Origin of the sequence: Bacteroides sp. AF39-11AC (assembly GCF_003474285.1) — a bacterium.
Classification (GTDB): Bacteria; Bacteroidota; Bacteroidia; order Bacteroidales; family Bacteroidaceae; genus Bacteroides.
This window is the reverse complement of record NZ_QROH01000014.1, coordinates 1-57,671: the sequence shown is the minus strand read 5'-3', so window position 1 is coordinate 57,671 and position 57,671 is coordinate 1. Positions and strand designations below refer to the sequence as shown.

The window sequence follows — 57,671 nt, the reverse complement described above, 5'->3', positions numbered from 1 at the left end:
TCGGACACGTATTATCCACTATCATTGACAAAAACAATATTTTATGGGTATTCACTTCGAATAATGACACCCGCAGCTATCAGATAAACAAGAATAAAGAAGGGATGACCCTCACCCCCAACAATCTTTTCAAGCATTCCGAACAGTTATTATGGGCATTCGCAGAAGAAGATCTGATCTATTTCATCGATAAGACCTACTCACTCTATGAATATGACTTCGGCAATCAACAGCAATACTTTATTGCAGATCTCAAAACAAAAGTCGAAACACGCGGAGAAGTTTCTTCCATCATCAAACAACAAAACGACTATTACATTGGCTTCAAAAGCAGCGGATTGATCGTATTGAAATATATGTCCGATCAGAAAATAAAATACCAGATGCAAGATACAGAAATCCATTCCGGCATCTTCTGTCTGATGAAAGACAAATATCAGGATATTGTTTGGATAGGAACAGACGGACAAGGGGTATACATGTATTTCAATGATACTTTCTCCATTACCAATACGCTGCTGGATACTCCTGTATACCAGATAAACAACCCCGTACGTACCGTTTACTACGACGAGGAACAAACCTTATGGATAGGAACCAAAGGAGGAGGTATATTGCGCATCAGGAATTATTCTCCGGAAACCAATGCAGCAGCTTCTTTCGACCGGATCTCCATCAGCAACAGTGCCTTAACCGACAACACCGTCTATTGCTTTGCCCCCGGTTCTGCGAACAGGCTATGGATTGGAACGGAAAACGGGCTCAACTACTATTCATACCAAAATAAACAGCTGAAAGCGTTTACAGTGATAGCCGATGGAAAGAAGGTGAAATATGTACACTCCATCAACGAATTAAATGATACCACTTTATGGGTATCCACTGTAGGTGAAGGTATCGTAAAAGTTATTTTGGATAAAGCCGGTAGTTCTCCTTCCGTAAAATCGGCTACCAGAATTGTTCTGGATGACGGGCGTATGGCTTCCAATTATTTCTTTACCTCCTTCCAGGAGAATGATTCTATCCTTTGGTTCGGTAATCGTGGCTATGGAGCCTACCGACTGAATGTCGAAACCGAAAAGCTAACTCCATACAGGTTTGATAATGTAGTGAACAGTCAGACTGCCAATGATATTTTCGCCATTTATAAAAATAAGAAAGGACATTGGCTGGGAACCAGTTCCGGACTACTTCACTTCAATGAAGATTACTCACATTATCATGACAGGGCTGACCTTTTCTCAAACAACACAGTACATGGCATTTTGGAAGACCAACAAAATAACCTTTGGATCAGTACGAATCAAGGACTGGTAAGGTTCAACCCTAAAACCAATACCGGACAGACTTACAACCGGGAAAACGGACTGGAAGTCACTGAATTCAGTGATGGAGCTTTCTATAAAGACTTACGAACCGAAACTTTGTTCTTCGGAGGGACAAACGGATTTGTTACCGTCAAGTCCAACGCTTATATTATGGCAGATTATATGCCTCAGATAAGTCTGAAGGGATTATCCATCTTCGGAAAAGAATACAATATTCATGATTTCCTCCACGACAAGAAAGGAAAGAAGATACTTCAGCTGGATTATAGCCAGAACTTCTTCTGTATCGATTTTATGGCAATAGATTATATAAATGGAAACAATTACTCTTATTCTTACAAATTGGACGAAGTAAGCAGCCAGTGGATAGAAAGTGGAACATCGGCCAGCGCTATCTTCTCCAATCTTGCACCCGGACAATATACCCTGTTAGTGAAATACAAGAATAACATGAATGGAAAAGAGTGCGAACCGCAGACACTTCTGATTCAGATTGCCCCTCCCTGGTATTTAAGTAATTGGGCATATATTCTCTATTTCATATTAATCGCTTTGTTCTGCATTCTTGCTGTTTATAGGATAGTTCATCAATACCGCCGGAAGCAACACCGTATGATTGAGAAATTGAACCGGGAAAAGAAAGAAGAAGTCTATGAGTCTAAGCTGCGCTTCTTTACCAACATCACTCATGAATTCTGTACGCCGCTGACGCTGATTTACGGTCCGTGCGAAAAGATACTTGCCTATCCTCAATCAGATTCGTACATCCGCAAATACGGAAAGATGATACAGCAGAATGCAGAGAAACTGAATGGTTTGATTCTGGAGCTGCTGGAATTCCGCAGACTGGAAACCGGTCATAAGGTACTTTCTATCCAAAGATTATCCGTATCGGACAAACTCCGGAACATAGCGGAATCCTTCTGTGAATTGGCTGAAAATAAGAATCTGAACTATCGGTTGGATATTGAACCGGACATTGAATGGAACACGGATATCAGTTGTTTCAGTAAGATCGTCAATAACCTGATCTCAAATGCCTTCAAATATACTCCGGAAGAAGGGAATATCACCATCGGTCTGAAAGTAGAAAAACAGCTTCTAACCCTTAATATATCCAACTCAGGAAAGGGGATAGCGAAAGAGAATCTTGCAAAGATATTCGATCGCTATAAGATATTGGATTCTTTTGAAATGAATGGCAAGAATTCACGGAATGGGCTGGGATTGGCTATTTGTAAGAATATGGTTACTCTGCTGAACGGTGAAATCAATGTCAGCAGTATTCAGAATGAGATAACTACATTTACAGTCACTTTACCGGAACTATCGCCCACTGCACAGGAAGCAGAAACACCCCAAAAAGTGTATGCAACAGGACCTCTGAATACAAATACGGAGCCCATGGAACTGGAACAGACCGCTGTTAATTTCGACACTTCCAAGCACACGGTTATGATCATTGACGACGATCCTTCTATGTTATGGTTCGTCTCGGAAATATTTGTAGATAAATACAATGTATTATCTTTCAATAACGCTGCAGAAGCTCTGACCAGCCTGGAACTGAAGCAGCCGGATCTGATTATTTCAGATGTGATGATGCCTGAAATAGACGGGCTTTCCTTTGCCCAGAAAATCAAGCAAAACAAGTTATGGAGCCATATTCCACTCATTCTACTGTCTGCCCTTCATCACGAAGACGATCAGGTGAAAGGCATTGAGGCTGGTGCAGAAGTGTATGTGACGAAACCTTTCAATGTAAAATACTTAGAGAAAGTAGTCTACCGATTAATTAAAAGAGAATCGGACCTGAAAGAATATTATAGTTCCATATTCAGTTCATTCAAAGTGGAAAACGGGAACTGTATCCACAAAGAAGATCAGGAATTCCTGGATAAGGTGATAGAAACCATAGAAAAGAATATCACAAACCCTGACTTATCCGTTGAACTATTGAGCAGTGACCTGGGCTATAGCACCCGTCAGTTCTACCGTAAATTAAAGCCTATAACGGACAAATCTCCTGCTGATATCATCAAAGAATATCGCCTCACAATGGCCGAGCGACTGTTGCTGACAAAGAACTATACCATTGAGGAAATTATGGACAAGACAGGTTTCAATAACCGCGGAACGTTCTATAAGTTATTCTCCCAGCGTTTCGGTATGCCACCACGCCAATATAGGGAACAGCAGAAGGATAGTGTGAAGAAAGAATTAACAGACTAAAAGAACAAAAAATGAGGTTGTAGCCTTTGTTACAACCTCAACATATAAATCCATAGATTATTTCCTTTTGGTTTCCTTCAATACTTTCTTTTCCGTACTGTCCAGTTTCCTCTGTACTTTTTTCACATCTTCAGCAGGAGGAAGACTTTCAGGAACAATCCCTCTCTGTAACAGCATATTTCTAACAGCAGTATTATTATCTACATGCTCCTGACCAATCGGATTAATCCCTCTTAAATCTTTAGTCTGTATGTTTACACTTGTCATTTCAGCAGCCAAATCTTTTGCTTTAATACTTATAGTAGGAAGAAAATCAGCTACAGGACGACTATCGGGAACTCCCATTTTACGTTTTAATTGTTGTGTACTCAAACGAAACAACGCTTGGTCACCTTTAGAACGTATAAGGGCAAATCCTTTACTATCTACCCCTCTTTCATAAATAACACCTGATAACTGCTTTTCAGTCTGCCCAAGCTTTTCACGAGCTTTTACACGTTCATACTCAAGTAAACGCTGTTCTACCAATTCCGCTTTCTGGGTTTGCACCGCAAAATAATTCTGCGCAAAAGAGATCTGTTCTTTACGGCTATCACCGTTTTGTGCAATCAGATAACAAGCATAGCGGGTAAGCATCATGTCATCAATAGCTTTTTCGGCTCCAGAACATGTTCACAAGCTTCCTTAGCCTTATCAATCACCTTGATGAAGTTCTCCCACTTAGAATACCCTAATAATACCTGCAATTCTCTTGCACTCCAGCATTCTACGCCTTCATATTCGGAAGCGGCCTCTTCAAACTGGCGGAATAAGGCTAAGATTTCATTTCCTTATTTTATTTCGAGTTTTACTTCCCTTTCACAATCCTCTTGATGTCATTCAGCTTATTCAGCGCCTCCAGCGGGGTGAGATTATTCACATCCAGATTCAAAATCTCGTCACGTATCTGGCAGAGCACAGGATCTTCCAACTGGAAAAAGCTAAGCTGCATGCCGCCACGCGTCTCTCCTACTTCCGCCATCGGCTTACTTGCAATACCTTGCTGACGATTGTCCGCCTCAAGCTGTTTCAGAATGTCATTCGCACGTTTTACGATACTTTTCGGCATACCCGCCATCTTTGCTACATGGATACCGAAAGAGTGTTCACTGCCGCCACGTTCCAGTTTACGCAGGAAGATAACTTTATTATCCACCTCCTTAACGGAAACATTGTAGTTCTTGATACGCTTGAAGCTCTTCTCCATTTCGTTCAATTCATGGTAGTGCGTAGCAAACAGTGTACGTGCTTTTGCTTTAGGATGCTCATGGATATGCTCTACAATCGCCCAGGCGATAGAAATACCGTCGTAGGTAGACGTACCTCGTCCCAGTTCATCAAAGAGCACCAGACTGCGCGGAGACAGGTTATTCAGGATATCCGCTGCTTCATTCATCTCTACCATAAACGTAGATTCGCCAACAGAGATATTATCGCTGGCACCCACGCGGGTGAATATCTTATCCACCAAACCGATATGCGCACTCTCGGCAGGTACGAAGCTACCGATCTGTGCCAACAGCGTTATCAGAGCCGTTTGCCTCAACAATGCAGACTTACCAGCCATATTCGGACCGGTAATGATAATGATTTGTTGCGAACTGCTATCCAGCATCACATCATTGGCAATATATTTTTCCCCTATAGGAAGTTGCTTCTCAATAACCGGATGGCGTCCCTGGCGAATATCCAGCACATCGTTATCTTCAATAACAGGACGTATATAGTTATTTTCACGCGCCACATTGGCAAAGGAAAGCAGGCAGTCCAGACGTGCTATCTGGTTTGCATTGACCTGGATGGCAGGGATAAACTCACTTAAAGCCTGCACAAGTTCTGTATAAAGCTGAGTCTCCAGAATCAATATTTTATCTTCGGCGCCGAGTATCTTCTCTTCATACTCTTTCAGCTCCTGCGTGATGTAACGTTCAGCATTTGCCAGAGTTTGTTTACGTATCCACTCCTGCGGAACTTTATCTTTGTGCGTATTACGGACTTCGATATAATAACCGAACACATTGTTGTAGCCGATCTTCAAGCTGGGAATTTCCGTCAGTTCGCTTTCCCGCTGCTGTATCTTCAACAAATAATCCTTACCGGAATAGGCTATCTGGCGTAATTCATCCAATTCATCATTGACACCCAGCTTCATGACACCACCTTTGTTTATCAGCAACGGAGGGTCATTATTAATTTCTTTCTCAATACGATCACGAATGGACTTACAAATATTCAGTTGTTCGCCGATACGGTTCAGGCTGACATTATCCGCCTCCATACAGGCTTCTTTGATAGGTTCGATAGCCTGCAAAGCGACCTTCAACGCAACTACTTCACGCGGAGAAACACGCCCTACAGCAACTTTGGAAATAATACGTTCCAAATCACCTATCAAATGCAACTGTTCTTCAATCAATTCTTTGAAATCCGGTTGGCGGAAGAAGTATTCCACTACGTTCAAACGCTCATTAATAGGCAATACATCTTTCAGTGGAAACACCAACCAACGTTTCAGCAAGCGGGCTCCCATCGGACTAATCGTTTTATCAATCACGTTCAACAGGCTGCTGCCTCCATCGTTCATGCTGCCTATCAGCTCAAGGCTGCGAACGGTGAATTTATCCAGACGGACGTACTTATCTTCTTCAATACGTGCCAGAGAAGTGATATGTCCGATTTGGGTATGCTGCGTCATGATAAGATATTGCAAGATAGCTCCCGAAGCGATGATACCATTCTTGAGATGCTCTACACCAAAACCTTTCAAGTTCTTTGTTTCAAAATGCTTCAGAAGTTTCTCACGGGCGGTGGTCTCTGTAAATACCCAATCGTCCAGTTCGAAAGTAAAGAACTTACTTCCGAAGTTACCCTCAAACATGCCACGTTTTCCACGTTCAAAAAGCACTTCTTTAGGAGCGAAGTTATTCAAGAGTTTATCTACATAGTCGAAAGGTCCCTCTGCAGTGAGGAATTCACCCGTAGATATATCGAGAAATGCCACACCACACGTTCCCTTACCAAAATGTACGGCAGCCAGAAAATTATTCTCCCGGTAATTCAATATATTATCATTGATGGAAACACCGGGAGTTACCAGTTCCGTAATGCCCCGTTTCACCAGTTTCTTGGTCATCTTCGGGTCTTCCAACTGGTCACAGATGGCCACACGCTTCCCGGCACGTACCAGCTTAGGTAGATACGTATCCAATGCATGATGAGGGAATCCCGCCATTTCAACAGTCTTTCCTTTACCATTGGCACGCTTAGTCAGGGTAATTCCCAGGATTTCGGCTGCAACAACAGCATCGGTAGAATAAGTTTCATAGAAGTCACCGCAACGAAACAACATTACGGCATCAGGATGCTTGGCTTTCAGGTCCAAGAACTGTTTCATCATCGGAGTAAGGACAATATCTTCTTCGCTCACAGTAGTCGTTCTTTATAAATTTATTAATATGCAAAAGTGCAGCTTATTTTCGCAGCCATGCAAAGATAATTCTTTTTTAGAAAACAAGTACTGAGGGGACTCAAATCCTTAGTAAGCCTTAACAAAAACAGCACTTTTACTAAAACATGTTATAAAACACTCTTTTTTATTTGTTTTATTTGCAGATATCCCAGAAGTCCGTATCTTTGCACTGTGTTTTTCATAGTATTAGATTTAAGGTTAACAAAGGTTGGAGTACAGCGGTACTCCTTTTTTTATGCCTATATGCGAGGTACGCATAAAATTATTCCCTGACATTTCGCTTACACTTTATCTAATCCTCTCATTAAAAAATACCATCCAGAACAAATTCAGCCAACAGACAAAACCTATGTTTTTTAACCTAAAAAAGGCGTATTGACTTCGTTTGAATCCATTTGTCCTCCTTTTTGCGCCTTTTGTACCCTTAATAATATTAACTATTTTACTTAATTTGCACCTGAAAACTTATTACCATAAAAAAGAAGAAAATGAAAAAAGTATTTCTCTATTGTCTGGCAACCGCCTTTTCCACCGGAACATACGCCCAGACTTACAACCGGGTAAGTAGTACGGAAGGTAACCTCTGGCAGCAATCCAAAGTGAAACTGCAACCGAGTGCCGCCCAAACCCCGCTTTTAAATATCAGTGGGACGGAAGAAGGCACCACATTCAAAGCATGGGGAACTACCTTCAACGAACTGTGCTGGGATGCCCTGAACATGCTCACCCGTGATGAACAGGACGATTTGTTGAAGAAAATGTTCTCTCCCGAAGGAGAGCTTCGCTTCAACAGAGGCCGTATTTCGATGAACGCCAACGACTATGCCCGCAACTGGTACAGTTGCGACGAAGTATCAGGCGACTTCCAACTGAAGTATTTCAATATCAACCGGGATAAACTGGCCATCATTCCTTTCATCCGTGCAGCGCAAAAGTATAATCCCAACATGACCTTCTGGACATCCCCCTGGTCTCCTCCCAGTTGGATGAAGGTTAACAATGACTATCCGGTACGCAGTGACAGGACTAATAAAATGTCACCTCTGTCTGATGTAGTACTTTATGAGGATAACACGGAGAAACGCGGAGACGTCTTCCCCCGACAACTCGCAGTGAATGACTACATGATTCAAGACCCACGCTATCTGCAAACTTATGCCGACTTCTTCTGTAAATTCATTGATGCCTATAAAGAACAAGGAATTCCCATCGATATGATCATGTATCAGAACGAAGCATACAGTTATACCCCGTATCCCGGTTGTGCTTGGACAGCTGAGGGTACCGTACGTTTCAACGTAGAGTATCTGGCGCCCACATTAAAGAAACATCATCCGGAAGTAGCTCTCTACCTTGGCACTTTCAATACCAACCGCTATGACTACGTAGATAAAATACTTTCCGATCCACGCATGCCGCAAAGCGTTCAAGGAATTGGCTTTCAGTGGGAAGGAGGACAGATACTGCCTAAAATACGTGCCAAATACCCCCAGTACAAGTATATGCAGACAGAAAGCGAATGTGGTGGAGGCACCTTCGACTGGAGAGCGGGCGAACACACCTTCCATCTGATTAACCACTACCTGGGTAATGGCTGCGAAGAGTACACCTTCTGGAACAATACCCTCTGCGATAACGGTGAAAGTCCCTGGGGATGGAAACAGAACGCTTTGATACACGTTGATTCAAAATCCCGTACGGCAACTCTTACACCGGAGTATTATGCAGTAAGACATTATAGCCAGTTCGTAACACCCGGTTCACGTGTAATAGCCTACAAGCCTTCAACAGAAGGAAGAACACCGGTCTTGGTAGTGGAAACTCCAGAAAAGAAAAAGGTAGTGATAGCCGGAAACTTTAATGATGAGGCTAAAAAAGTAACCGTGAAGTTACGGGACCGTTACCTGAACATTGAACTTCAACCGCACTCTTTCAATACATTCGAGGAGAAATAATTTTTTGAAATAAAAACCATTGAAGAACTTGCTTATCTTTCCTGTAAAAGATAGGTAGGTTCTTTAATGATATAATAAATCTCTTAAGATTGTTTCAGATACTCCGAAGGCAATACCCCGAACTCCTCCTTAAAACACTGCCGGAAATACACCACACTGTTTAGCCCCACTTTGAAAGCAATTTCCGAAACATTATATCTTCCTTCCAGTAGCAATCTTTCGGCATACTGCATCTTTATCTTACGGACATATTCATTGGTAGACAATCCCGTCAATGCTTTCATCTTCCGGTAAAGTGTAGATTTACTCATACACATATTATCAGCCAGATAACCGATATCTATCTTCTCGGATGACAAACGGGCTTCTATCAGCTGATTTATCTTCTCGATGAACTCATTATCCAGTTTATTCAGGGATTCTGCCAGTAAAGCACGCTTATCATTCATATTATGATGTAGAGTGCTGGTACTAAAACGCTCCGTCAGCCGCTTGCGCGACTCAAGCAAATTATGAATACGGCTGTGCAGAAGAGTGGCACTAAAAGGCTTCGTCAGATAAGAATCAGCTCCTACCTGATAGCCTTCTTCCTTATCCTGCAAAGAGTCCTTGGCTGTCAACAGGATAATGGGTATATGACTGGTACGCACATCTTCCTTCAGCATTTTGCACATTTTTATTCCGTTCATTACAGGCATCATGATATCGCTTACAATGATATCGGGAATACAGCTTAAAGCGTGCTCCATTCCCTGTTCGCCATTCGCCGCTGTCTTTACTTCAAAATCATCAGAGAAAGACTCAACAATGTAATTGCAGATATCCTGATTATCTTCCACTATCAACAAAATACGCTTCCCACTGGAAACAGACTCCGGCACTTCCTCTTTTTCTTCCTTTTCATTCACAGTTCTTTCCGGCGAATCGGCATGCAATACGTGAGGATAAGTATTGTCCGTCAATAAGCAGATATAGAAAGTACTACCTGCGCCCAAAGTACTCTCCACCCTTATTTCTCCCTCGTGCAACGCCACCAGATTCTTCACCAGCGCCAAACCGATACCTGTACCCGAAGCCTGATGATCGCCTCCCTCCTGATAATAACGGTTGAAAATATTGGGTAATGCCTCAGGAGTAATGCCAAAGCCTGTATCACCTATCTTTATCTCGGTATAATTGATATTATTCCGCACTACATTGTGCAACCCCAAACTGATAGAGCCTTTCTCAGTATATTTAATGGCGTTTGAAATTAAATTATCCAGAATAATAGTCACTACCTCTTTATCAAAGTACAAAGGCATGTCCTCTTTCTCAAGTTCGATATGGAATTCAATATCCGGCTTACGATTCAGTTCTTTATACTTAAGCCCTATTTCATACACCAGATTGGCTATATTATCATGGGCCACACACAACTTCTTGTTCTGTGTTTCCGTCTTCCTGAATTCCAGTATCTGATTGATCAGGTTCAATAACCGTATAGCACTCTGGTGAATAACCGATATCTTCTGGGCATCTTTATTAGAAAGCGAATTAACCTTCTGCATATCTTCCAGCGGCCCCAATATCAAAGTCAGCGGCGTACGCAGCTCATGTGTAATATTGGTATAGAAACGTAAACGTTCCTGGTTCAGTTCTTGCTCCTGCACATGATTCTTCTTTTCCAGATCGTACAGGACCTCCATATCGAGCTTCTTCTTGTAAGTATAAAAAATAAGGAACAGAATAGCTCCACTCAGTAATACATAGCAGCATTTCGCCCACCAGGTCAACCACAAAGGCGGAACTATCTGAATATCCAGTGTTGTAACTTCGTCCGACCATTCCTGATTCCGGATACGGGTTTTCACCAGAAAATGATAGTCACCGGGAGGTATGTTACGGAAGGTAACGCTATTAGGGTCCGTTACTGTATACCACGCATCTTCGAGCCCCTTCAGCATATAGGCATATTCTATTTGGTTGACGAGTGCATAGTTCTGTATATTAAAAGTAATATTGAAGCTATTCTGCATATAATTCAACTTTACTTTCGACTGCCCGCTAATGTTTACCACTTCTTCATTACTTCCCGCATTCCCTAAAGGGGCAAATATCTTCATTTCTGTGATAACCGCCGCAGGAGCTTCGCGTTTTGCCAAAACAAAATCCGGATTAAAATGGCACAGTCCATTGACAGAACCGAAATAAATCTCCCCATCCTGGTCCTTGGCTACACTGCCACTCATAAAGTTTCCCATCGGTACGTTATCCCAATGGTCATAATTATTGAAAACGCCTTTATCCCGCAAAAAACAACTGATTCCCTTGTTGGTGCTCACCCAAATATTACTGTCAGCATCTTCCGTTATGGCAAGTATATGTGTATTGGCCAGCCCCTCTTCACGACGATAGACTTTATATTCCCAATCGGGTAGGGAGAAGAAACACACCAACCCTTCTCCTGTTCCAATCCATACATTATTCCTGCTGTCTTCATAAATTGCGTTGATTGTATTAGAAGGAAATTGATTCTCAGTATTGAAGAGCTTGACATCCTGCAACTCACTATCGCCCATTCCTAATCCACTTCCAAAAGAACCAACCCACAGACGACCTCGGGAGTCTTTCATAACACACCGCACCAAGTTGTTCTCAAACTCATAATGTCCTACGACCTTCTTATCTGCCAAATCTACTTTATAAATACCCCGACTGGTACCGATCCATAGCATATGCTGATTATCTTCATAAAGTGAACGGATATCTTCATGCTCCATTTCTTTGAGAAAGTTCCGTTGGAATATCTTTCTCTTCGTATCATAATAGCTCACTCCGCCCATAAACAACCCAAACCACAAGTTATCTTCCGAATCACGCAATGAAGCCAATACGGAATTTCCACCCATATTTTCAGTATCCTCCTGATAAACGGCTATCCGTTTACCTTTATCAAAAACATTGATTCCGTCTCCATCCGTTCCGATCCACAATTTACCCTGGCCATCCACACAAACACTACTTACCATTTTATTATTCAAACGGTTCATTGAATTCTGATTCGAAGAATAATTATAACCGTTAAACAGTGGCGGCTCATAGCTAAGGAAGTTTATTCCACCACCCCATATACCTGCCCAAATATTCTTGAATGAATCCTGGAAAATACACCGTACACTTGAATTGGACAGACTATATCCATCATCTCCTTCTTTGATATAACTAAATTGAGTCTGTTCGGGTAACAGGAACAGGCGCTGCGACAAGTCCATTATGGCTATTCCACCAAATTCCATAGCTATCCATAGTTTATTCCCATCAAGTTGCCGGATATCATAGATGTAACGCGAAAGATTTCCATCTGTAGTAAACCGAATAAAATTCTGCATCTGCGGATTAAACAATGCCAATCCCTTGTTTGTGCCGACCCAGATATTATTATTCAAATCCTTATATATGCATCTTACTTCATTCCCCGGCAAGCTGCTCCGGTCTTTCGGATCATGAACAAAGTTCTTCACCTTCTTATCTTTAATCGAGAGGATACTGAGACCATGGTGTACATGTCCTACGTACAACTTGCCATCGCCCCCATCGGCAACTGTCCAGACATGATCGCTAACCAATCCAGGTACAGTCCCCATATTATAGTGAGAAAAGCGGCCTGTTTTTTTATCGAAGTATTCTATCCCTTTCCAGTAAGTCGTAACCCATAGATTCCCATCAGCGGCGGCAACTATATTCGTTACATCATCTGTGCTGATACTTTCCGGTGAAGCCTCATCATGCCGATAAAATGTAAATGTATCGTTCATATAGTCGTAAGCATTCAATCCGGATCGTTGTGTTCCGATCCAAAGAATAGAATCTACTGAATCATCAAGCAGGCAGTTCAACTCATTGCCTGTGATACCATAGTCATTCGGTGTTTCATTCTTATAGTAGGTGATGAAGCGCGTACCATCGAATTTATTTAAACCTTCTTCAGTTGCAAACCATAGGAAGCCTGCTTTATCCTGGGCTATACTGATCACATAGTTGTTGGAAAGTCCCTTTTCAATTCCCAATTGCCGGATAGCATAAGACTGTGCCGACAAAAGTGCAGGCAATAACAGGAAGTAAAGTAAAAATCTGCTTTTCATAATATCAGCTTTCTATTGCAAGCCAAAAATAGAAATAAAATCTCTATTCCGAATGTACAAATCCAGGTATTGCATGATTTATACCCCTAAGCTGAATGATTTATGCTAGGCATGAGAGGTCGATATCGCTTATATTTGCAACAATGAATCTAAATTAATCATAACCCCATGAAAAATGCTCTTACACTGGCTGTTCTCGTGGCAGCCTTTCTGGTAGCCTGCCCGGCTCGGGCGCAAGTCTCATTCGGTAACGCCTCTAAGTTCAACGACGGATGGCTCTTCCGGCTGACTGACGACTCAACCATCGTAAATCCCACTTTCGACGACACTCAATGGCGCAAACTTACACTGCCGCACGACTGGTCCATTGAAGGACAACTGTCGCCCTCACTGGCCAGCTGTACGGGCTACCTGCCGGGTGGAATAGGCTGGTATCGCAAGCATTTCAACATCACCGACAATGCCGCACGCCATTACATCTACTTCGAAGGAGTATACAACCGTAGCGAAGTTTATCTGAACGGCCACCTGCTTGGTAAGCGCCCCAATGGTTACATCTCATTCCTTTACGATATGACCCCGTATTTGAAAGAAGGTGACAATGTATTGAGCGTACGTGTAGACCATAGCCGTTATGCTGATTCCCGTTGGTATACAGGATCGGGTATATATCGTGACGTATGGCTTATTGCTGCCCCCGAAATACATCTTGCACAATGGGGCACAGGCTGGTATGCTACTTCTCTGACTGACCGACAGGCCACCATAGCCGTTGATATGGAAGTACAAAAACATATAGCTACCCGTGAGAAACTGGAACTCTCGGCCACACTATACGATGCTGCGGGCAAGCAAGTAGCACAACGCCGTACTCGCGTTTCCGACAGGAAAGAAGGTATCACCAAAGAAACCCTCACACTGAAAGTAACTAAGCCTCACCGCTGGAACCTGAATGATCCCTACCTCTACACACTGAAAGCTGAATTACTCAGTAATGGAAAGCGTATTGACGGTTGTGAAACCAAAGTAGGACTCCGCACACTGGACTTTGACCCTAATAAAGGATTCGCACTTAACGGCAATTGGATGAAAGTCAAAGGTGTATGTCTGCACCACGATGCCGGTGTACTTGGCGCCGTAGTGCCGCCTGAAGTATGGGAACGCCGCCTGAATAATCTCAAAGAAATAGGTGTGAACGCCATCCGTATGAGCCATAATCCGCAAGCTCCCGTCGTATACGACCTGTGCGACCAATTAGGTCTGCTTGTCATGGATGAAGCTTCTGATGAATGGGAATTCCCAAAACGTAAATGGATCAAAGGGTGGAATAAAGGTGAACCGGGCTTTGATGGCTCTTTTGACTTCTTTGAAGAATGGATAGAGCAGGATGTCACCGATATGGTACGCCGTGACCGCAATCATCCCTCCATCTTCCTGTGGAGTATCGGCAATGAAGTAGATTATCCGAATGATCCCTATTCCCATCCTATTCTCGATGGAGCACAAATCAACCAACCTATGTTTGGCGGCTATAAGCCCGATGCACCCGATGCCATGCGTATCGGAGTGATAGCCAAACGCCTGGCAGCCCGCGTACGTGCTGTCGATACTTCTCGTCCTGTAACAGGAGCTCTGGCAGGTGTCGTGATGTCCAATGAAACAGAATATCCCGATGCTGTTGACGTAGTGGGATATAACTATACAGAAAACCGCTACGATGAAGATCATGCCATTTACCCTAAACGTGTCATCTACGGCAGTGAAAACGGTTCCGGCCTTGATGCCTGGTATGCGGTGAAGAACAAAGAATTTATCTTTGGACAATTCATCTGGACAGGTACGGATTATCTTGGTGAATCGGGAGCATGGCCTTCCCGAGGGCTCTACACCGGATTACTCGATTTCGGTAGCTTCCCCAAGCCTCGCGGACATTTCCGTGCTTCACTGTGGAGTGAGAAGCCGGTTACTTATATCGGTACCTATCCCATACAAGCCAGATTCAAGAACTCCCAACGTACTTTCCTGTCACCCGATGCATGGGACATCTGGAACTATGATTCCGGTCAGGAGATACGCGTAGTTTGCTATACCAATGCACCGCAAGCGCGTCTGTTGCTCAACGGGAAAGTAGTAGGCAACATGAAGCCCTATGACGAAAAGAGTGGTATCATCTACTGGGATATTCCCTATCAGGCAGGCGAACTGAAAGTTGAAGGTTGCGATACCAACGGAAATATTGTTTCAAGCTATTCGATTCAATCTTCCGGTCGTCCTTATGCCCTTCGGGTCAGTGCAGACCGCACTACTCTTTCCTGCGACCGTGCCACAGCGCATCTTATTGTAGAAATCGTTGACGAAAATGGCACAATCGTGAAGCTTGGAGACAATGATATCACTTGCACTATCGAAGGTCCGGCACGCCTGTTAGGGCTCGAAGGTTCCGATAACAGGGATATGAGCGACTATACCGACAATCACCACCGTGCTTTCCACGGCCGTTTGCTTACTTACATACAGACGACCGGTGAAAAAGGTCAGGTTCGTGTAAAGTTCACTTCACCGCTCTTGCAAGGAACAGAAGTTCTTTTGAATGTTGAATAACCTCTAATATATAAAACAGAAAATGATGAGATACAAAGTATTATTACTCGCTTTAGCAATAACTACTTCGTGTTCGCCACAAGCAAATATAAACTATCAGATTGTTCAGGAACAGCCACTGCAAGTCATGGAGCATTTCAGTGCTTCGGATGCCTGGAGCATGCACATCATAGGCAAATGGCCCCAGGAGAAGCAAAACCAGGTGGCAGACTGGTTATTCAGTACAGAAAATGATGCTGATGGAAAGCCCATGGGAATCGGGCTTTCCCTGTGGCGCTTCAACGTAGGTGCAGGAAGTACCGAACAGGGTGAAGCGAGCCAGATAGGTTCTCCCTGGATGCGCACCGAATGTTTCTTGCAGCCGGATGGAAGTTATAACTGGAACAAGCAGCAAGGCCAGCGCAATTTCCTGCGATTGGCAAAAGAACGGGGAGTCAATAAATTCCTGGCATTTCTGAACTCTCCCCCGGTCTACTTCACCCAAAACGGACTTGCTACCAATACCGGACGCAACGGTACACTTAACCTGAAAGATGAACATTATGAAGACTTCGCCCGCTTCCTGGCAAATGTGATAAAAGGAGTGGAGGAGAAGGATGGCATCAAGTTCGATTACCTTTCGCCTTTCAATGAACCGGACGGTCACTGGAACTGGATAGGTCCGAAACAGGAAGGTACCCCAGCCACCAAAAAAGAGATAGCACGTGCCGTACGCCTCATCAGTAAAGAGTTTGTGAAAGAAGACATCGATACGGAAATCACCATTTGCGAATCATCGGACTACCGTTGTATGTTCTCTACCCACATGACTAATCACGAGCGCGGATACGAAATACAGTCTTTCTTCTCACCGGACAGTGTGGATACTTATCTGGGAAATACCCCGAACGTATCGCGCCTCATCGCAGGACATAGTTACTGGACAAATACACCGCTCAATAGCCTGAGAGATTACCGTCGCCAGTTGCGTGATACATTAGATAAATACAAGGTCGACTTCTGGCAAACGGAAACCTGCATCATGGGAAATGATGAAGAAATTGGCGGTGGCGGCGGATTCGACCGTACCATGAAGACAGCACTTTACGTAGCACGTATCATTCATCATGATATTGTTTATGCAGGGGCGCGTAGTTGGCAATGGTGGCGAGCCATAGGCGGTGACTACAAAGACGGATTGATACGTGAATACACGAATCCGGATTTGCAGGATGGAAGAGTAGAAGACTCTAAATTGATGTGGATCTTAGGAAACTACAGCCGTTTCATCCGCCCAGGCGCTGTACGCATGGCTATTACGGCAACTGATAAGTCCGGACAGATTGTTCCTGAAGGAGATACAGACCAGAAAGGCCTTATGTGTTCCGCCTATAGAAACACAAACGGCCAATGGGTAATGGTAATCATCAACTATGCTGATCAGGAGCAAGAGTGCACGTTCCGTGTGAATGATCCGAAAGTCAAGTCATGGCAAGGTTACCGTACATCCGATATACCGGGTGAAGACTTGTTACCCATTAAAAAACTGAACAAGAGACAACCGGCAGTTATCCCTGCACGTTCTGTCACTACTTTCGTTTCTGAAAATTGAGAGAAGCTACAAGCTACAAGTACCTTTCGGCGTGACAGCGCAGCCACTTGTAGCTCGTAGCTCGTAACTTACTCGCAAACACTCGCTCGATGAATATCTACTACCGGGCTTACTTTATCCATTTTCTCTAACAGTGCTTCCGCATTATGGGCAACCTTGAAATTCATTTCCTCTTCATACAGCGGAATTACCTGATAGAAGTTCACCTCTTCACCATTAGGTAACCGGCAGACATCCGCACCTTTCTTCACAGTCTCAGGATTAATCAGCATCACACCGGAGAAGCGGGTGTTTTCGGCAAACGGTTCACCATTCGGCACTGTATGCCCCCAGCCCAGCCAAGAGTCTTCTCCTATCGGCAGGCGGGCAAGTATCTTCAACCAACGCAACGGCCAGTAATTCTTTTCCGAATGGTCATACACATTCCAATCGGCAGGAAGGTATATCACCAGCTCCGCACGCTCCAATTTATACTCCGCCAGTTCCTGGGGCACATTCATCCGATGAGCACCCATACCGCCGGTAATCAATGTATAGTAATTCCTCTTGCGCGTCGGTTCGATAATATAGATATCCACGTGAATATCGGGTGAGGCTATTTCATGGAAGACATTCTTCGATTTACCGAAATACTTGTCGATATGAGCTTCAAGGGCATCCATCTCTTCGGCCTCATACATTTCAGGATTGTAGGGCGATTCTCCGCCTTTACACAAATCAATGAATTCCTTCACATCGTCATCATCCGGGTCCAACTCCAGAGAACGTTCAAAAGCCTTCTGTGCCTTTTCCAACTGATTCATATAATAATAAGCATACCCCAGACGATAGAACCAAAGTGCGTCTTTATCTTCTTCTTCTACAGTAAGAAGGCAATCAATGGCCTTGAGATACTCTTCCTGATTATTATAAGCGCGTGCCAGAAGACCTGTTAACTCTGCATTCCACTCTTCTTCGGGAATTGCCAGAATGGCGTCCACTATCTTCTGCTCCTCATCGTCCGTATGCCATTGCTCTATCTGCTCAAGCAGTTTGTCATACTTGTCTTCCTTGCTTGCAGTCAGATGTTCGACAAAGTCTGTAGAGAAAGCCATAGCTTCTTCTTTTCCTCCACACAAGATTGTGAAAAGGGTAAATTGATGTTCGGTGATAATCTGGCATTGGCACATGTATTCACTGTCGCTTCCATCCTCTTCGCCACCCAAGTCGTAAAGCCTGCATTTACCATTATTGAAGAATTTCTCCTCAACCAGTACACTCTCATTATCTTCCAGATAGTTCACCTCATCAGCAAGGACGGAATAAGCCGATATACGCACCAGATGCCAGTTTTCATCTACTCCATCATAATAACCACGGGAATCTTCTTCCTCAAAATAAAGGTAATGGCCCGGAAGAACAAAACTGAGATTCCCCATTTTATACGTTACTTTCCCTTTACGGTAACCTATCGGAAATTCATGTACATAGTCCGGCAAGAAAGAAACATCTACCGGTTCTTGCTCCGCTAAACGGCAAAGCAGCAGGTAATCTTTTTTCGGGAAAGGAAGAGAACCATCCATCTCGACAGCTTTCTCAAGATTCTCGATAATAAAGGCATTGATTTCCTCATCTGCATCACTGCGGGCGGAAGGCACGAAATAGCAATCTTCCCACAAGGCACTCAAGGCAATATTTCGATAGAACTGGGCATCACGTTCTTCATTATTCCACATGAAGAACTCGTTTGCCAGTGTTTCAATGCCTTCGTTTTCTATTCGCTTCATGAAATGATGGGGGTTAATACGTCCGAAAGGTGAAACAACTGTTCCTTTCACACCTTGAGGTATGTACTTATCGTAGTCCCAACAGATGGCAGACATATCAGATCCCTGCTCCATACGTTCGCAACAAAGCTTCATAATAGCCTTCAACCATGGATAGAAATGCTCGGAACGCATCCGCTCAAAGTCTCTGTGCTCGTAGTACTCCGTATCATCCTCCACCTCGAAAGAAAGTTCGCTTTGCCGTATCAGTTCACAGGCAATTTCCGTAGCGTATTTGTGAAAACCCGCTCCCAGCAGATTAGTCTGACAATCGCCTGCAATGGTTATTTCATCCCCTTCCGGTTCATAATTAAAGAATATATTTCCCAAACGACAAAGAGATAACTCAGAATAGTCTTCTGTATGGCTGGCAGATATATTGTTCCGGGCTGCAACCGCATCCAGAGATTCCTGAAAGGAAGAGATATTTTTGCACTTTGTTGTTAATCTGAAACCTATGCTCATAATAGTAATATCTTTATTATTAACGATTTATTATTTAATCTTCTGATTCGTCATCCTCCGTTTCAAACAGCCTGTACAAGTCGCAATCCTGACGGAAATCAGAGAGATAGAAGCGATATTGAGGATAATCCTTCAGGAAAGGAATTATCTTTTCCATAAATGCCGGCTTATCGAATAGCAAAAGGTCGATGTAACACGTACCAGTACCAACGGCACCGCCTAATAAAAGTCCCAGGCCTTCCGGAGAAAGCAGTTCTTCTGAAAGGCGGTCTTCCAGTCCGTAGCGGAAATCCAGGGCTTTCTTTGCATCTCCTTCCTTTTCGTTCTCGAACGGGAAAGCAATGAATACAGCCTGTGCACCGAACCGGTTCAGTTGATCGAACAACTCAGTAGAACCGTTATAATAATTAGCTACCAAGGGTTGGAAACATGAACTGCCTGCCACCACATCAAAACGTAGTTCTTCGTTCTCCTGCGGCTCAAAACGATAGCTTGTATAGACTTGCTGCGGATTATCAAACACTTCCTTATCGTGAGCTTTCAGAGTATCTACGATATATGTCCTCAATGCAGGAAGAGATATTGCGTCTTCAAGCGGAGCATCGGCACGTTCCACATCGGCAATATACTGGTACGACAATCCCTCACCCAGCATTATTTCCATCATGAGATAATAGGCATTGTAACTTTGAGCTTCTTCCAGCGAACACAGGTCTTTTTCATAAAAACGGATACTGAAAGCATTGATATCTTCCTGATAAGTAACAGCTACCTGCACCTGATCCATAGCCACATTTACGCCATACATGCCAAATGAGAAACTCGAATCAGTACCTTGGTTGAAAGGGAAGAAGTGCCATTTGTCCTTGAATTGCTCAGGCAACTGCGACACAACATAGGGATAAAGATAGAACAGGGAGGAATGACCTTCAACAGAGAAAGTAAATTCATAGTCCCCACCCAGATTGAAGTGTACCTCTTCGTTTATCAGATCTGTTCCGGCCGTGATAAACTCCACCGCATTTTCACTATCCGACTTCCCACGGTTCTCAACGATCTGCGACAGCTTCTTTTCGTTATCAGTAAACCATTTCCAGAAGTTCTGTACACGTTTACGGAAAGGAATCTTAGTATGCTCGTCAGCATCTGCCCAAGCATCAATTTTCTCTTTTAATGTCTTATCCATTATTTATTGCCATTTAAGTTACCAATTCATAATCTCACTCATCCCCAAAGATAATGATAAGAGTTAAATAGCAAAAACATTCACATAACAATCAGAAATAAAAAAATAAATTCACCTCTACAAATGCTCTCAGAGCACTTACAGAGGCGAAAAAGCGTTTCTTTTAAATAAACTACCCTCCCTTTTGACATTTTGTTTTTTTTGCATATTCAGAATGCTTTCTTTGTGTACGGAAGGAAGGGAAAACGTAAATTCACAAGTGAAAATCCATAGTCAGCAGATTGATAAGCCGATATAAAAATACCAACAACTCTAAAAAAGCGAAAGTATCACCTAAAAGTACCTAAAACAGCCTCTTTCTGCCGGATATACAGATGGCTTGTGTCCGATATATAGATCGCTTGTGTCCAATCTATATATCGGATGTGTTGCATCTATAGATACTGTATGCCGGATGTATAGATCCTACGTGTTGGGAATAGTGATTCAATGTATAAAAAGCGTATAAGTTGTACATAGAATACAGAAATAACGTATTTGTATGCATTAATTCAGAAGTAAATTCTCTATTTTCTGCTTTTACGAGGATGCGCTTGTCAGTAAAAAAAGCATTTTAGCGACACTTATTTCAATATTTTGCAATCTTTCTGACATTGATTAAAAATCCGGATGTTCTATATTAAAGAAAACAGATAAAATTTCACCGAAATTCCTGCCCCGCTAACTTTATTTTGTACTTGCCAGCATCAAGGCAGCATTGGCATCGTTCAGTTCGTAAACAGTCTTTTCAATATTGCTATCATAAGCGTTGCTCTTTGAGTTCCAACGGGCATAACTAAGTTCAACTTCATTGTTTGTATAGGAAACATTCATCTTGAAATAAGGAACCCAGGCCTCTTTTGAACTGTCCCATTTAGAAGCTTCCTTGCTGGTTACACGGTTTTCGTTATCATAAGTATAAGTATAACGGAGGTGGCGGAACAAATGACCGTCTTCGTTCTTAAAGATAGTCTTTGCGGTCATCAACTCGCCGGTCATCTCTTCGTTCTTTACGTACTGAGTAGGATTGCTTGCACTTGCAGAGAAGTTCATTACACTTGCCATTACTACTGCTACCATTACCACTGCTTTAGAAATTAAATTTGTTTTCATAATCGTTATTTTTTTATTGTTATTACTTCTTGATTTTTGAGAGGAAGTCTTTGTCAACCGCCTTCGACAATATATAGTCAATTGGCGTGCCAAAACAATAAAACACTGATTATCAACGAATATTCAATTTTAGGCGATGTTCATTTCCGGACAAGTGTCCGCATAAAAGCGGACAATGGAATGGAAGTTATAAAAAAGCAAATACAAATGAATGATGAATACCTATTTTATACCTTAGGGGGTATAAGCAAGATATAGAGACAAACTATTTATACCCGATATGGTATAAATAAGAAGATAATTATTACATTTGTACCCAAACGGGTATAATATGGAATATATGACTTTAGCAAAATACGTAAAAGAGATGCGTAAGCAGTATGAACTTACACAAGTTGATCTATCAGAAAAGTCCGGCGTAGGCCTCCGCTTTATCCGCGAATTAGAGCAAGGTAAGCAGACTTTAAGATTGGATAAGGTAAATCAAGTATTGAATCTTTTTGGAATGGAAGTAGGTGCCGTTCCAATGCCTAAAAATACAGAATTATGAAGCGAGCATCAGTCCATTTGCACGATTATAAAGCCGGAACATTGACAGACGTGAAGACGGGAAAAAACTCCCTATGGAAGACATGTGTCAATTAGCCGAACGATTAACAGAATACAAGTATAAAGGCTCTTATGAGCAGATAGCGAAACTTATACAACAATATTCTTCTACTCCCAAATTAGATCTCATAAACTTTTGAGAGCAAACAGTATTTTCGTGGATTACAGGAAATGCAGACATGCATCTGAAGAACTTTTCCTTGTATAGTCCAAACAAAGGGTATCATACATTAACTCCTGCTTATGACATGCTTTCAACAGCATTAGTTATGCCTGAAGATACCGAAGAACTGGCACTGACGCTGAACGGAAAGAAAAGCAAAATAAGGAAAAAAGACTTCATCACGACCATCACTTCTTCAGGTGTCGAAGAGAAAATCATAGAGAATATCTTTAAAAAATTTATAAAAGCCCAACAAAATTGGTCGGACTTTATAAAAGGCTCTTTCCTACCGGATGATATGCAAAAACAATATATAAGTCTTATAAACGATAAATTATCCATTATAGTGTGAGGGAAGCCCAATAACTTCCCTCACACTACAATATCAGCCAGATATATTATCCCTACCCGATTCTCCCTTTATTTTAAGAGAGCATCAATCTTTGCCACCGTCTTCGGATAACTGGGTCTCAATCCACTGCCGTAATCCACAATGATCCCATCACGATTAATCAAAAGGAATTGAGGTATGCTGTTCATATCCCAGTGACGCATGATACGATGATAATCATCAGCAGTCGCCCAATCTTCCGAATAGATGCATTCAATGTTCTTCCCCTCCAAAGAGAAACGTTCCAGAACCTTTTGATATGCCTTCCGATCTCTACTTCCACAGATACTTACCATTACAACATCATCGGGCGAATAACGCTTCCGTAATTCCTTTAAAGGCTCCATTTCTGCCAGGCAAGGTGGACAAATAACTCCCCAGAAATCAACATAAATCACCTTACCGGCATACTTCTCCAAAAGGTTGTATACAGGTATCATAAACGGCATTTCTTTCCGTGCAATTGCCCCATCGGCATTATTGCCATAGAGCATATAATGGGATACTTTTTCAGGAGATTTCAGATAACTGGCCTTATCCTGATAGAGTGCAAGCAGAGGTTGCCTCAGATAAGGAGCTTTTACAATAGAGTCTAACTGAACTCTGTTATCAGCTAAATAAGTCGTATCGTTATCATATAAAGATTGAGCTACGGGAAAGAGGGATGAATACGGCAAGATGGCACGATTCCTACAAACCTCAACAATATCCTTGAACTCAAAATCACGCTTTTCTCTCCTGATATGGTCAAAATAGAGGAACCTTTGAACTCTGTCAGCCAGAGAAAACTGACTGGCATAAACAGTCTGTTCCGAAAAGAGAGGATCAAGTTTTGTTAATAGTGCTTTATACCAACTGACATCCTTACCATTTGCCGCTTGGGACATGGCATAGCTAAAAACCGAATAATAATAATCTATCGACAGTAAGTCTGCCGTATATTTCTCAACTTCCGCACCGGGAGAATGCTCCTTCAGAAAGTCAGCACGACGCTCCTGACGACTGGCATACTCTTCTTTCAATTCTTTTTCAAATTCTTCAAAAGTAGCATTATCACCACTCAAATAAGGCCCCCTATAATATCCACCTGTGGTAAAAAGAGCCATATACCGATTCAGTGTACCGGAAGTTCCGGTAATACGGGGATTCAGTAAATCACTGAAATCAATTTCAACATGCAGACTATCACCCGGGTGTACATACAAGTGTTCCGCATAATTGCGAAGAACAACCTCGCGCGTTGAAGCATAAGGACTAAAACGAAAACTGAAGGTACCGTCATCTGCTATAGGGGAAGTATATATTGTTTCCAGATAAGGCAGACAAGGAAGCACAAGCTTTACCTCCTTTTCCTTTGGATAAACCTCCCTATTCAATACACGGCCCGAGATTATCACCTCTTTTGCCAAATCCTCATGATCTTCCTGAGCTCTGCAGCTGAGGATAGACAGAAAAGCAAACAATAAGCATAGATGTTTCATACGTATCTTTTATTAGCGTCCAACAATTAACCGTTCATCCACAAAGATATATTTTTTATCCTTAGGGTAATAAATCTATTCAGACTCTATAACATCACAATAACCACCCGTTGCCGGAACTAATTCATAATGGTATGGAAAGGAATAAAAGTGATTAGTGATTAGTGTTTGGTGATAAGTGATTAGCGCCATTCGGTATATTATTTTTTAGACGCGGATGACTCGGATAACGCGGATTTAAAAGGCTGCGCTATAAAAGTGGATAAAAAAAAGATCCGCGTCATCCGTGTCATCCGCGTCTAAAAGATTATTTATCATTTAACTCATAACCGAAAAGAAAGAAATTTCTTTCGCCAACAGGTAATAACCATACGCTGCTTTTTAGTTCAGCTCTTAATATTTAGTTACATTTACAGCCTCAACGTAACCAATATATACAATATGCAAACGAACTTAAAGGAAATTGCAGAACAATATGGCGCCATGATATCTTCGATATCGCACCGCATGATACAAAACAAGGAAGTAGCAAAAGAAGCCGCCCAGGAAGTCTGGTACGAAATTATCAGGAGTATCGGCTCTTTCAATGGCCAGTCTGAGTTATCTACATGGATATACACAATATGCAAACGTACCATACTGCGCTATGCCCGGAATGAAAGAATCGCCACCATGAACGAATTGAAAGAGTTCCGTGATCTTCCCGCAATTGATCCAGCCGAACAGGACAGAGACGAACACGAATGGATAAAAAAATGCTGTGACTGGTGCCTGACAGCCCAACTCCATTGTTTAACCAATGATGCCCGACTGATATTCATATTCAAGATAAACCTTAACCTTTCCCACAAACAGATCAGCGAAATCATGGGTATGACGGAAGACAATATCAGACAGATTTCTTCCCGCTCCATCAACAAGATTACCCACTTCATGGATGGCACCTGTCCGCTATATAACCCACAGGGGACTTGCAAATGCCGGATATGTAAGCATGTCACCTCACTCAATTTAGAAAAAGAATATACAGCCGTAAAGAAGATTATCCGCCTCGTCGATATTTATCAGAGATTTGAGAAAGAACTTCCAAGAAAGAGTTACTGGGAAAAAATAATGCCCTGAGTTGTCACAGAACGAAAGACTTGCTCACTAACTACTATGTATAACTTAAAAACAAATGAATTATGAGCAAGATTGATTTTCTAAAAGAACAGGTCATCGAATCACGCGATTTTGTAAACCGTCTGGTATCCGAACTCCCGGAAAGTCTATGGTACACCATCCCTGAGAACACCGATTCTAACTTTGCATGGCAGATCGGACACCTGATTATCAGCCAGAACTTCCATGCCATAACCTGCATTACAGGAAGAAATGAAGAGGTTTACAAACTCATTCCGCTTATTGATTACGTAAAGATTTTCAATGGGATGGGGACATTACATCGCTCCGTTGAGGAGAATTTAATTCCCACAGCAGAGCTAAAAAAGCAATTAGATGCCGTTCACGAGATTTGCATCCGCAACTTATCCCTGCTGGACGACCGTATCTTATCGGAGAACTTAGAACCTATTCCTTTCAAACATCCGGTTGCCAATAATAAGTATGAGGCACTGTCCTGGTGCTTCAAACACGAGATGTGGCACAGCGCCGAAATGGAAGCGATAAAACGGGCATTAGGGCACCCTGTCAAGTGGATGTAATTGGGTACATCGGCACAATTAAAAATTGTATAGCAGTTCTTCCAACGTAACACCACTATCCGCCCCCATCTTTTCCATACGGATACGTTTCAGGCGTTTCTTCACGGAATCCCGCTCCAGATGCATCACTTGTGCCATACTCGACTGAGACAATTGCATTTTCACCATGCAGCAGTAACGCAAGTCGTCTTTATTGAGACTTGGGTAAGTCTGCTGCAAGCGTTTCGTAAAGTTGTCGAAGATAATATCAGCATTCTGCACAATGTCATCCCAGTCTTCATCTGAAAGGATGACATTGCCGCCCTTCTCTAATTCTTGTACCACCTTCTGGCTTAATCTCCTGAAAAAAGTTTCCTTCAGCCTTGCTTCTTTTTGTTCCATTTCCACCATGCGGCGAAGACTCTCGGAAGTGGCCTTACGTTGTTTCTTCAGTTCCTTTTCCTGTTGCACGAGCTGATGTTGCTGCGCCATCAGGCGATTACGGTTACGGCGATAGATGAAATATACCGCACTTGCCACCCAAACCAACAGCAAAGAGATTGTGGTCATCCAATACACATTACGCTGCCTTTCCGCAGCCCGGGTGCGCCAATACAGGTTTTCTACCGAAAGCTGTTCATGTTTGTAAAGCTCTTGCAATGCAATGGCTTCCTCAGTATGACGATACTTTCGTATGGTATCGGATAATTCAATAAAGCGTTGTAGCATAGGATAGGCATCTGAAGCACGGCCCATTTTATGATATATTTTCGCCATATTATTATAGGCGTCGGCCACCGAAGAAGGCTCCGGACTGGAGATAACTTTCTGAAAATAGTGATATGCCGAATCATATTGTCCCAGTTTTCCAAACAACTCCAACTTTACTCCATAGAGCGAAAGAATTCTTGCAGTATCTTTAGTCGGACGAAGAGCTATTGATTTATTTATATAATCCAGTGCCTTGGCAGGTTCTCCTTGCTGAGAATAGATACTACCCAGATTTGTATAGATGAAAGGAAGTTGCCGAGGAACAGAATCGGCTAAAGCCGCCTCATAGGCCGCCTGAGCATAGTAAAGGGCGCTATCCAATTGGTTCAGAAACAAATATCCGGTAGAAATATCGCACAAGGCCATATTCTTATAGAACATATTTCCCAAATCCCAAGCCGCCTTCAAGGCTTCTTTGGAATAACGTACCTTACCGGAATATTCTTCCTGATTCAAGCAAACAACTCCCAACCAGGTATTCACCCGGTAGAGCTGCTCATGATTATCACTATTTTGCAGGAAAAGCAGAGCTTTCAGAAAAGATTGCATGGCATCGCTCATCCGGTTAAGCCGTCTGTCCAGATGTGCTTTGCAGTAAAGGGCCCGTTCGGCATAAAGAGAATCGCCCGATTGGCTGAAATATTTAATTGCCGGTAGCAGCAGGGTATCTGTAGCTGCATTCAACTGTTGTTTCCTGTGGACAGCCTCGGACATCAGTAAGGCATAAAGGGCATAGTCACGCTTCGAAAGTTTCTGTAATGGCTCCTTTATTCTGTTCATCACTGCTATGGCACTGTCTGTTTCCTTTTCCGCCATCAGCTTCTCCGCCAAGGCTACGCGATTGTCAGGACCGCAGGAGACCAGCATACTGCCCCATAGAATCATTCCTATCAAACTCTTCAATCTCATCTTCATTATCGTGTTATTCGTACGAATCCATCAACACTTCTCCAGTCTCTCCGTGAAGCAGTATCACTCTGGCCATATCCGGCTGAATGGAATCGCGTATGTCAATCTCCCACACCGGAATATCCTTTTGTCCGTCTATATACTGATTTACACTGACGTGGGTGGTATCCGATAAATTAATATTCCTCAGTTTGGCAAAGATATAAATATCCCTCCATGTATACTTAAAAGCTTTTTCACTTTTTTCGTGCAAGCAAGAGTCGGGCACCTGCATCTGTTCATCTCCAAGAGAACGAACTTCTATTCCTTCCGATACTTTTGTTGCAGTCACCAAGTTTATTTTCCGTATTACGCCCCAACCCAGCCAGCCGTCTTCCAACTCTATTTTGAGATAGATGCCTCGCTCACCGCTGAGCCGGTAGGCCTGGTCAATGGGCAAGTAGATGCGGGTGTAACGGTCACCTTGCATAAATATCTCCCCATAAGAAAATGTATTGAGCAACCATGCACCAGAACGGGGATTATAACTCTTACGCGTCCTGTCGTGTGGAACAATACTGACAATTATATACTCACGGGTCTGCACTCCGGAAGTAAAGCAACTGTTCAGCCAGAACAGAAAGACAACCAGCACATTGGTACATAATCCTACTACAGCACCTTCACACATAAAAGCATAGACGAAGTTTCTCCAATGATACCACTTCCCAGTGCTTTTCTTATAGATATAAACCATGCAGCTACACATCGTTATTGCCATAAGGAGAATAACGATTTTCCGGTTCAATCCTAAATAGCTGCCGGAAGAAAATGCAGTATGCATCAGCATTTCCTCTTCTATATACCACATTCTGCAATGCAACAGGAAAAGAAAGACAAAGACAGGCACCAGGATTTTCCATAATGCTATTCTCCGCTTCGTCTGCTGTCGGGAGGCATCTTCACCGTTAACCGGTTTCTGCTTTGGTCTAAATTTCTTTCTACTCATAAATACGGAAAAGCGAAGTGACTACTTGGTTTCCTCCCACTCTTTTTCCAGTTTACTGTCGATATCATAGAGCTTCCATCGCCCGACACGCCGCCCATTCCGGCATTCACCCACTTCACGTATACGGTCGTTCTTCACGTAGCGCGACTCAAACGGACCGCTCTGCCGTCCATTTATATAGGTGGATATTTCCCAGTAATCATAGCGGTTTGTAACTATCAAGCGACGTTCTTTTCCATTGATACGGCCGTATTGATAGGTGGCTTCATAAATAAGTTCACCATTCTCAGGATCGTACTCACGATAGAGCCCGTCTTTGCGATCATTTTTCATGTAGAACTCACGCTTACGGGTACCGGTTTTCCTATCAAACGAAACATGCAAGCCTTCTTCCCTCCCATTAGCATAGGTTTCTATCATCAGAGTATCACCACTTTCGGCAATCGTAATCCATCGCCCATCTTTCTGGTCATTCTTATAATGCCCCAGTACATGAGGAAGCCCAAAGATAAATATGGAGGAATAATCCCCGTCTTTCTGCCCGTTCTCATTATAATAAACGGTTTCATGAAGCTCATAGGTCCCTTTCATGAAAGTGAATTGCTTGCCTACCTGCTTACCGTCTTTATACGTATGATCCGTGCGCAATGTGCCGTCAAAGTCATAGCTTAATTCCTTACCATCCTGTTTTCCCATGCGGTAGTTCCTTTCGCGTTCCACTTTACCGGTGGTATAGTAGGTTTTGTGTGCACCGTCCAATTTTCCGTCTTTATAAGACTTCTCTTCTTTCAGTTTGCCCTCATCGGAGTACATCTTGAAGACACCGTTTTTGCGTCCCTCTTTATAGGCACCCTCACATATCAGTTTGTTGTACTCATGCTCTTCATACTTACCATTGTAAAGGCCTTCTTTAAAGTCAGCCAAGATATAGGCAGAATGATAGCCGTCTATGATACGATGCTCGCCATTCAAGGGTTTATCAGTCTTCAAATCCCGGAACAGGATGCGGCCGTCTCCCATATTTATAGCTGACACCTGCTCTATCTGATACTCTTTCTGCGCACAGACATTCAGAAAGGCAAAAAGCAAAAGGCCAATAAGTAAAATCAGCTTTTTCATTATGTTCTACAATTAATAAGAATCAGTCATTTTCCGCATCTTTAAGCATCTGCCTTATTACATCCGCATGATCAAGATAATCGTTTCCTGATAAGGTCAGGACATTGGTCAAACCGATAATATTGCTATCAGAATCATAAGAAGTCAGCAAGCAATACATCTCCTGCCCTAATTTATCCTCTTCCACATGAATCTGAACCGGTGCGCTGTATGCTCCGGGCAACTCTGCCAGATACTCAAAGTCTTTCTTGAGAAACGCGTCCAGGATTCTGTTTATATCGGTTTCATCGCGCTTGAACTTCTTCAAACCAACCTCTGTAATCTTACCCCCACTCTCGCTATTATAATAATCGAAATTACTCAAATACGCCGCAAGCAAGCATATCAATACGGCAATCACTCCAACCGTCCGGACCAGCCAACCGGCTATAGGAATAAAACCAGGGAAAATAACAATAATAACAGCAACCACAGCCAATCCATAATATAATTTTGGCTTAACATTGTTCTTTCTTTTTTCAAACTTCACCGGATTTGCTGCATAGAAATCACCCATATAGCTTGGGTAGAGTTTTGTTTGATTTTCCATAAATATTACTTTTTATAATGATTAATAATAGTTCTATCTTTCTTGATTACCGTATGGAAACAAAAGTAAAAAGTAACCTGTAAACAATAAAACAATCGTGGGGGATAAATGAAGGGGACAATCGATAAACTAAACAACTGTTTTTCAAACAATAACTCTATATAAGAGATAGACAAACAAGGGGACATTTACATAAAGGAACTGATTCCATCCATAGTTTTTCATAAAGAGCCAATGGAGAAATAGCATTACCTGACATCAGATATACGTTTTCTTTCTTGTCCCTATATTTTAATAATTACTACTATCAAAATCTACTTTCCTTATCTGAATAATGCCTCCTTTAAGTAATCAGATATTTTCTTTAATTCATCTGTAAGGAAAGCAATTTCTTCCATAACTTGTATTCTAAAACAAAACCAGGATAATGAAATTTATATCTCATCACCCCGGCATTTACTCCCTAATTACTGATGTTTTTATTTTGTACTTGCCAACATCAAAGTAACATTATCATCATTCATTTCATAAACAGTCTTCTCGATATTGTTGTCGTAAGCATTACTCTTGGAATTCCAGCGGGCATAGCTAAGTTCAACTTCATTGTTGGCATAGGAAATATCCATCTTGAAGTAAGGAATCCAGGCCTCTTTGGAGCTGTCCCATTTAGAAGCTTCCTTGCTGGTTACACGGTTTTCAATATCATAAGCGTAAGTGTAACGGAGGTGGCGATACAAATGTCCGTCTTCATTCTTAAAGATAGTCTTTGCGGTCATCAACTCGCCGGTCATCTCTTCATTCTTCACATACTGAGTAGGATTACTTGCACTTGCAGAAAAGTTCATTACACTTGCCATTACTACTGCTACCATCACAACTGCTTTAGAAATTAAGTTCGTTTTCATAATCGTTATTTTTTTATTGTTATTACTTCTTGATTTTTGAGGGGAAGTCTTTGTCAACCGCCTTCGACAATATATAGTCAATTGCCGTGCCAAAACAATAAAACACTGATTATCAACGAATATCCAAATTCGAGTGATGTTCATTTCCGGACAAGTGTCCGCATGAAAACGGACAGTAAGGACAAAAAAATATTCGAGACACAGTTTAGTGCCCCGAATAAATATAATAATCGAATAGCAGGAACTATACGTTTTCTTCCAGCATCAGCCCTACACCTTTCACCGTTTTAATGCTGATAGACGAATCTTCGGCTATAAGTTTGCGGAGCTTCGTCACAAATACATCCAGGCTGCGGGAAGCAAAATAATCATCTTCCGTATTCCAGAATTTATCAAGAATGGCTTCACGGCGTACTACATCCCCCCGATTTTCACAAAGCATTTGCAATAAGCCCGCTTCGCGAACAGTCAGTGTTTTGATTTCACCGGAAGAATGCTTTAGCTTGGCATGCGTAGCATCGAGCACATATTCTTTTCCTATTTTATAGCACTCACTTTCATCCTTAGCTTTTTCACCGTTTGCGAGTTTCAGCATAGCACGGATGTGAGCATCCAGTTCATCAGGAATGAAAGGTTTCTTGATATAATTGTTGGCTCCCAACTCATAGCCTTTCAATACATTTTTGGGAGAAACCAAACCGGAAGAAAAGATTATAGGCGTCTCTTTATCCACCTCACGGATACGCTTCACCATCTCATAACCATCCATGACGGGCATTTCTATATCCGAGAGAATGACATCGGGACGGTGTTCCCTCCACATTGCCAATCCTTCTTCACCATTGGCAGCTGCCAACACTTCATAGCCCTCTATGATATCTTCCAATCCGCTCTGAACGATGTAACGCAGGCTGGGATCGTCCTCAACTAACAATAACTTTATTGTATCCATGTCTTTGATATGAATTGTATTAACTTCCAGTTGTATGCCACAAAAGTAATAAATTATTCGTTAACCCGAAGATAACATTGCGATATCATTCATTCTTATTGCTCCTACCCTGCCTTTACAACATCAAAAATCAGGATTGTATGGTCATGCCAAAAAGAATCATTACTTTTGGACACCAAACTAAAAGTAATTACAATGAATAAAATCATTCTTATTCTGATTACCGCAAGCATGTTCTTCACAAAAGGATATGCCCAGCAGGCAGAAGTCCTTACGTTGGGAGTCTTCCACTTCGAATTTCCCAATCTGGATGTGCAACAAGTATCCGAAGAAGACCAGATAGATGTACTATCTCCTCAATATCAAAAAGAGATAGAGTTAATATCCAAGAAACTGGCACAATTCAAACCGGATGCCATCGTCATTGAATGGCCTTTATACAAACAGTCAGAGATAGACTCTCTCTATAGCTCATACCTTACCGGCAAGCATGAGCTGAACAGAAACGAAATTCAGCAGTTAGGTTTCAGAATAGCCCGAATGTGCAATGCCAAGATATACTGTGCAGATGCTTGGGGAGCACACACTACCCACATAGAGAAACTGCTGGATGATGATGAAAGCAATGAATATCTGGCTTTTGAAGAAAGCTTCTCGAACTCTCCCGACTCTGCTTTATACTATGAAGATGAACCCATATTCAAGCAGCAGGGGATACTTGCACAACTGATACATCTCAATGATCCGGTACGTATCAAGAAAGATTTAGGAAACTATCTTATCAAGCATTTCAAATATGAATCCGTCAAAGGAGATTATACCGGAACAGATTTTGAATCCGGAAGATGGTTCAACCGGAATCTAAGAATACTTAGGAATATCCAGCGGATTCCCGATACCGCCGGTAAACGAATACTGGTTATTTTCGGCGCAGCGCACATGAACATCCTGAACTATCTGTTTGAATGTTCGCCCGAATACAAACTACTGAATATAAACGATTACCTGAAGTAAATATCCACTTCTTCTATTTTATCGGAAATGAGAATTTTGGCGGTCTAATCGTAGGGCCGCCACCAAAGTCACCGCCACCACGTTTATCAAACACTACGTTGCGCAGAATCTCGTACATTATTCCGCCTACATCCAGCCCCAGCTTAAACTTATCGAAGCGGTAATAGGGTATCACAACGGGAACCGTCTGCCAACCTCCACGCATGGCATCATAATAGCGCTGGGCACCTACCTCTACGCCAAAACGTTCGGACATATCAAGAGACATCGTAGCACCATAACTATTAGTGCTCATCCCATAAGAACTACCGATATCATACGAACCGAAGACATTGAAGGCAACCCGGTCGGAAGCACGATAAGTCAGCCTACCCGCAGTACTGAAGGCTTGCCCGGTGATGTGAGACATATTTATCTTCATGGCATTGGCACGAAGTTGCAACGATAGCCGATCATTAAAGATATGCTGATATCCTAACGAAGCATTATTGAAACGCCCGATGCCTGGAAGACTGGTCTGGCTTCCGGAACCGAATACCGCTCCATGGGGAAATTGCCTTAATACGCCTCCTGTGCTATAATCGCCCCGGAATAGCGGGGAAGGATTTATATGATAAGGTATACGGAGTTCCTCTTTCAAGGAGAAAGAAGGTAAATCACCTAACTGTATAGGATTTATCAAAGGGTATACGGTCTTTTCGGGAAGCAGGTTGACGGATGGAAGCTGAAATGCAGCTTTCGGCTTTATCAACATGCTATCAAGAGTGAAGCGTGTACTATCTTCCTGTGCAGAAAGCAACTGCAAACCAGAAATGAACAGAAAAAATAATCCCCAACGAATTGGGAGCCAAGATATGCCAACCCTGCGTGTCATAATCTACCTCCTTTGTTTTTTACGGACTCTGTATACAAAAATAGTAAAAGCCTATCTGAATAACAAATAGTTGAGCACATTTAATCTTTGCCAGCAGGCTTTTTTAACGCAAGGGGAATTGTAGCATAAATTCACTGTAACTCCCTTCCACACTTTCTACCTTCACCATACCACCGTGGGCACTCACCACCTGCAACACATAATTCAATCCTAACCCAAAACCTGATGCACCCGTCTTACGACTGCCGGAAGCAACCCTCTCGAACTTATTGAATATCTTATGCTGTTCGCTCAAAGGAATGCCAATACCGTTATCATGCACTCTAACAATGGTTCCATCCTCTGTCTTTTTACCTGAAAGAATAATCAGAACCTCTTCATTAGAGTACTTGACGGCATTGTCCACCAAGTTGGAAAATATCTCACGCAGACAGAAAGCATCCGCATAAACACTACATCCTTCTTCACAATCGATATCGAAATGAATCGTCTTCGCTGCTTTCAACTGATACTTTTCTGCTATATCCCGTAACAACGGCCTTAAGGCAACTTCTTCTTTATGTAGTTCCAATTCTCCACGATCTATCTCTGTCAGCATTACTACGCGATTGGAAAGTGTCAACAGATGTTCGCACTCATCTCCCATTACTTGCCTGTAACGAACCAGCTTCTCAGGCTTATCCGCCAACTTACCACTTGCCAGGATATGCGCTCCCATCATGACAGACTGCAACGGTGACTTCATATCATGTATCATGGAGTAAGTAAAGTCCTTCTGAAACTGTTCCAACCGACGCTGTGCCCGCAACATACGTATCTGAAAGAAAACACAGAGAGATACGAAAAGGAAAGCAATAAGCAGCGGCACCTGCATATACCATGTGGCGCTCATAATGGTACGTTGTGGTGAACGAACCACAGCAAAGATGCAACTCGTACTATCCTTATCCAACGGAAACAACCGGGTAGTAATATCCCCGAAGTCAACAGTCGGACTACCTGTATAAAGTATCAACTCTCGGGACGGATACCTGATCCAATGGATATCCGCCCTATCCGGAAAGCCTGTTTCCAAAAGCTGTTTTCTGAAAACACTGTCGGCAAACTGCAAGGAGAACGGAATGGGCACACGGCTATGCAGACTAATCGTATCCTGTATATCATAAGCCATCTTTACGCGGAAATCTTCATCAAACTTATTGTAAAGATGCCGTATGGTAATCAACTGTATCCGGTAGCGATAACCTTTCTCCAGATATACCTTATAAAGTTCATTCATCATACGCCGCGGATAAGGGAGAAATTCTCCCGGTGAGCTATCCCAATTAAAATCAGGATTAGCCTTAGTGAAAAGCGGATACCGATGTAAGTCTGTCTCACGGTAAAAAGCCTCTTCCAATTGCTCCTCCGCCTGATACCTTATCTTTTGAGATGTTGTATAATACAAATATCCCGACCAGACAGCCAGCAACAGGAATACTCCCGCCAGGCTGACTATAGAAATTGCTTTAAGAGAAATATGCCTGACTGTACTTCCTTGCCGGATTTCTGCTTTGGCATGTGTTAGCGTAGCATTGGTTCTCTCAAAGAGTAGATTACTTTGTGCTTCTATCTCTTGCCAGCTTTCTGTAGTTATCAGGTTCTTCATCCTACTGACGGGATGCTTCATTTCTTCGGCCAATGTATAGAAACCCTGCTGTTGTTTCTGCAAGTTATGCCGTTGACGGAATACCGACTTCATCTGTACAATCAAGGCATAGACAGCCGTACCCAGCAATAGCCATGTAATGAATGACAGTAACAGGAGTCTTTTCTCCATCTCCTTGGCAGGGAAAGAAAGAATGGCACGAACAGCCTCTCCATGGGATTTAAAGGTAAAGGCAGTTTCGGAAGTAACAGCGGCAAAGCTACGGACGCTTACCTGAGGGTTGGTACTTGCCAGTACCTCATTTGTGTTTACATTGATACGCTCTACAGTCAGTGCTCCACCCATGTCTAACTTCCGCAACTTGTAGTGCAACACGCTATCTATGGTGGCCAACGGAATTTCTTTCATTCCATATACCCTTTGTAAAGCCTGTGCCACCTGCTGGGAAGTACGTTTGTTCATTTCATTCCCGTCAATCCGCTTGTATTTAGGATTAGGGGCATACGCTATGACAGCAATTGAATTATCAGGATAAGGAAGGTTGTTCACCAAATTATCCACTGTCTCCGTGAAAGACATCCAGAAACACTTGTTCAGTGACTTCTCCGCTTCCTGCATCTGTGCATGGAAAGCATAAAGCATTCCGCCCAACTGTATCAACACAACAGCAATCAGACTCACAAGTGAAAGAGAGATGACAGTACGTAATTTCATCTTATCCGTTTATATTCGCCTGCAAAAATAGCAAATAACTATGGATCACGGAGTAATGTACTACTTTTTATATGCGATGAGAATGCGTTCTTTCCAGCCAATGGCAAGGTACGATGAAAAGAAACGAACGGAAATCAGCATCTCACTGATTAAAAGAGGAATATAAAAATACATACAACTCTAAAAAATACAAGGAAAGCTTTCCAGAGTTGCAAAGATATCGTTAACCTAATGATAACATTACGATAACATTCATCCTCATGCCCCTGCCCTATCTTTGCAACATCAAAAGTAACGAAATGTATAACTTAAAAAATAAAATCATTATGAAAGCTCTAGTATTATCAGTAGTATTCGCATTGACATCAGTAGTAAACGCAGTAAGTGGTAACAACGTAAAAGATTTCGCTTACAACAGCGAGAAACAGGAAAACGGTGTAGAAACCCAGACAGTCTATAAAGTAAAAGAAGGCAAGTATCTGGAACGCCACCTGCAATACAACTACACACATGATGAAAAAGGACGTGTATCCGCCAAGGAAATCCTGAAGTGGAACCAGGACAACAGCCGATTTGAAAAGCTGTATTGCCTCAACTTCAGCTACACCGACAACGAAGTAAACGTGGAATATGTAGCATGGAACAGCAAAGCCGGTGACTACACAAATGTGAAAGTCAAAGCCGTTTACCAGATGAACGAGAACGGCATGAACTACATGGCTTACAACTGGAATGAAAAGGAAAACTCCTGGAATCTGGTTACAGAACACAACGCCACCCACTGGAGCAGTGTCCTGCTGGCAAACAAGTAACTTTCCTCTAACAATAAACACCCTCTTTTAAATTCCAAAGAAATGCGGCTACCGGATAATTGCTTTTCCGGTAGCCGCATTTTTTGATTTACCCAATATACAATTCGGAGGGAATCAGTTTAAAATCCACAAACTGGTTTTCTACCGGATTGGCTTTCAACAAGAAAGGAACGATACCGTCCGAAGGAAGCGCTTTGCGCGGAAGAGCCGATTGCTTATCGAATTTATAAGTAGCACACCAGGCATCGGCATCACCGGATACGCTTTTGCCGATACGGAAGCAAAACTCACTCTGACTATCGCGCAACGTATTAATCAGTTTACGGCAATCATCCGGCACAATAGGGCTATCTGACAATTCGCTGATCTTTTCTGCCATTTGCGATAACCATTCCACATCGTGAATGTGCTTCTTGTCGAGGGCAAAAACAAATACTGCCGGATAATAATCGTTGTCTCCCGGTCTCCACAAGGCACTGTTGGCCTGCACCACTGCTGCATATATAACGGGAGACTCCGTATATTTCTTCTTCCAGCGATCCTTGAACAACCAGGGAGCATTGCCTGCCACTGCCCTGAAGAAGGGAGTTTCCATGTCCCGGGGTGTTTGCAGATAAGGTTTCAGTCTATCCAGGCGAGTAGGATTATCGAAATCCTCCTCTTCTTCGCCATCATCTTCCGGCACGGGTGGTCTGTTACGCAGTCCGCTCACGTCACACCCTTGCGCTTCCAGCTTCGCAATATCTTCTTCTGTCAGGTTATTCTCCCAGTCTTTGCCGGGGTTCACAAAAAATGCCATAATAATTTTAGTTTAAGAGTTAATATTCTGTCAAATAGTTAATATAATAATGCATATTAGTTAAGCCTCTAAGGAGGATGTAACAAAAGTAGGAAGATACCCATGAACGGGAAAACAAATAGGGGGGATAAATGTAGAGGGAGTTTTACCCCGTAAAAGTATGTTTTTCAAGATGTTATTATCCAGTAAAAGTAAGAAGAAAAGGGGACATTTTCAATTTACCAAAGAAACAGCAGACGTTTTAAAGGAAGAAAACAAAGAATTCCTACCTTAATCATTCAAAGTTCCTGATTTCACAATAATCTGAAGATTAAGATTATTACAAGTAATCCATTGGCGGAATTAGTTCCTTTTTGTAGGGTTATGAGTTAAATGATAAATAATCTTTTAGACGCGGATGACACGGATAACGCGGATCTTTTTTTATCCACTTTTATAGCGCAGCCTTTTAAATCCGCGTTATCCGTGTCATCCGCGTCTAAAAAATAATATACCGAATGGCGCTAATCACTTATCACCAAACACTAATCACTTTTGTTCTTTTCCTTTCCTAAATAAATCAATTCCACCAACAGGTTACAAATAAGGTATCTCCATAGTCTATATCTATAGAGTATTGGTGAAATCAAGATAGAACCTGCATATGAGAATACTATAAATAAGAAGAGTGATAAGCCGCTGTAAATAAGACCAGTGCCTACTTCTTCAATAAGACATTATTAATCAGATATTGTTCTATTACGGAGAAACGTAAGCTCCACTTTATCGGAACATTTGTCTCCTTATTGTGAAACAAGAGTTTCTTCTCTGAGAAACCTTTGTTTCTTACCTAAGGAACTTTTATTTCTTAACCAAGAAACTTTTGTTCCACAGGCAAGGCACTTTTGTTCCAAGAGGAAGAAACAAAATGGAACAAGTAGAGGCGTGACAAAGCACCGCTGTCTCCCTCCTCAACCACAAGGAAAGGCATAATCTTACGACTATACCTCCCGCTTGAAAACAGGCTTATTTGCAGAATTCCACCATCGGATTAAGAAACTCTCTTTATTAACCTAATGATAACATTACGATAACATTCATCCTCATGCCCCTGCTCTATCTTTGCAACATCAAAAGTAACGAAATGTATAACTTAAAAAATAAAATTATTATGAAAGCTCTAGTATTATCAGTAGTATTTGCATTGACATCAGTAGTAAACGCAGCAAGTGGTAACAACGTAAAAGATTTCGCTTACAACAGTGAGAAACAGGAAAACGGTGTAGAAACCCAGACAGTCTATAAAGTAAAAGAAGGCAAGTATCTGGAACGCCACCTGCAATACAACTACACACATGATGAAAAAGGACGCGTATCCGCCAAGGAAATCTTGAAATGGAACCAGAACAACAGCCGATTTGAAAAGCTGTATTGCCTCAACTTCAGCTACACCGACAACGAAGTAAACGTGGAATATGTAGCATGGAACAGCAAAGCCGGTGACTACACAAATGTGAAAGTCAAAGCCGTTTACCAGATGAACGAGAACGGCATGAACTACATGGCTTACAACTGGAATGAGAAAGATAACTCCTGGAATCTGGTAACAGAGCACAATGCAACAAATTGGAACAGCGCTTTGCTGGCAAACAGATAATTACTCTAACAAGAATTCTCTCTTACAGTTTCCAATGAAAAACGCAGCTGCCGAAAGATAATCTTTCAGACAGCCGCGTTTGCAATTATCACTTAAAGTCAGTCTTCGTGTTTAGAATATTCAGAGGGTAATTAATTATGTAATTAGTTTAGCCTTAGTTCATCCGTCACCTGGCAGGCAAGGTTTATGTCATTGTATATCTCTTCAAGCAGATACTCATTGTCCAGTGCCTGTTTGCGAAGACAGAGGAAGCCGTCAGGCATCACTCCCGCATAGTAAAAAGTATCTTTGCTGAAAGAGAGCATCATATCGTGCCCGAATATTTCGCGCAGACGGGTAATCTGACGCATGATTGCCGGTGTAAGTATCATACGAGCGGTTACTTCGTCATCGGCATAAACCACGAAATACTTCTCGAAATCCGGGTCTTCCAGATGAACGAAACGGGCATTATAGCGTTTCTTCAAGCCCTGGATATTCTTTGCCAGATAGCCGACCTTTTGTTCCAGATGGTCGGGCAGGATAATCGTGCTGCCTTTAAAACTACGTTCCAGACGACACCAGCCAAACATTCCGCGGAAGTTATGCGCACTGCTTTCATACCTGGAGGCAAACAGCGGACGGAGCACATAGCGGTAAAGCATCACGAAATAGCCCGCTACAGAGTTGAGCTCCAACTTATTCATCAGCCCATAGGAAACCCCTATATCGGCTATATAAAGGGTACGATCCCCTCGCGGCACTTCCAGATAAGCATAGGTGGTAGCCGCCAATGCCGGATCGGAAAAAGAAGAATTAAAGAGCTTGCTACCGGATAATATACGCTGGTCCAGTTGCGAAGAGAAGGAGAAAAGAACGGATGGAAACATAGCAGACATAATGCTGCGCATGATATCATTTTCCTGCCTTTGGAATTTCATAAGAGAGCGGCTGAATGCGAAGTTCAGCACAATAAATCCCATAAAAACCGGGAAAATGTATTGCGTAACCACACTGTAGTTCTCTAATCCGATGTATCCAACAAGATAGCCCCCAAACAGGACGAACATCATCCAGCAAAAGACAAAGAGATAGACTATGATGCTCAGAATACGAACGATCTTTTGCCAGAAATATACACGGGAAAGTTCGGTACGAAGCCTTTCAGAAAGGCTTCTGAAGTCAATTGATTCCATATTACATCTACTTTAAAAGTGCACTGACATCCACATTCCGCTGTTCCTGTTCGGGAATATCAATCAGTTCTTCCTGATGATGATTCTGCCGGCCGGCCACGATGGAAGAGGGAAACATCTCAATGGAGTTATTATAGTCGGTGACCGCAGCATTATAGGTGCGGCGTATGGCTTGCAGTTGCAATTCCATATCTTCAATGTTCCTTTGCAGCCGGGTGAACTGCTCGCTTGCCTTCAGTTCCGGGTAATCTTCTACGGATAATTGAAGTTTGGAGATTAAAGAAGAAAGCTCATTACCGGTTTTTATCTGTTCACTCTCCTGTGAAGGCTGAAAAGTTCGTGAACGAAGTTCTGCGATACGGGTCAGCGTCTCATTCTCATGTCCCATATAGGACTTTACGGCAGCTACCAAATTCGGTATCATATCGTTCCGCTGCTTCAATGCCACGCAAATGCCGCTACGGCATTGCTTTACCCGATTCCGCTTTGCAATCAGATTATTGGCAGTCCAGATATACCAAAGTACCAATAAGATGATAAGGGCTATTCCGATATAAAGAAGTATTCCCTGGTTTTCCATAATTTTACTTTCTGATATAGATTAATAATAGTTATATCGTATCTACTTACGAGACCGGAACAAAAATAAGAAGATAGACATAAAACAGGAAAGAAACAGGGGGGACAAATAGAAAGTCGTATTTTTACTATAAATCTATGTTTTTCAACTGATTATTATCATTAAGCAGAGAAGAAGCAAGGGGATATTTTCAATTATAAGGGGAATAGTTCAATAGAATAACAGACAAAACTAAGGATAATGATCTAATTCATGGCGAAATAGTAATGAATCAAATGATGAGCAATACTATCTCAATTTATATTGGAATACCCATTTACCCCATAATCATACAGAAAGGATTTGCCAGTAAGTTTTATTAGTTCTTTATACCTTACTAAAAAACACCTGTTTCTTGCATACCGCCTTATGATCGTTAACCTAAAGATAACATTGCGATAACATTCCTTCTCTCCCTGCCGCCTTACCTTTGCAACATCGAAATAAACCCAATGTATCACTTAAAGAATAAACAAGTCATGAAGAAATTCCAGAAAATAGGAATCGAATTTACAAAAGGTATTGCAATCGTTTTGGCAGCTTACGTATTAATGGCCACAGTCAATCCTGCATACACAGGACTCAAACATGCCATTGCAAATATATTCTTCAATTAATAGAAAAAACAGATGATGAAAGCGGATATCTCAATTGTACAAAGCAAGAAAGGAACCGAAATCATGGTTTCGGGAAACAAGATCAACAAGTATGGAATACTGGCTGCAATCCTTTTTACAGTACCCATACTGCTCTTATTCCGGTGGATACATGGAGAAGATATGGCTCATGTATCATTCCTGATATTCTGGTCGTGCGCCCTGGCAGGCTTTGGAGTAAATCTATTGCTTCATGCACTATTCTTCGGAATCTTTTCGCCCAAAGGTTTCCGGTCCATCTCCTTCGTAAAGCATAAGGGAGGCATACGTTTCTGCCACTGCAACGAACCCATCAGAATGTGGCAATATCGTACAGCCTGCTTCTTACCTATTCTGTTGTTAGGCATCCTTCCGCTTTTGTACGGCATGGCAACAGGGAATTATTATTTCACATTATTCGGAACATTCTTACTTATCGGTAGCATAGATGACATCTGCATCCTCTGGAAACTGCGTTCATTCGGCAAAGATGCATTTATCAACGACTGTTCACAGGAGTTGCGATTCCATATATGGTAAAGTCAGGATCGTGCCGGAAAATAAAGAGTAAACTCACTGAAACGGCCTTCTTCACTCTCCACTTCTACCCTGCCCTCATGTGCCAGCATCACTTGCTGCACATAGTTCAAACCTAAGCCAAAACCTGTGGCTCCCCCTTTACTACTGCGTGCTGCCGCCGCAGAACGTTCAAAGCGATTGAAGATACGCGACTGGTCTTTCAAGGAGATACCCAACCCGTTATCGCATACCTTAATTTTGCATACTCCCCTTTCCGACTCACAGATAATGTCTATCTTCAACTCTTCACGAGAATACTTGATCGCATTGTCCAATAAGTTTCCCAGCACTTCACGCAGGCAGAAAGCATCCGCATAGACCGTCTCACAACGATGATAAACCGTATTGAATTCCACCCTCTTACCGGCTTTCAGAGAAATCTTCGCTATCAGATCATCGAGCAACGGACGCAGGGAAACATCTTCCTTATGCAACTCCAAATGCCCTTCATCCAATTGTGTAAGCATCAATACCCTGTTCGATAAAGCCAGCAGATGCTCGCTTTCTTCCGTCATCACCAGGCGGTATTTCTCTTCTTTTTCAGGTTTACCCGCCAGTTTTCCCCCTGCCAGCACATGTGCCGCCATCAATATGGAATTCAACGGAGACTTCATATCATGAATCATAGCGTAAGTAAAGTCTTTCTGGAACTGCTCCAGACGATGTTGCATCCGAAGCACTTTCACCTGGCCGAAGATACAATCGAGCATTACCAGGAATGTAATCCACAGGGGAAGCAAAAGATACCAGATAGAAGTCGCCACATGACGATAAGGGTTCTTCACAACTCCCTGCACACAAAGCGTACTGTCTTCTTTCAAAGGAATAAACTGAGAAGTATAATCACCATACTTTCTGGAAGCGTATCCAACCTCTGTAACCGTACTATCCGAAGAACGGAGAAACTGACGAATACCACTACGTGACTTTATGCCCAAACGGCTTAAGCGCTCCGCAAAAGCTGAATCCAGGTATAAAGAAGACAAGGGTATTTCTATGCTACTTTCACTGATCTCACGTTGCATAATCAAGGCTGCACGAAGACGATAATTCTGATCAATCGTATTATAGGTATGTACCACAAACAAGCTGTTTATGCTATACTCAGCCTCTTTTCCTTGTAGAAATTTTCGTTGTTCCTTGGCAAAAGGAGCTTCCTCCGCAGATTTCTGTTCCACGGATTTTTTTCCTCCTTTAGTCTGTGAAAGGAGCAACGGATAACGTTCAATCACCTCATCATAGAAAGCCGCTTCAAAGCAATCATTCACCTGATAAGCAGTCTCACGGGCAGCTGTGCGGTACAAATAAGCAAACCAAGCTACCATCAACAAACAACTTGCCAACAGGCTGACTATGAAGAATACCTTAAACGAATGTTGTTTACGGGCCTGACGTTTCCACTCCTCTTCTTTAGCCATGGAAAGTGTTTGCTCCGTCATATCCAGAATCTGCCTGCTCGATGTTTCTATGGCCTCCCACTGTTGTTCGGGAATCTGCCTGCGCACCTTACCTATCGGCAACCTCATTTTCTCCGCCAGAGCATAGAAAGCAGAGCGCTGTTCCTCAATCCCCCGGCGCTGGCTGATGATATACTTCATCTGCTGTGCCCAACTGTAAATAAGGAAAGCAGTTAATAACAGAGTAGGAAGGAACAGGAAAAACACATCCTTCACAAGTGGAAGGAAAGGAGAAATAATGGTAGCTTCTATCGCTTTACCCTTACTTTCATTCAGCCATGCCTGCTCCGAGATAACCGTTTTGAAACGCCTGTAAGCGGAATATTTACTGTGATCTTCTACCGAATCAATCCATACGGTCCTATCGATGTTCTTCCATTTCAACTTCTTTTCCAATACCTCTTCCATCTCATCCAGAGGTATCTCCACATGATAAACATCTTCCAGAAAAGAGGCTACTTGCTGATATCCCAGAAATACCATTTCATCGTAAGGCATCTTTTCATCCCTGCGGATGTACGAATAGAATGGTACGGTATAATCAGGAAAAGGCAGGTTATTCACCCGGTTATCTACCGTTTCTATAAAAGCTTGCCGGAAACATTCGTTCAGTGTACGCTTCGCCTCATTTTTATAGCTGTCATAAGCATATATCATGCCTCCCAATTGTATCACCACAACGAGAAACAATCCTATAATAGAGAGGATATAGAGTGAGCGAAGCTTCATCTTGCTATTGTTTGGGGGACAAATATAACGTTTTTCTACGTTAACCTAATGATAACATTGAGATAACATTCATTCCGCTGCCACCAGCTTACCTTTGCAATGTCGAAAGGACAAAGAAAACAGAATGTATAACTTAAAAAATAACACCATTATGAAAACTTTAGTATTATCAGTAGTATTTGCAGTAACTTCAATCGTAAACGCAGTAAATAACAACAGTCTGGAAGGTTTTGCCTACAACACCCGCATGAATGGAGATCGTGTAGAAACCAAAAATGTATACAAAGTGAAAGAGAATAAATATCTCCAGAATCATCTGCAATATAACTATGCGTATGATGCCGAAGGACGTGTATCCAGCAAAGAGGTATCGAAATGGAGTAAAGGCAACCAACGCTTCGAGAAACAGTATTGCCTGAACTTCTCATACGGCGGTGGAGAAGTAAACGTGGAATACGCAGCATGGAACAGCAAAGACAATGCCTACACCGATGTAAAGACCAAAGCCGTTTACCAAATCAACGGAATGGGCGTAAATTACCAAAGCTACGAATGGAACAAAAAAGAAAGTAGCTGGAATCTAATGGTAGAACACTCCACACAACCGGAAGAAATCATTCTGTTTGCAGAGAAATAAGTGACGGATTACTTCAGTTCAGAGGGAAGCGCATGGTGAATTCACTGTAGCTTCCCTCTACGCTTTCTACACTAATCATACCATCATGCGCTTTCATCACCTGAAGCACATAACTCAGTCCCAAGCCAAAGCCCGAAATGCCTGATTTACGATTATTGGCGGACAGTCTCTCAAACTTATTAAATATCTTCCATTGCTCTTTCAACGGAATTCCGATACCGTTATCCCGCACTTTGATTATTGTAGAACCGGCTACCTCTTCACAGGAAAGAAGAATTTCCACTTCATCCTTTGAATATTTAATCGCATTATCAATCAGATTGCCAAGTATTTCACGCAAACAGAAGATATCCGCATACACTGAACAGGTCTCTTCACACTTTATCATGAAGCTAACTTTCTTAGTCGCTTTCAGCAGATACTTTTCCGTGATATCTTTCAACAAAGGAGCCAAGGGAATAATTTCTTTATGAAGTTCCAATTCACCCCGTTCTATCTGGGTCAGCATCAATACCCGGCCGGAGAGTGCCAGCAAATGTTCACACTCATCAATTATTACCTGCTTGTACTTCTCCATCTTTTCCGGTTTATCTGCCAGCTTACCGCTCACCAGAATATGAGCTCCCATCATTATAGAACTCAGAGGAGATTTCATGTCGTGTATCATGGAGTAAGTAAAGTCTTTCTGAAATTGCTTCAACTTACGTTGCACATGCCAGATACGTATCTGGAAATAAACACAAGCACACATAAACAAAAAAGTAATACCAAGCGGCAAAAGCATATACCAAATAGAAGCAATTATAGATTTCTGAGGTGAGCGCACGATACCACGTACACACTCGGTACTGTCTTTATTCAATGGTATAAGCTTTGTCGTCATATCCATAATACCTACATGGGGATTTACTACAGAGCCTATCACTTCTTGCGAAGGATATTTCATCTGATGGATATCAATTTCATCTGATACGCCAGCTTTGCGAAGTTCTCCACCAAAAACACTATCGGCAAATTGCAAAGAAAAAGTTATTGGTGTCCGAGCATTATTATTAATGCTGTCTTGCATGATATAGGCAGCATGCAACTGATAGCTCTCGTCAAATTTTGAATCCACATGATACACAACAACATTATTTCGCCAGATATGATATCCCTTATCAAGATAAAGTTTTCGAAAATTCTTAACTACCCTATCAACATAAGGAGTGATACCTGTAACCTTAACCGCTTCTCCCACACCTTTATTAGCAGTAAGAAACGAAATATACCGGTTATAATAGGTTTCTTCATAAAACATTTTTTCAAAATGCTCTTGAGCGCGAAGTTCCATTTGCCGGTAACTGATATGATATACATAAACCGCCCATACTGATAATAATAAAAGCAAGCCGGCAATACTAATGACAGAAAAAGCTTTTAATGGAATCTTTCTGCGAGTAGGTTCAAGCAATGCTTCCGCCTTTGCATTCGAGAGCGTTTTTTCCGTCATACTCAGTAGAACAGTACTCTTTTTCTCTATCACTTCCCAGGTCTCATGCGGCATTTCCGATACAATTTCAGAAACCGGTATGCGCATTTGTTCAGCCAATGTATAAAAGTCCTGTTGCTGTTTCCGCAAATTATGTTGCTGCCCGATAAGAGATTTCATTTGCAGGACCAGTGCATAGACAACTACACCCAGCAGTAAAAAAGTAACGACAAATAGAAGCAATACATTCTGCATCACATCCCCAAAAGGAAAAACTACAATGGCTCGTACAGCTTCTCCCTTTTCTTTGTATATAAAAGCCTTCTCAGAAGTTATGGCAGTGCTGTTTGCGTGTATATCAGAATGAGTACTTTCCAATATTTCTCCCGTATCTGTATTAAACCGTTCCACCGTTACATTTCCTTTAATATAAGCATGTTCCAGTTTACTCTGCAATACGCTGTCCAGTTTAGCTAAAGGAAACTCTTTCTGTTTATACACTTTTCGTAAAGTTTGTGCCGTTTGTTGGGCACCAACCTGACTAAATTCATTCTGATTCAAACCTAACCGATGTGGGAAATAAATAACACTCACAACTGTTCCGTCAGGATAAGGTAAATTATTCACCATATCGTCCACTGTCTCAGTAAACGCCATCCAGAAGTATTTGTTAAGCGACTGTTCCGCTACTTTCATCTGGGCTTTATAGGCATAAATCATTCCACCCAACTGTATCAGAACAATAAATAAAAGACCGATGATTGATATATGGATTACTGAACGAGCTTTCATATTGTTTTATTTTAGGGTACAAAAGTAATGAATTTAAAAAGATATAGCAAAAAGCCGCTACTTTCTGTTAAGTAGAAAGAATAAAAAGAGAGCAAAATGTATGTATTCAAAATATAAAAGCGCCGAAAGATTATTTCGACGCTTTTATATTTTAGGGATAAGATATATTTGAAATCAAACTTATTTGCTAAGCAATTCTACCGACATTAAATATGAATTATATGGCAACCACATGGACATAATAAAGTAAAGAGTATCACCTTCAAGCGATAACGGGTGAATAAATGATCCGTAAAGTTGGGCATATTGCCAACCATCTACCAACTTTGCAGGTTCACTCCATGGTCCTGTAATATGATCGGCTGCACGGAAAGATATTTCATAACGGGTACCATTGAAATAGAGCAGTATCCACTTATTGAACTTCGGATGATAGGCTACAGAGAGTTCTCCAGCTATATCATCAAAAAGTGGAACGGCGGCTGTCTCATTATCTTTAGCCCATCCGCTACCATTCCAAAACTCATACTCTGATTGTTTTTCAATGTCTTCCTCATGGAAACGTGCAAGATATGGTTTATTATCACGTCCAGTAATAGTACCTACCATATAAACATAACCGTCTTTCTTAAAATATCCGACTTGTCCGAAATTACTCATTGAGCCAAACTTTACATCCTGGCAACGTACCCAATTCGCTCCATTATCTATGGACTTATAAAGGCTGGAATAATTGGTCACCCATCCTGCCCAATTACGGATATTCATATAATGGACATAATCCGTCCCATTTGCACGAATAGCAGCCGTAGGGATAGAAGTCCAGTCACCATTGCCACTGCCATCTTTGCCACCATAGCATATTTCACGGGCATTCTTACCACTCTCATCCATTGCCGCACCATTGATAACCAAGCCATCGGACAAATCCGAATCTTCAGAGAAAAGCAATACATTACTTCTCCAACTGCCCCCATTAGGACCCGGATTAACAAAATTCGGATAGAAATCACTGCCAAATGTATCACCAAAGAAAAGCCCATAACGTCCCGGCTGAAGTTCCCAAACAATACCCAAATCAGTACCGCCTACATTATACTGTTCATTGGTACGGTTATTTACTTCAAATTCGACAGCAGGCAGGCCATTGGCAGCATTCACCTCAGCTCCAGTAACCCGGGATACACATTTCAGATTAGTAAAAGCCAATGCTTTCGATACCTTGACAATACCTCTATTCACATCCAATCTGACCACTTCCGATGATTTATTATCATTACCCACAGCCACAAACTCAAAAGTAAACTGAGCATCATCATCTTCTTTCACTGTATATTGATAGACAAATTTCTCCGAAAGACTTGACTTCATACATTTCTCAGTCGAACTTTTCGCACTGCCGACCTTCCTAATTTCCAAATAATCCAACTGTGTAAAGCCACCTATCGTCATTTCAACAGATACTATTCCATCAACAGCCGTAACTTCATTTTGAGAAAGTTGTACACTCAAAGTTTGTCCACTCTCCTCCGATTCCGACTTCTCGCAACTTGCAAGCCCACATATCACCAGAAGGCTCACAAACAGCCATACATATTTCTTAATCATAGTCCACTACAATTTGGAAATGCGTAGTACCGAACCACCATCAGCAGCCAAAGGTAGCTCTATCACATCTTTACGGGTTACTGTACGAGTCTCTTTATTCAAATGATTCGGATTCTCGTCCACATCCGGAGCATCGGTATATATCTCTGCCTGATATTTACCATCCCCCAGAAAATCTAATTTCAGATTCAATGTGCGTGCAGTACCGTCATTCAACGTTCCTACCCACCAATCCGTACCACTACGACGGGCTACTGTAACATACTTATTAAATTCAGCCAACGGTACACTTATTTCATCCCAAGTACCGGGGACAGTACGTAAAACTTCAAAACCTGGTTGTCCTTCATAAGCTTCCGGCTTATCACACAAGGATGTAAGATGATTTTCCAGAACTACATACATTGCCATCATATGACAACGGGTACTCATTACATAGGGATTAACATATTGGATTTTGAACATAGAACGAGGAAGCGCACGAAAACCACCCAAGTGATAATCTGCAGGTCCTGCCAATAAGCGAGTAAATGGAATGGAAATATCATGGTCGGCATTCACCAATGTATCCCATTTGCAAACTTCATAATTAAGCGTACCTTCACGAGTAAATTCATTGGGATAGGTCCGTGTAAGTCCTGAAGGCTTACTGGAACCATGGAACTGAATGAATAAACGATGTTTAGCAGCCGCTTTCAGGATATCTTCCTGAATACATATCATTTCCTGATCATCACGATCCAGAAAATCAACCATCAACCCTTTTACACCCCATTTTTCATAAAGTGCAAAAGCCTCCTCCAGTTTATCATATAGAGGGCGCCAATGTACCCACAAATGTATTCCCACTCCCTTACTCTTTGCATAATCAGCAATACGGGGCATATTCAAACAAGGTATCGGACGAGTAATATCAGCATTGGGACCAGCCCAACCGAAATTAAAGTTATCATCATAATACCATGGGGTCTCAGCATATCCATAAATGCCATGAGCATCCAGTCCGTTACGAGCTGCAAAATCTATATAATACTTATTCGTCTCAAAGTTATTACCAGGAGAGAATGTACTATCAGGCACCACATTACCATTCCACCAGGTAAATGTAGTGCGGCAAGGCTTAATCCATGAGGTATCTTCTATCTTACAGGGTTCATTCAGGCTGGTAAGGATATTCGTTTCAAGAAGTCCGCCTATGCGGTCGGAAACAGAAATAACACGCCAGGGAGTACGATGTGGGAATTCATTGATTTCCACTTTAATCTTCTCTTGTCCAAGACGTGGTGAGAGTTTACCTGCAAAAGCATCCTTCTCCTTCACCAGATACATACCTGCATAATCACGAATAGCCGCCTCTGTGATTGACATAAATACACCATTCTCAAACTCCAGGGTAACAGGCATTTCAATAAGGCGCTTTTTAGCTATTTTATCATATCCTGTATGTGTATAAACCCCTTCGTGTGTGTTGATATACCCAGGTAAATACATCAGTAATGCCATCGGATTTCCGCTTAACCTGAATTGAGTTTTCTCATCGTACATGACATAGGAGTTCCATCCTTCCTGTTCAGGAAACTCATAGCGGAAAGCTATTCCATCGTTAAAAGCCCGTACCACAAGATTAATCAACCTTCCCGGAGATACTTTCTCCTGTAAAGGTACCACCATTTCATTACAATGGTTTCGTGCCGTGCTCACCTTTCCGACTACCAATTCATAAGTTTCATCAATAGATTTCCTCCGTACTTTACCCACCTTCAGATTACTGCCAAACTCACCGTTGTCGAAACTGAATCCTAACGAAGAATTCTCCACCAATGGCTGTTTTTTGTAATTAACTTCATAAGAAATATTCTCCGGAGTAACTTTTAATGAGAATTTAAGTTTCCCGTCAGGTGATGATATTGATAGGTTCTGTTGTGCCGAAACGTGCATAAAGCAGAATAGGACGGCACATAAAATCAAGAGTTTTTTCATTGTTATATGATAATTAAAGTATCCAGTCAATGCACTCTGACTGCCCTCTGACCGGATATTGTTTATTATTTCGGATTTTGTACCAAATTGGAGTTACGCTGCAATTGGTCAAATGGAATCAGCATCAGATTACGTTTGGTATCATTGGTAGGCGTATGTTCCCACCAAGTACCTTTTGTAAAATTATCATCAAAACGTATCAACTGACTACGACGTAAACCTTCCAATGCAAACTCAACACCCAATTCCTGAAGCAAACGACCATATTTTACAGAAACTCCATTATAAGCTATCGTAGCTGCAAGATCGGAACCAGTCAACTCATTGGTTGTATCAAAGTTTCTTCTGCGCACTTCATTCACTAAATCTGCTGCATCCTGCGGATTACCTCCCGTACGAAGAATACACTCTGCCTTTGTCATAAGTACCTCAGCATAACGCATAATGACATAATCATTGTCCGGAGTACCAGTAGCACCTACCTTAATTTCATATTTACCAAAGCGATAACCCTGATACATAGTAGCATCACCACTGATATTAGTAACCTCTCTGGTATAGCTAAGCAACATTTGCGGATCACCACACCAACCGTTTGTCCATAACGGAGTACCGTCGAGAGCATATTGTTGCCCCATACGCCACGTTTTCTCCAGACGCTCATCACCTTCTATATAGTTATCAAAGAAAGTAGGAACCCCCAGACAACCACCGTCAAGCCAAGTAGACTGGAGGCTAAAGGTCTGCATTTGTGAGTAATGCAACGTTTTACGTGCCCACATATATATCTGTCCGCCGGATTTCGTTTCATCAAACGGGATAACAAACATAGTCTCATTACTCAATTCATTGTTGGTAGAGAAGGGCAGTGAATAATCACCATCTAGCCTGTACTTATTTGCAAGTATAATCTCATCACATAAAGCTTCACATTCACTATACTTTGGCGTACCTATCCAGGCTTCAGCATTCAGATACATACGTGCAAGCAGCATTTTTGCATTCCATTTATTGAAACGTCCGTAAGTATTCAATCTGTCTTCACTCAGATTATCGATATTATCTTTCAATTCCGTCTCTACAAATTGGAAAACTTTAGCACGTGACTCTGTTGCGGGAAGATAACCGTCAGGTACATCAAAACGATCGATAATAGGTATATTCCCAAAGGCTTCGAGCAACAAATAATAATAGAATGCACGTGCCACCTTCAACTCTGAAATGTAGTTTTTCTTAGCCGGTATTTCTATTGAAGAATTCTCAAATTGATAAAGTACGCGATTAGCACTTGAAACGCCCGCATACAACACATTCCAAATAGCATTTAAATGCGGATCTTCTTCCGTCCACGAGTGCTGATGCAAACGAATATAGATACCACCATCATACCACAGACCATGATTTTTGACAGGAGTAACACATACATCGGTCGTTTCTTCCAAATCCCACCAATTCTGCCAATCAGTCATAGCACGCATACTTGAATAAACCGGAACCATAGCAGCCAGGAATTCTGATTCTGTCTTATAGAAATCATTCTCCGGAATGCTGCTGAAAACATCCTCATCCAGATTAGTGCAACCACTAAATACCGAAGCAACGGTAAGAAGTGCTGCGATAATATATTGTTTTCTAAACATTGCTATAAATTTTAAAGGTTAAAACAAAAGATTTAAACCAATAGTGAACTGGCGCGTAGTAGGATAAAGTTCTCCCGAACCGGAACCTTCGACACCCGGTGCAAGCCCTTTAATGCTTACTTCCGGATCCAATCCTTTGTAACCAGTCATAGTAAGTAAATTATTTCCAGCAACATACAAGCGAAGACGCTGAATAATATTCTGATTCTTAAGATTAAGCGTATAACCGATATTTACATTATCCAATTTTACATAATCACCATCTTCCACATAGTAACTCTGCATGGCAGGAGCCCCCTTCACATATGAGTTACTGCCAAATGGCTTATTGAGAACGGAACTTGGCAGATTTCCTTCACCAATACGTGCCGTTGTTTCCCAATGCATCCGTTGACGGTTGAGAACCTGGAAATTGAAAGCACCACGGAACATTACAGATACATCGAAACCCTTATAATTCAAAGCCAGATTAAGACTACCATACGTCGTCGGAATACCATTACCAATGACCCGCTTATCACCATCATTAGCATCTGTCAATAACTTTGGCTCGCCATCAGCACCATAAACCATCCATAGTCCGTCAGAAGTAAGGCTATGCGTTTGGAAACCATGGAAATTACCCACCGGATCACCTTCCTTCACGATATGTGTATGTGTCTGTATCGGCGAACCTGTAGCACCTGCATACCAGTAATCCTTTTGATAAAGACCATTGGACAGAGATACGATCTTATTTTTATTATAGGAAAAAGTTCCTGTAATGTCGAATCTCAGGTCTCTTATCTGAATAGCTGTACCACTCAATAGCAATTCAATACCACGATTCCTTATTTTACCCACGTTTGCCATCATGCTCGATACAATATAAGGGGGAGTAGGAACTTCATAAGTAGAAAGCAAATCAGAAGTCACACGGTGATATACATCAATAGAACCTGAGAGCCTGTTTTTCAGGAACGAGAAATCAAGTCCTAAATTCAGTTCACTCTTTGTCTCCCATTTCAGATCCGGATTAGGATTCTGATAGGGGGCAGCTCCCTGTGTCCATTTGCCATTGATATAGGCATAACCACCATAACCCAGCAAGTACATTGACAGCAAATTTGCATTTACTTCGTTACCCGTAACACCATAACCGACACGGAACTTTAGATCATCCAGCCATTTCACATCTCTCAAGAAGTTCTCCTTACTAAGACGCCAACCAGCCGATACAGCAGGAAACCATCCCCATTTATGATTATCACCGAAGCGAGAGGAGCCTTCCCGGCGTAAACTGGCCATGAACATATACTTCTCATCATAATTATAAGTCACACGACCAAAGAATGAAATAAGTTTATGCGTATTCCTATAGCTGGTCATAGCTGCCTTATTATCCTTCATATCATTCATTGAACCTATATTCCAGGGACCAAACATATCGGTCGGAAAATCCTTTGCCCATTGATATATACCTTTGTCATCATCATCCTGATAACTGTAACCTGCCATTACACCCATATTATGCACTCCAAAGGATTTAGTATAATCACCTACCAGTTCCAAAGTTTTCTGCAAGGTATTATCAGCCCAATTCCATACATTCCCATAATCACCGTTAACAACAGTAGACATGTGCTTAAAGGTATTGCTCTTATTTTCCATACGGTCAAAGCGCTGGAGAGCTCCCATAACGCTCAAATTAAGTCCTTCAATGGGAGAAATAGTCATTTTACCACTCATCATCAGCTGGTTATATCCCTCTTTGTCATATTCTTCATTAATCATCGCAACAGGGTTATAAGGCTTCAGATTAACTTTATATTCAGTATAATTTCCATTTTCATCATAAATAGGACGGGTTGGATTTTCCAATAAAGCATTCAGGTATGCAGCATACCATGCACGTTGTTGTGTAACATAACTGTCATTGATATTCAGTTGAAAGCGTAGTTTATCATTGAACATATTATGATTTAATCCAATCTTTGCAGTAATGGACTCACGATCCGTTTTATTTATAACGCCCTCACGTTTCCGGTAATCGATAGAAGCCACATAATTGGATTGTGCATTTCCCCCCTTCAAAGAAAGAAAATGATTCTGGCTAACGGCTGTACGACTTATAGCGTCTACCCAGTCTGTCGTAGTTCCCTCATCCTGAATTCCCGGAAAATCCGGATCATCCTTCAAGCGACGATAATCATTTGCGGTCAACATATCTGCGTGTTTGGAAATTGTTTCAAATGATACGGATGCATTATATTCCAATGACATCTTGGTTGCCTTGGCACGATTGGTTGTAATTACAATCACACCATTCGTACCCCGTGTACCGTAGATTGCTGCAGCCGAACCATCTTTCAATACATCGATAGATTCAATATCTTCACTTGAAATAGCTGTCATGCTGCCTCCAGGAATACCATCGATCACAATCAGAGGACTGGTATTACCAGATAATGAATTTACACCACGAATCGTCATTTCAAGTCCCAGAACCGGGTCACCTGTATAATTGGAGAGTTGCAAGCCGGCTACTTTACCCTGTAGCAGCTGCTCAGGGCTCTTTACCATACCAGCAAGGAAGTTATCCTTTTTCACCGAAGTAATGGCACTTGTAACCTCTCCCTTCTTCATTGAACCGTAACCTACTACCACAACATCATCCAACAGGAAGACATCTTCTTCAAGAATAATATTAAGGGAAGTAGTATTTGCATTCGTCTGAATAGTACGTGTCACATAACCGATATAACTCACTGTTAATGTGTTACCCGGATTCATTTTGATTTCAAAATGTCCATCAACATCTGTTGAAACACCGTTCGTAGTACCAGTTTCCAAAATAGTAACACCCGGTAAAGTGTTTCCTTTTGAGTCTTTTACGACACCCTGAAAATTCTTTATCTGTGCAGTGATAAATTGGCACATACATAGCATACATACCATTGTTATCAGCCGCATTGTTCCGGAAATAATCCGTTTTTGATTAAATTTAGGCATAGACTTAAAGTAATAAGGTGGATAAATTAAGTTGTTATTTGTCTCTGGTTATCTTCGTTTCAGAAAGGTCTGACAACCTCCAAATCATCAGCCGAAGGTAATGCCGGGAATTTTGCATGCGGCTCAGATTGATACCAGAATACAACAGAAGAGATATCTGATTTCTGATCAAGATAGCGTCCATCGTTGCGCCATCCGAGATCCTGGATAGTAACTTTCAGATCCTTGTCAAAACGAACGGGATCGAGGATATGCCAGCGATACATACCAAAACGTTGTTGAGAACGGTATACTCCGTCAGGACGTATAATCTGGTGAAGTCCGGCATAAGGTGTAGAGAACTCCTCATATTGGCGGGTTGTTTTATTCTCAAAGTTATAAGAGCCACAGAAGTAGTCTTCAGTACCGGTTCCGCAGATAGTCGGGAACTTTTTATCGCCATCCATGAAGAACTTGATTTCTCCTTCACCCCACCAGCCACTGTTGTTAACCTGCCACGCCATGTATGTTCCTACATATTGACCTTTACCTTTGATTCCATCAACCAGCACATGATCTGAAGTCATGTTAGGATTTGAACGACGGAATTGTGCATGAAAGTAAGCTGCATCTTCAGGAACTTCTGTCAATGTATAGTTAATCTGATAATAAACCCGCATTTCATTATTCGGATCTATGTTTTCCATTGTAATTCTGCATTTCTTGCGGAAAGGCATTTGCCAGTAACAATTGAATGCACTGCCTGGATTCACGCATACAGCCAATGAAGACAACGGAGAATAGACTCCCCAGCCACTACAGAAAAAGTCGCCTATGGGACATTCCACAGAAGGTTCCTTTTCATCATCCCAATAGAACCGGATTATTGTCTTACGCCACTCACCCGTAGGAGTCATCCATATCTGTTGGATAGCACCGGGTCCTTCTATTTCAGCCAATGTAAAAGTCTCATTAGGAGCAATATTCACATAAGGGTTCACTTTCCAACCTTGCCCCAATGTCTTGGCCGCATGGTGCGCATTAGCTTGATTGGGCTTATCCTTATCTTTCACCGGATCAGCCATACCACCTTTACCTTTTTCACCAGTAAAGTTTTCAGGACTGATAGAACGTGTCTTCGCATTAGATAAACGATACAAATTGCCCATATTCATGTCAAGTCCATTGAAATTCTGGGCATAAACACTCATTGTGGCCAAGCATAAGGCACTTAAAATTAAAGATTTGATTTTCATGATTTAATAGATTAATGGTTTGTATGATTGATAATTTCTGCGTTTCTCGCTAATTGAAGATACCTTCTATAAAGTATTTCATAGATTTTCTTTCTTTCTGTATCCGGTCTATATTCTATT

General features: G+C 41.9%; 37 protein-coding genes and 2 pseudogenes (1 of these 39 running past the window's edge). 14 read left to right on the top strand and 25 right to left on the bottom strand.

Going from position 1 to position 57,671, the window contains the following annotated elements; translation table 11 throughout:
• Nucleotides 1–3,560, top strand: the 3' portion of a protein-coding gene (locus DW036_RS23885; protein ID WP_118466486.1) for a hybrid sensor histidine kinase/response regulator transcription factor. It extends 496 nt beyond the left edge of the window; the window shows 3,560 of its 4,056 coding nt (coding positions 497–4,056); its start codon lies off the left edge, out of view; the stop codon is at nucleotides 3,558–3,560.
• 57 nt (nucleotides 3,561–3,617) lie between these two features.
• Here DW036_RS23885 and dinD read toward each other — a convergent pair.
• Together dinD and mutS are read right to left on the bottom strand one after the other, a co-directional pair.
• Nucleotides 3,618–4,381, bottom strand: a pseudogene (gene dinD / locus DW036_RS23880) (DNA damage-inducible protein D).
• A 26-nt stretch (nucleotides 4,382–4,407) separates the two neighbouring features.
• Nucleotides 4,408–6,996: a DNA mismatch repair protein MutS gene (gene mutS / locus DW036_RS23875; protein WP_118466573.1), complete on the bottom strand. Its 2,589-nt coding sequence runs from the start codon at nucleotides 6,994–6,996 to the stop codon at nucleotides 4,408–4,410.
• 560 nt (nucleotides 6,997–7,556) lie between these two features.
• On the opposite strand from mutS, the gene DW036_RS23870 reads away from it, so the two are divergent.
• Nucleotides 7,557–9,023, top strand: a complete 1,467-nt coding sequence (locus DW036_RS23870; protein ID WP_187374672.1) for a beta-glycosidase — start codon at nucleotides 7,557–7,559, stop codon at nucleotides 9,021–9,023.
• Nucleotides 9,024–9,106: 83 nt separating this feature from the next.
• Here DW036_RS23870 and DW036_RS23865 read toward each other — a convergent pair whose 3' ends face one another.
• A complete protein-coding gene (locus DW036_RS23865) occupies nucleotides 9,107–13,147 on the bottom strand; it encodes a hybrid sensor histidine kinase/response regulator transcription factor (protein WP_118466484.1) in 4,041 nt (1,346 codons plus the stop codon).
• Nucleotides 13,148–13,315: 168 nt separating this feature from the next.
• Between DW036_RS23865 and DW036_RS23860 the strand changes: the two genes are divergently transcribed.
• Both DW036_RS23860 and DW036_RS23855 read left to right on the top strand, forming a co-directional pair.
• On the top strand, nucleotides 13,316–15,748 hold the full coding sequence (locus DW036_RS23860) for a sugar-binding domain-containing protein (protein ID WP_118466483.1): 2,433 nt from the start codon (nucleotides 13,316–13,318) through the stop codon (nucleotides 15,746–15,748).
• A 25-nt stretch (nucleotides 15,749–15,773) separates the two neighbouring features.
• Nucleotides 15,774–17,339 (top strand): glycoside hydrolase, encoded by a 1,566-nt coding sequence (locus DW036_RS23855; protein WP_118466571.1) that lies wholly within the window; start codon nucleotides 15,774–15,776, stop codon nucleotides 17,337–17,339.
• A 68-nt stretch (nucleotides 17,340–17,407) separates the two neighbouring features.
• Here DW036_RS23855 and DW036_RS23850 read toward each other — a convergent pair whose 3' ends face one another.
• The 3 genes from DW036_RS23850 to DW036_RS23840 all read right to left on the bottom strand — a co-directional run bounded on the left by DW036_RS23850 (nucleotide 17,408) and on the right by DW036_RS23840 (nucleotide 21,947).
• Nucleotides 17,408–19,609, bottom strand: a complete 2,202-nt coding sequence (locus DW036_RS23850) for a suppressor of fused domain protein (RefSeq protein WP_118466482.1) — start codon at nucleotides 19,607–19,609, stop codon at nucleotides 17,408–17,410.
• A gap of 34 nt (nucleotides 19,610–19,643) precedes the next feature.
• Entirely contained in the window at nucleotides 19,644–20,795 is a 1,152-nt protein-coding gene (locus DW036_RS23845; RefSeq protein ID WP_118466481.1) for a hypothetical protein, read from the bottom strand.
• Nucleotides 20,796–21,521: 726 nt separating this feature from the next.
• On the bottom strand, nucleotides 21,522–21,947 hold the full coding sequence (locus DW036_RS23840) for a DUF3836 domain-containing protein (protein WP_118466480.1): 426 nt from the start codon (nucleotides 21,945–21,947) through the stop codon (nucleotides 21,522–21,524).
• A 331-nt stretch (nucleotides 21,948–22,278) separates the two neighbouring features.
• On the opposite strand from DW036_RS23840, the gene DW036_RS23835 reads away from it, so the two are divergent.
• On the top strand, nucleotides 22,279–22,497 hold the full coding sequence (locus DW036_RS23835) for a helix-turn-helix transcriptional regulator (RefSeq protein ID WP_118223327.1): 219 nt from the start codon (nucleotides 22,279–22,281) through the stop codon (nucleotides 22,495–22,497).
• A gap of 31 nt (nucleotides 22,498–22,528) precedes the next feature.
• Nucleotides 22,529–23,071, top strand: a pseudogene (locus DW036_RS23830) (HipA domain-containing protein); the annotation flags it as partial.
• Nucleotides 23,072–23,139: 68 nt separating this feature from the next.
• Here DW036_RS23830 and DW036_RS23825 read toward each other — a convergent pair.
• Nucleotides 23,140–24,591, bottom strand: coding sequence for a TlpA disulfide reductase family protein (locus DW036_RS23825; RefSeq protein ID WP_118466479.1), 1,452 nt, complete (start codon nucleotides 24,589–24,591; stop codon nucleotides 23,140–23,142).
• Nucleotides 24,592–25,032: 441 nt separating this feature from the next.
• Between DW036_RS23825 and DW036_RS23820 the strand changes: the two genes are divergently transcribed.
• Both DW036_RS23820 and DW036_RS23815 read left to right on the top strand, forming a co-directional pair.
• A complete protein-coding gene (locus DW036_RS23820; RefSeq protein ID WP_118466478.1) occupies nucleotides 25,033–25,713 on the top strand; it encodes an RNA polymerase sigma factor in 681 nt (226 codons plus the stop codon).
• Nucleotides 25,714–25,775: 62 nt separating this feature from the next.
• Nucleotides 25,776–26,294, top strand: coding sequence for a DinB family protein (locus DW036_RS23815; protein WP_118466477.1), 519 nt, complete (start codon nucleotides 25,776–25,778; stop codon nucleotides 26,292–26,294).
• Between the two features lie 18 nt (nucleotides 26,295–26,312).
• On the opposite strand, the gene DW036_RS23810 is transcribed toward DW036_RS23815, so the two are convergent.
• The 6 genes from DW036_RS23810 to DW036_RS23785 all read right to left on the bottom strand — a co-directional run bounded on the left by DW036_RS23810 (nucleotide 26,313) and on the right by DW036_RS23785 (nucleotide 32,506).
• The gene (locus DW036_RS23810; RefSeq protein ID WP_118466569.1) at nucleotides 26,313–27,953 is read right to left on the bottom strand and encodes a tetratricopeptide repeat protein; all 1,641 of its coding nucleotides are present in this window, start codon (nucleotides 27,951–27,953) and stop codon (nucleotides 26,313–26,315) included.
• A gap of 13 nt (nucleotides 27,954–27,966) precedes the next feature.
• Entirely contained in the window at nucleotides 27,967–28,941 is a 975-nt protein-coding gene (locus DW036_RS23805) for a hypothetical protein (RefSeq protein ID WP_118466476.1), read from the bottom strand.
• 21 nt (nucleotides 28,942–28,962) lie between these two features.
• The gene (locus DW036_RS23800; protein ID WP_118466475.1) at nucleotides 28,963–30,060 is read right to left on the bottom strand and encodes a toxin-antitoxin system YwqK family antitoxin; all 1,098 of its coding nucleotides are present in this window, start codon (nucleotides 30,058–30,060) and stop codon (nucleotides 28,963–28,965) included.
• Nucleotides 30,061–30,082: 22 nt separating this feature from the next.
• Nucleotides 30,083–30,649: a hypothetical protein gene (locus tag DW036_RS23795; RefSeq protein ID WP_118466474.1), complete on the bottom strand. Its 567-nt coding sequence runs from the start codon at nucleotides 30,647–30,649 to the stop codon at nucleotides 30,083–30,085.
• 479 nt (nucleotides 30,650–31,128) lie between these two features.
• The gene (locus tag DW036_RS23790; protein ID WP_118466473.1) at nucleotides 31,129–31,554 is read right to left on the bottom strand and encodes a DUF3836 domain-containing protein; all 426 of its coding nucleotides are present in this window, start codon (nucleotides 31,552–31,554) and stop codon (nucleotides 31,129–31,131) included.
• A 244-nt stretch (nucleotides 31,555–31,798) separates the two neighbouring features.
• Complete coding sequence (locus DW036_RS23785) at nucleotides 31,799–32,506, bottom strand: response regulator transcription factor (protein WP_118466472.1); 708 nt, start codon at nucleotides 32,504–32,506, stop codon at nucleotides 31,799–31,801.
• 195 nt (nucleotides 32,507–32,701) lie between these two features.
• Here DW036_RS23785 and DW036_RS23780 point away from each other — a divergent pair, with 195 nt between their 5' ends.
• Entirely contained in the window at nucleotides 32,702–33,520 is an 819-nt protein-coding gene (locus DW036_RS23780; RefSeq protein ID WP_118466471.1) for a DUF5694 domain-containing protein, read from the top strand.
• A gap of 13 nt (nucleotides 33,521–33,533) precedes the next feature.
• On the opposite strand, the gene DW036_RS23775 is transcribed toward DW036_RS23780, so the two are convergent.
• Nucleotides 33,534–34,394 (bottom strand): hypothetical protein, encoded by an 861-nt coding sequence (locus DW036_RS23775; protein WP_118466470.1) that lies wholly within the window; start codon nucleotides 34,392–34,394, stop codon nucleotides 33,534–33,536.
• A gap of 103 nt (nucleotides 34,395–34,497) precedes the next feature.
• Entirely contained in the window at nucleotides 34,498–36,756 is a 2,259-nt protein-coding gene (locus DW036_RS23770; RefSeq protein WP_118466469.1) for a sensor histidine kinase KdpD, read from the bottom strand.
• 260 nt (nucleotides 36,757–37,016) lie between these two features.
• Between DW036_RS23770 and DW036_RS23765 the strand changes: the two genes are divergently transcribed.
• Complete coding sequence (locus DW036_RS23765; RefSeq protein ID WP_118466468.1) at nucleotides 37,017–37,568, top strand: DUF3836 domain-containing protein; 552 nt, start codon at nucleotides 37,017–37,019, stop codon at nucleotides 37,566–37,568.
• An 88-nt stretch (nucleotides 37,569–37,656) separates the two neighbouring features.
• Here DW036_RS23765 and DW036_RS23760 read toward each other — a convergent pair whose 3' ends face one another.
• Nucleotides 37,657–38,367, bottom strand: a complete 711-nt coding sequence (locus DW036_RS23760) for a hypothetical protein (protein WP_118466467.1) — start codon at nucleotides 38,365–38,367, stop codon at nucleotides 37,657–37,659.
• Between the two features lie 1,084 nt (nucleotides 38,368–39,451).
• Between DW036_RS23760 and DW036_RS23755 the strand changes: the two genes are divergently transcribed.
• Nucleotides 39,452–40,003: a DUF3836 domain-containing protein gene (locus tag DW036_RS23755; RefSeq protein ID WP_118466466.1), complete on the top strand. Its 552-nt coding sequence runs from the start codon at nucleotides 39,452–39,454 to the stop codon at nucleotides 40,001–40,003.
• Between the two features lie 143 nt (nucleotides 40,004–40,146).
• Here the strand turns inward: DW036_RS23755 and DW036_RS23750 are convergent, their stop codons facing one another.
• Complete coding sequence (locus DW036_RS23750; protein ID WP_118466465.1) at nucleotides 40,147–41,178, bottom strand: DUF3137 domain-containing protein; 1,032 nt, start codon at nucleotides 41,176–41,178, stop codon at nucleotides 40,147–40,149.
• A gap of 7 nt (nucleotides 41,179–41,185) precedes the next feature.
• Entirely contained in the window at nucleotides 41,186–41,758 is a 573-nt protein-coding gene (locus DW036_RS23745) for a LemA family protein (RefSeq protein ID WP_118466464.1), read from the bottom strand.
• Between the two features lie 491 nt (nucleotides 41,759–42,249).
• Here DW036_RS23745 and DW036_RS25820 point away from each other — a divergent pair, with 491 nt between their 5' ends.
• Nucleotides 42,250–42,414 carry a hypothetical protein gene (locus DW036_RS25820; RefSeq protein ID WP_222850739.1) on the top strand — a complete coding sequence of 55 codons (165 nt, stop codon included), beginning with the start codon at nucleotides 42,250–42,252 and terminating at the stop codon, nucleotides 42,412–42,414.
• Nucleotides 42,415–42,426: 12 nt separating this feature from the next.
• Nucleotides 42,427–42,972 carry a metalloprotease family protein gene (locus DW036_RS23740; RefSeq protein WP_118466463.1) on the top strand — a complete coding sequence of 182 codons (546 nt, stop codon included), beginning with the start codon at nucleotides 42,427–42,429 and terminating at the stop codon, nucleotides 42,970–42,972.
• 2 nt (nucleotides 42,973–42,974) lie between these two features.
• Here the strand turns inward: DW036_RS23740 and DW036_RS23735 are convergent, their stop codons facing one another.
• Nucleotides 42,975–45,197: a sensor histidine kinase KdpD gene (locus tag DW036_RS23735; RefSeq protein ID WP_118466462.1), complete on the bottom strand. Its 2,223-nt coding sequence runs from the start codon at nucleotides 45,195–45,197 to the stop codon at nucleotides 42,975–42,977.
• 124 nt (nucleotides 45,198–45,321) lie between these two features.
• On the opposite strand from DW036_RS23735, the gene DW036_RS23730 reads away from it, so the two are divergent.
• Nucleotides 45,322–45,834 carry a DUF3836 domain-containing protein gene (locus DW036_RS23730; RefSeq protein ID WP_369906888.1) on the top strand — a complete coding sequence of 171 codons (513 nt, stop codon included), beginning with the start codon at nucleotides 45,322–45,324 and terminating at the stop codon, nucleotides 45,832–45,834.
• 13 nt (nucleotides 45,835–45,847) lie between these two features.
• Here DW036_RS23730 and DW036_RS23725 read toward each other — a convergent pair whose 3' ends face one another.
• The 6 genes from DW036_RS23725 to DW036_RS23700 form a co-directional block, all read right to left on the bottom strand.
• Entirely contained in the window at nucleotides 45,848–48,097 is a 2,250-nt protein-coding gene (locus DW036_RS23725) for a sensor histidine kinase KdpD (protein ID WP_118466460.1), read from the bottom strand.
• A 180-nt stretch (nucleotides 48,098–48,277) separates the two neighbouring features.
• On the bottom strand, nucleotides 48,278–49,705 hold the full coding sequence (locus DW036_RS23720; protein ID WP_118466459.1) for a DUF4185 domain-containing protein: 1,428 nt from the start codon (nucleotides 49,703–49,705) through the stop codon (nucleotides 48,278–48,280).
• A gap of 6 nt (nucleotides 49,706–49,711) precedes the next feature.
• Complete coding sequence (locus DW036_RS23715; protein WP_118466458.1) at nucleotides 49,712–51,685, bottom strand: glycoside hydrolase family 97 protein; 1,974 nt, start codon at nucleotides 51,683–51,685, stop codon at nucleotides 49,712–49,714.
• 65 nt (nucleotides 51,686–51,750) lie between these two features.
• Nucleotides 51,751–53,325, bottom strand: a complete 1,575-nt coding sequence (locus tag DW036_RS23710) for a RagB/SusD family nutrient uptake outer membrane protein (protein ID WP_118466457.1) — start codon at nucleotides 53,323–53,325, stop codon at nucleotides 51,751–51,753.
• Between the two features lie 18 nt (nucleotides 53,326–53,343).
• Nucleotides 53,344–56,316 carry a SusC/RagA family TonB-linked outer membrane protein gene (locus DW036_RS23705; protein WP_118466456.1) on the bottom strand — a complete coding sequence of 991 codons (2,973 nt, stop codon included), beginning with the start codon at nucleotides 56,314–56,316 and terminating at the stop codon, nucleotides 53,344–53,346.
• A 59-nt stretch (nucleotides 56,317–56,375) separates the two neighbouring features.
• Nucleotides 56,376–57,551: a glycoside hydrolase family 172 protein gene (locus DW036_RS23700; RefSeq protein WP_118223356.1), complete on the bottom strand. Its 1,176-nt coding sequence runs from the start codon at nucleotides 57,549–57,551 to the stop codon at nucleotides 56,376–56,378.
• Nucleotides 57,552–57,671 lie beyond the last annotated feature (120 nt).

What these genes read in the sequence shown, in the direction of transcription:
- DW036_RS23785 (WP_118466472.1), bottom strand. Translation starts at nt 32,506, where the DNA reads ATGGATACAATAAAGTTATTGTTAGTTGAGGACGATCCCAGCCTGCGT.
- DW036_RS25820 (WP_222850739.1), top strand. Translation starts at nt 42,250, where the DNA reads ATGTATCACTTAAAGAATAAACAAGTCATGAAGAAATTCCAGAAAATA.
- DW036_RS23770 (WP_118466469.1), bottom strand. Translation starts at nt 36,756, where the DNA reads ATGAAATTACGTACTGTCATCTCTCTTTCACTTGTGAGTCTGATTGCT.
- DW036_RS23800 (WP_118466475.1), bottom strand. Translation starts at nt 30,060, where the DNA reads ATGAAAAAGCTGATTTTACTTATTGGCCTTTTGCTTTTTGCCTTTCTG.
- DW036_RS23855 (WP_118466571.1), top strand. Translation starts at nt 15,774, where the DNA reads ATGAGATACAAAGTATTATTACTCGCTTTAGCAATAACTACTTCGTGT.
- DW036_RS23745 (WP_118466464.1), bottom strand. Translation starts at nt 41,758, where the DNA reads ATGGAAAACCAGGGAATACTTCTTTATATCGGAATAGCCCTTATCATC.
- DW036_RS23760 (WP_118466467.1), bottom strand. Translation starts at nt 38,367, where the DNA reads ATGGCATTTTTTGTGAACCCCGGCAAAGACTGGGAGAATAACCTGACA.
- DW036_RS23810 (WP_118466569.1), bottom strand. Translation starts at nt 27,953, where the DNA reads ATGAGATTGAAGAGTTTGATAGGAATGATTCTATGGGGCAGTATGCTG.
- DW036_RS23715 (WP_118466458.1), bottom strand. Translation starts at nt 51,685, where the DNA reads ATGAAAAAACTCTTGATTTTATGTGCCGTCCTATTCTGCTTTATGCAC.
- DW036_RS23780 (WP_118466471.1), top strand. Translation starts at nt 32,702, where the DNA reads ATGAATAAAATCATTCTTATTCTGATTACCGCAAGCATGTTCTTCACA.
- DW036_RS23725 (WP_118466460.1), bottom strand. Translation starts at nt 48,097, where the DNA reads ATGAAAGCTCGTTCAGTAATCCATATATCAATCATCGGTCTTTTATTT.
- DW036_RS23765 (WP_118466468.1), top strand. Translation starts at nt 37,017, where the DNA reads ATGCCCCTGCCCTATCTTTGCAACATCAAAAGTAACGAAATGTATAAC.
- DW036_RS23795 (WP_118466474.1), bottom strand. Translation starts at nt 30,649, where the DNA reads ATGGAAAATCAAACAAAACTCTACCCAAGCTATATGGGTGATTTCTAT.
- DW036_RS23865 (WP_118466484.1), bottom strand. Translation starts at nt 13,147, where the DNA reads ATGAAAAGCAGATTTTTACTTTACTTCCTGTTATTGCCTGCACTTTTG.
- DW036_RS23860 (WP_118466483.1), top strand. Translation starts at nt 13,316, where the DNA reads ATGAAAAATGCTCTTACACTGGCTGTTCTCGTGGCAGCCTTTCTGGTA.
- DW036_RS23740 (WP_118466463.1), top strand. Translation starts at nt 42,427, where the DNA reads ATGATGAAAGCGGATATCTCAATTGTACAAAGCAAGAAAGGAACCGAA.
- DW036_RS23750 (WP_118466465.1), bottom strand. Translation starts at nt 41,178, where the DNA reads ATGGAATCAATTGACTTCAGAAGCCTTTCTGAAAGGCTTCGTACCGAA.
- DW036_RS23870 (WP_187374672.1), top strand. Translation starts at nt 7,557, where the DNA reads ATGAAAAAAGTATTTCTCTATTGTCTGGCAACCGCCTTTTCCACCGGA.
- DW036_RS23735 (WP_118466462.1), bottom strand. Translation starts at nt 45,197, where the DNA reads ATGAAGCTTCGCTCACTCTATATCCTCTCTATTATAGGATTGTTTCTC.
- DW036_RS23840 (WP_118466480.1), bottom strand. Translation starts at nt 21,947, where the DNA reads ATGAAAACAAATTTAATTTCTAAAGCAGTGGTAATGGTAGCAGTAGTA.
- DW036_RS23710 (WP_118466457.1), bottom strand. Translation starts at nt 53,325, where the DNA reads ATGTTTAGAAAACAATATATTATCGCAGCACTTCTTACCGTTGCTTCG.
- DW036_RS23815 (WP_118466477.1), top strand. Translation starts at nt 25,776, where the DNA reads ATGAGCAAGATTGATTTTCTAAAAGAACAGGTCATCGAATCACGCGAT.
- DW036_RS23835 (WP_118223327.1), top strand. Translation starts at nt 22,279, where the DNA reads ATGGAATATATGACTTTAGCAAAATACGTAAAAGAGATGCGTAAGCAG.
- mutS (WP_118466573.1), bottom strand. Translation starts at nt 6,996, where the DNA reads ATGATGAAACAGTTCTTGGACCTGAAAGCCAAGCATCCTGATGCCGTA.
- DW036_RS23790 (WP_118466473.1), bottom strand. Translation starts at nt 31,554, where the DNA reads ATGAAAACGAACTTAATTTCTAAAGCAGTTGTGATGGTAGCAGTAGTA.
- DW036_RS23850 (WP_118466482.1), bottom strand. Translation starts at nt 19,609, where the DNA reads ATGAGCATAGGTTTCAGATTAACAACAAAGTGCAAAAATATCTCTTCC.
- DW036_RS23705 (WP_118466456.1), bottom strand. Translation starts at nt 56,316, where the DNA reads ATGCCTAAATTTAATCAAAAACGGATTATTTCCGGAACAATGCGGCTG.
- DW036_RS23720 (WP_118466459.1), bottom strand. Translation starts at nt 49,705, where the DNA reads ATGATTAAGAAATATGTATGGCTGTTTGTGAGCCTTCTGGTGATATGT.
- DW036_RS23805 (WP_118466476.1), bottom strand. Translation starts at nt 28,941, where the DNA reads ATGAGTAGAAAGAAATTTAGACCAAAGCAGAAACCGGTTAACGGTGAA.
- DW036_RS23845 (WP_118466481.1), bottom strand. Translation starts at nt 20,795, where the DNA reads ATGGATAAGACATTAAAAGAGAAAATTGATGCTTGGGCAGATGCTGAC.
- DW036_RS23775 (WP_118466470.1), bottom strand. Translation starts at nt 34,394, where the DNA reads ATGACACGCAGGGTTGGCATATCTTGGCTCCCAATTCGTTGGGGATTA.
- DW036_RS23730 (WP_369906888.1), top strand. Translation starts at nt 45,322, where the DNA reads ATGTATAACTTAAAAAATAACACCATTATGAAAACTTTAGTATTATCA.
- DW036_RS23825 (WP_118466479.1), bottom strand. Translation starts at nt 24,591, where the DNA reads ATGAAACATCTATGCTTATTGTTTGCTTTTCTGTCTATCCTCAGCTGC.
- DW036_RS23820 (WP_118466478.1), top strand. Translation starts at nt 25,033, where the DNA reads ATGCAAACGAACTTAAAGGAAATTGCAGAACAATATGGCGCCATGATA.
- DW036_RS23755 (WP_118466466.1), top strand. Translation starts at nt 39,452, where the DNA reads ATGCCCCTGCTCTATCTTTGCAACATCAAAAGTAACGAAATGTATAAC.
- DW036_RS23700 (WP_118223356.1), bottom strand. Translation starts at nt 57,551, where the DNA reads ATGAAAATCAAATCTTTAATTTTAAGTGCCTTATGCTTGGCCACAATG.